This window comes from Pseudomonas cichorii (genome assembly GCF_018343775.1).
In the GTDB taxonomy this organism is placed as follows: Bacteria; Pseudomonadota; Gammaproteobacteria; order Pseudomonadales; family Pseudomonadaceae; genus Aquipseudomonas; species Aquipseudomonas cichorii.
On record NZ_CP074349.1, the window covers coordinates 976,976 to 1,032,447 of the forward strand.

Annotated in this window: 58 protein-coding genes, 1 tRNA gene and 1 riboswitch (2 of these 60 running past the window's edge); of the genes, 24 read left to right on the top strand and 35 right to left on the bottom strand. The window is 58.5% G+C overall.

Features of this window, described 5'->3' with window-relative positions; genetic code table 11:
* The 9 genes from KGD89_RS04370 to KGD89_RS04410 all read right to left on the bottom strand — a co-directional run.
* A protein-coding gene (locus tag KGD89_RS04370; RefSeq protein WP_025258593.1) for a RecQ family ATP-dependent DNA helicase crosses the window boundary here: on the bottom strand, positions 1-176 show its 5' end (the start). Its footprint begins 1,924 nt before the window's first position; only the first 176 of its 2,100 coding nucleotides appear in the window; its start codon is at positions 174-176; the stop codon falls past the left edge of the window.
* A 250-nt stretch (positions 177-426) separates the two neighbouring features.
* Positions 427-1,527: a redox-regulated ATPase YchF gene (gene ychF, locus KGD89_RS04375; protein ID WP_025258594.1), complete on the bottom strand. Its 1,101-nt coding sequence runs from the start codon at positions 1,525-1,527 to the stop codon at positions 427-429.
* 21 nt (positions 1,528-1,548) lie between these two features.
* A complete protein-coding gene (gene pth / locus KGD89_RS04380) occupies positions 1,549-2,133 on the bottom strand; it encodes an aminoacyl-tRNA hydrolase (RefSeq protein ID WP_025258595.1) in 585 nt (194 codons plus the stop codon).
* A gap of 164 nt (positions 2,134-2,297) precedes the next feature.
* Positions 2,298-2,903: a 50S ribosomal protein L25/general stress protein Ctc gene (locus KGD89_RS04385; RefSeq protein WP_025258596.1), complete on the bottom strand. Its 606-nt coding sequence runs from the start codon at positions 2,901-2,903 to the stop codon at positions 2,298-2,300.
* Positions 2,904-3,039: 136 nt separating this feature from the next.
* On the bottom strand, positions 3,040-3,981 hold the full coding sequence (locus tag KGD89_RS04390) for a ribose-phosphate pyrophosphokinase (RefSeq protein ID WP_025258597.1): 942 nt from the start codon (positions 3,979-3,981) through the stop codon (positions 3,040-3,042).
* Between the two features lie 46 nt (positions 3,982-4,027).
* Positions 4,028-4,102: transfer RNA gene (locus tag KGD89_RS04395), tRNA-Gln, on the bottom strand.
* 40 nt (positions 4,103-4,142) lie between these two features.
* Positions 4,143-4,991: a 4-(cytidine 5'-diphospho)-2-C-methyl-D-erythritol kinase gene (gene ispE, locus KGD89_RS04400; protein WP_025258598.1), complete on the bottom strand. Its 849-nt coding sequence runs from the start codon at positions 4,989-4,991 to the stop codon at positions 4,143-4,145.
* 2 nt (positions 4,992-4,993) lie between these two features.
* A complete protein-coding gene (lolB, locus tag KGD89_RS04405; RefSeq protein ID WP_025258599.1) occupies positions 4,994-5,611 on the bottom strand; it encodes a lipoprotein insertase outer membrane protein LolB in 618 nt (205 codons plus the stop codon).
* Positions 5,612-5,615: 4 nt separating this feature from the next.
* Positions 5,616-7,343 carry a tetratricopeptide repeat protein gene (locus tag KGD89_RS04410; protein ID WP_074569149.1) on the bottom strand — a complete coding sequence of 576 codons (1,728 nt, stop codon included), beginning with the start codon at positions 7,341-7,343 and terminating at the stop codon, positions 5,616-5,618.
* A gap of 227 nt (positions 7,344-7,570) precedes the next feature.
* Between KGD89_RS04410 and hemA the strand changes: the two genes are divergently transcribed.
* The 6 genes from hemA (at position 7,571) to KGD89_RS04440 (ending at position 12,957) form a co-directional block, all read left to right on the top strand.
* Positions 7,571-8,848: a glutamyl-tRNA reductase gene (gene hemA / locus KGD89_RS04415; protein WP_025258601.1), complete on the top strand. Its 1,278-nt coding sequence runs from the start codon at positions 7,571-7,573 to the stop codon at positions 8,846-8,848.
* Positions 8,845-9,927: a peptide chain release factor 1 gene (gene prfA, locus KGD89_RS04420; protein WP_025258602.1), complete on the top strand. Its 1,083-nt coding sequence runs from the start codon at positions 8,845-8,847 to the stop codon at positions 9,925-9,927. Before hemA ends, prfA begins: the two co-directional genes overlap by 4 nt.
* On the top strand, positions 9,928-10,764 hold the full coding sequence (prmC, locus tag KGD89_RS04425) for a peptide chain release factor N(5)-glutamine methyltransferase (protein ID WP_025258603.1): 837 nt from the start codon (positions 9,928-9,930) through the stop codon (positions 10,762-10,764).
* Positions 10,758-11,510: a molybdopterin-synthase adenylyltransferase MoeB gene (locus KGD89_RS04430; protein WP_162883708.1), complete on the top strand. Its 753-nt coding sequence runs from the start codon at positions 10,758-10,760 to the stop codon at positions 11,508-11,510. Before prmC ends, KGD89_RS04430 begins: the two co-directional genes overlap by 7 nt.
* Positions 11,507-12,322, top strand: a complete 816-nt coding sequence (gene murI / locus KGD89_RS04435; RefSeq protein WP_025258605.1) for a glutamate racemase — start codon at positions 11,507-11,509, stop codon at positions 12,320-12,322. Before KGD89_RS04430 ends, murI begins: the two co-directional genes overlap by 4 nt.
* Positions 12,323-12,438: 116 nt before the next feature.
* Positions 12,439-12,957 (top strand): acyloxyacyl hydrolase, encoded by a 519-nt coding sequence (locus tag KGD89_RS04440; RefSeq protein WP_025258606.1) that lies wholly within the window; start codon positions 12,439-12,441, stop codon positions 12,955-12,957.
* A gap of 111 nt (positions 12,958-13,068) precedes the next feature.
* Here the strand turns inward: KGD89_RS04440 and KGD89_RS04445 are convergent, their stop codons facing one another.
* The 12 genes from KGD89_RS04445 to KGD89_RS04500 all read right to left on the bottom strand — a co-directional run bounded on the left by KGD89_RS04445 (position 13,069) and on the right by KGD89_RS04500 (position 23,049).
* Positions 13,069-13,383 carry a YkgJ family cysteine cluster protein gene (locus KGD89_RS04445; protein ID WP_371856552.1) on the bottom strand — a complete coding sequence of 105 codons (315 nt, stop codon included), beginning with the start codon at positions 13,381-13,383 and terminating at the stop codon, positions 13,069-13,071.
* Positions 13,380-13,895 carry a DUF2878 domain-containing protein gene (locus tag KGD89_RS04450; protein ID WP_025258608.1) on the bottom strand — a complete coding sequence of 172 codons (516 nt, stop codon included), beginning with the start codon at positions 13,893-13,895 and terminating at the stop codon, positions 13,380-13,382. Before KGD89_RS04450 ends, KGD89_RS04445 begins: the two co-directional genes overlap by 4 nt.
* Positions 13,888-15,159, bottom strand: a complete 1,272-nt coding sequence (locus KGD89_RS04455; RefSeq protein WP_025258609.1) for an SAM-dependent methyltransferase — start codon at positions 15,157-15,159, stop codon at positions 13,888-13,890. Before KGD89_RS04455 ends, KGD89_RS04450 begins: the two co-directional genes overlap by 8 nt.
* Positions 15,140-15,946, bottom strand: coding sequence for a DUF1365 domain-containing protein (locus tag KGD89_RS04460; protein ID WP_025258610.1), 807 nt, complete (start codon positions 15,944-15,946; stop codon positions 15,140-15,142). Before KGD89_RS04460 ends, KGD89_RS04455 begins: the two co-directional genes overlap by 20 nt.
* Positions 15,943-17,190, bottom strand: a complete 1,248-nt coding sequence (locus KGD89_RS04465) for an NAD(P)/FAD-dependent oxidoreductase (RefSeq protein WP_025258611.1) — start codon at positions 17,188-17,190, stop codon at positions 15,943-15,945. The genes KGD89_RS04460 and KGD89_RS04465 overlap by 4 nt, the downstream gene beginning before the upstream one ends.
* Complete coding sequence (locus KGD89_RS04470) at positions 17,187-17,975, bottom strand: SDR family NAD(P)-dependent oxidoreductase (protein WP_025258612.1); 789 nt, start codon at positions 17,973-17,975, stop codon at positions 17,187-17,189. The genes KGD89_RS04465 and KGD89_RS04470 overlap by 4 nt, the downstream gene beginning before the upstream one ends.
* A complete protein-coding gene (locus tag KGD89_RS04475; RefSeq protein WP_025258613.1) occupies positions 17,972-18,394 on the bottom strand; it encodes a nuclear transport factor 2 family protein in 423 nt (140 codons plus the stop codon). Before KGD89_RS04475 ends, KGD89_RS04470 begins: the two co-directional genes overlap by 4 nt.
* Entirely contained in the window at positions 18,387-19,835 is a 1,449-nt protein-coding gene (gene phrB, locus KGD89_RS04480) for a deoxyribodipyrimidine photo-lyase (protein WP_025258614.1), read from the bottom strand. Before phrB ends, KGD89_RS04475 begins: the two co-directional genes overlap by 8 nt.
* A gap of 9 nt (positions 19,836-19,844) precedes the next feature.
* A complete protein-coding gene (locus KGD89_RS04485; protein WP_025258615.1) occupies positions 19,845-20,753 on the bottom strand; it encodes a MerR family transcriptional regulator in 909 nt (302 codons plus the stop codon).
* Between the two features lie 3 nt (positions 20,754-20,756).
* Positions 20,757-21,719, bottom strand: a complete 963-nt coding sequence (locus KGD89_RS04490; protein ID WP_025258616.1) for a YbgA family protein — start codon at positions 21,717-21,719, stop codon at positions 20,757-20,759.
* A gap of 131 nt (positions 21,720-21,850) precedes the next feature.
* A complete protein-coding gene (locus tag KGD89_RS04495; RefSeq protein ID WP_025258617.1) occupies positions 21,851-22,066 on the bottom strand; it encodes a TIGR02450 family Trp-rich protein in 216 nt (71 codons plus the stop codon).
* The gene (locus KGD89_RS04500) at positions 22,063-23,049 is read right to left on the bottom strand and encodes an NAD(P)/FAD-dependent oxidoreductase (RefSeq protein ID WP_025258618.1); all 987 of its coding nucleotides are present in this window, start codon (positions 23,047-23,049) and stop codon (positions 22,063-22,065) included. Before KGD89_RS04500 ends, KGD89_RS04495 begins: the two co-directional genes overlap by 4 nt.
* Before the next feature lie 303 nt (positions 23,050-23,352).
* Here KGD89_RS04500 and KGD89_RS04505 point away from each other — a divergent pair, with 303 nt between their 5' ends.
* Entirely contained in the window at positions 23,353-24,255 is a 903-nt protein-coding gene (locus KGD89_RS04505; protein ID WP_025258619.1) for a TIGR01777 family oxidoreductase, read from the top strand.
* 22 nt (positions 24,256-24,277) lie between these two features.
* Entirely contained in the window at positions 24,278-25,306 is a 1,029-nt protein-coding gene (hemH, locus tag KGD89_RS04510; protein ID WP_025258620.1) for a ferrochelatase, read from the top strand.
* Positions 25,307-25,366: 60 nt separating this feature from the next.
* Here hemH and KGD89_RS04515 read toward each other — a convergent pair whose 3' ends face one another.
* A complete protein-coding gene (locus tag KGD89_RS04515) occupies positions 25,367-26,632 on the bottom strand; it encodes a uracil-xanthine permease family protein (RefSeq protein ID WP_025258621.1) in 1,266 nt (421 codons plus the stop codon).
* A gap of 4 nt (positions 26,633-26,636) precedes the next feature.
* Positions 26,637-27,275, bottom strand: a complete 639-nt coding sequence (upp, locus tag KGD89_RS04520; RefSeq protein ID WP_025258622.1) for a uracil phosphoribosyltransferase — start codon at positions 27,273-27,275, stop codon at positions 26,637-26,639.
* A 208-nt stretch (positions 27,276-27,483) separates the two neighbouring features.
* Between upp and KGD89_RS04525 the strand changes: the two genes are divergently transcribed.
* The 3 genes from KGD89_RS04525 to KGD89_RS04535 all read left to right on the top strand — a co-directional run bounded on the left by KGD89_RS04525 (position 27,484) and on the right by KGD89_RS04535 (position 28,971).
* Complete coding sequence (locus KGD89_RS04525) at positions 27,484-28,041, top strand: hypoxanthine-guanine phosphoribosyltransferase (protein WP_025258623.1); 558 nt, start codon at positions 27,484-27,486, stop codon at positions 28,039-28,041.
* Between the two features lie 84 nt (positions 28,042-28,125).
* Positions 28,126-28,617, top strand: coding sequence for a hypothetical protein (locus tag KGD89_RS04530; protein ID WP_025258624.1), 492 nt, complete (start codon positions 28,126-28,128; stop codon positions 28,615-28,617).
* Between the two features lie 66 nt (positions 28,618-28,683).
* Entirely contained in the window at positions 28,684-28,971 is a 288-nt protein-coding gene (locus tag KGD89_RS04535; protein ID WP_025258625.1) for a PA4642 family protein, read from the top strand.
* A 60-nt stretch (positions 28,972-29,031) separates the two neighbouring features.
* Here KGD89_RS04535 and KGD89_RS04540 read toward each other — a convergent pair whose 3' ends face one another.
* Complete coding sequence (locus tag KGD89_RS04540; RefSeq protein WP_025258626.1) at positions 29,032-29,862, bottom strand: amino acid ABC transporter permease; 831 nt, start codon at positions 29,860-29,862, stop codon at positions 29,032-29,034.
* Positions 29,859-30,680, bottom strand: a complete 822-nt coding sequence (locus KGD89_RS04545) for an ABC transporter substrate-binding protein (protein WP_025258627.1) — start codon at positions 30,678-30,680, stop codon at positions 29,859-29,861. The genes KGD89_RS04540 and KGD89_RS04545 overlap by 4 nt, the downstream gene beginning before the upstream one ends.
* 110 nt (positions 30,681-30,790) lie before the next feature.
* Here KGD89_RS04545 and KGD89_RS04550 point away from each other — a divergent pair, with 110 nt between their 5' ends.
* Positions 30,791-31,687: a homocysteine S-methyltransferase family protein gene (locus KGD89_RS04550; RefSeq protein ID WP_025258628.1), complete on the top strand. Its 897-nt coding sequence runs from the start codon at positions 30,791-30,793 to the stop codon at positions 31,685-31,687.
* A 71-nt stretch (positions 31,688-31,758) separates the two neighbouring features.
* On the opposite strand, the gene mqo is transcribed toward KGD89_RS04550, so the two are convergent.
* Entirely contained in the window at positions 31,759-33,270 is a 1,512-nt protein-coding gene (mqo, locus tag KGD89_RS04555; protein WP_025258629.1) for a malate dehydrogenase (quinone), read from the bottom strand.
* Between the two features lie 718 nt (positions 33,271-33,988).
* Positions 33,989-34,222, bottom strand: coding sequence for a hypothetical protein (locus KGD89_RS04560; protein ID WP_025258631.1), 234 nt, complete (start codon positions 34,220-34,222; stop codon positions 33,989-33,991).
* A gap of 162 nt (positions 34,223-34,384) precedes the next feature.
* On the opposite strand from KGD89_RS04560, the gene KGD89_RS04565 reads away from it, so the two are divergent.
* Positions 34,385-34,969: a YajG family lipoprotein gene (locus KGD89_RS04565; protein ID WP_025258632.1), complete on the top strand. Its 585-nt coding sequence runs from the start codon at positions 34,385-34,387 to the stop codon at positions 34,967-34,969.
* A 69-nt stretch (positions 34,970-35,038) separates the two neighbouring features.
* Here the strand turns inward: KGD89_RS04565 and KGD89_RS04570 are convergent, their stop codons facing one another.
* Positions 35,039-35,245 carry a hypothetical protein gene (locus tag KGD89_RS04570; protein ID WP_025258633.1) on the bottom strand — a complete coding sequence of 69 codons (207 nt, stop codon included), beginning with the start codon at positions 35,243-35,245 and terminating at the stop codon, positions 35,039-35,041.
* Between the two features lie 122 nt (positions 35,246-35,367).
* A complete protein-coding gene (locus tag KGD89_RS04575; protein ID WP_025258634.1) occupies positions 35,368-36,534 on the bottom strand; it encodes a 1-acyl-sn-glycerol-3-phosphate acyltransferase in 1,167 nt (388 codons plus the stop codon).
* Between the two features lie 102 nt (positions 36,535-36,636).
* Between KGD89_RS04575 and KGD89_RS04580 the strand changes: the two genes are divergently transcribed.
* The 4 genes from KGD89_RS04580 to KGD89_RS04595 all read left to right on the top strand — a co-directional run bounded on the left by KGD89_RS04580 (position 36,637) and on the right by KGD89_RS04595 (position 38,711).
* Positions 36,637-36,819: a CPXCG motif-containing cysteine-rich protein gene (locus KGD89_RS04580; RefSeq protein ID WP_025258635.1), complete on the top strand. Its 183-nt coding sequence runs from the start codon at positions 36,637-36,639 to the stop codon at positions 36,817-36,819.
* Positions 36,819-37,079 carry a putative signal transducing protein gene (locus tag KGD89_RS04585; RefSeq protein WP_025258636.1) on the top strand — a complete coding sequence of 87 codons (261 nt, stop codon included), beginning with the start codon at positions 36,819-36,821 and terminating at the stop codon, positions 37,077-37,079. Before KGD89_RS04580 ends, KGD89_RS04585 begins: the two co-directional genes overlap by 1 nt.
* A 29-nt stretch (positions 37,080-37,108) precedes the next feature.
* A complete protein-coding gene (locus KGD89_RS04590; protein WP_025258637.1) occupies positions 37,109-37,735 on the top strand; it encodes an SOS response-associated peptidase in 627 nt (208 codons plus the stop codon).
* Between the two features lie 157 nt (positions 37,736-37,892).
* A complete protein-coding gene (locus KGD89_RS04595) occupies positions 37,893-38,711 on the top strand; it encodes a M48 family metallopeptidase (RefSeq protein WP_025258638.1) in 819 nt (272 codons plus the stop codon).
* Between the two features lie 134 nt (positions 38,712-38,845).
* Here KGD89_RS04595 and KGD89_RS04600 read toward each other — a convergent pair whose 3' ends face one another.
* The 3 genes from KGD89_RS04600 to KGD89_RS04610 all read right to left on the bottom strand — a co-directional run bounded on the left by KGD89_RS04600 (position 38,846) and on the right by KGD89_RS04610 (position 41,671).
* The gene (locus KGD89_RS04600; protein WP_025258639.1) at positions 38,846-39,430 is read right to left on the bottom strand and encodes a TMEM165/GDT1 family protein; all 585 of its coding nucleotides are present in this window, start codon (positions 39,428-39,430) and stop codon (positions 38,846-38,848) included.
* 18 nt (positions 39,431-39,448) lie between these two features.
* Positions 39,449-39,638, bottom strand: a riboswitch (yybP-ykoY riboswitch).
* A 39-nt stretch (positions 39,639-39,677) separates the two neighbouring features.
* Entirely contained in the window at positions 39,678-40,676 is a 999-nt protein-coding gene (locus tag KGD89_RS04605) for a class I SAM-dependent methyltransferase (RefSeq protein ID WP_025258640.1), read from the bottom strand.
* Between the two features lie 29 nt (positions 40,677-40,705).
* Positions 40,706-41,671 (bottom strand): 2-hydroxyacid dehydrogenase, encoded by a 966-nt coding sequence (locus tag KGD89_RS04610; protein WP_025258641.1) that lies wholly within the window; start codon positions 41,669-41,671, stop codon positions 40,706-40,708.
* An 83-nt stretch (positions 41,672-41,754) separates the two neighbouring features.
* Between KGD89_RS04610 and KGD89_RS04615 the strand changes: the two genes are divergently transcribed.
* From KGD89_RS04615 to KGD89_RS04640, 6 genes are all read left to right on the top strand, one after another.
* Positions 41,755-42,384 carry a LysE family translocator gene (locus tag KGD89_RS04615; RefSeq protein ID WP_025258642.1) on the top strand — a complete coding sequence of 210 codons (630 nt, stop codon included), beginning with the start codon at positions 41,755-41,757 and terminating at the stop codon, positions 42,382-42,384.
* 116 nt (positions 42,385-42,500) lie between these two features.
* On the top strand, positions 42,501-44,183 hold the full coding sequence (locus KGD89_RS04620) for a fatty acid--CoA ligase (protein ID WP_025258643.1): 1,683 nt from the start codon (positions 42,501-42,503) through the stop codon (positions 44,181-44,183).
* A 367-nt stretch (positions 44,184-44,550) separates the two neighbouring features.
* A complete protein-coding gene (locus tag KGD89_RS04625; RefSeq protein ID WP_025258644.1) occupies positions 44,551-46,488 on the top strand; it encodes a DUF1302 domain-containing protein in 1,938 nt (645 codons plus the stop codon).
* Positions 46,489-46,514: 26 nt separating this feature from the next.
* Positions 46,515-47,879, top strand: a complete 1,365-nt coding sequence (locus tag KGD89_RS04630) for a DUF1329 domain-containing protein (RefSeq protein WP_025258645.1) — start codon at positions 46,515-46,517, stop codon at positions 47,877-47,879.
* Between the two features lie 274 nt (positions 47,880-48,153).
* Positions 48,154-50,886: a LuxR C-terminal-related transcriptional regulator gene (locus KGD89_RS04635; RefSeq protein ID WP_025258646.1), complete on the top strand. Its 2,733-nt coding sequence runs from the start codon at positions 48,154-48,156 to the stop codon at positions 50,884-50,886.
* A 220-nt stretch (positions 50,887-51,106) separates the two neighbouring features.
* Positions 51,107-51,814 carry an OmpA family protein gene (locus KGD89_RS04640; RefSeq protein ID WP_025258647.1) on the top strand — a complete coding sequence of 236 codons (708 nt, stop codon included), beginning with the start codon at positions 51,107-51,109 and terminating at the stop codon, positions 51,812-51,814.
* Positions 51,815-51,867: 53 nt separating this feature from the next.
* On the opposite strand, the gene KGD89_RS04645 is transcribed toward KGD89_RS04640, so the two are convergent.
* The 3 genes from KGD89_RS04645 to KGD89_RS04655 form a co-directional block, all read right to left on the bottom strand.
* The gene (locus KGD89_RS04645) at positions 51,868-52,761 is read right to left on the bottom strand and encodes an acyltransferase (RefSeq protein WP_025258648.1); all 894 of its coding nucleotides are present in this window, start codon (positions 52,759-52,761) and stop codon (positions 51,868-51,870) included.
* 82 nt (positions 52,762-52,843) lie between these two features.
* Entirely contained in the window at positions 52,844-54,934 is a 2,091-nt protein-coding gene (gene pta, locus KGD89_RS04650; protein WP_025258649.1) for a phosphate acetyltransferase, read from the bottom strand.
* A 66-nt stretch (positions 54,935-55,000) separates the two neighbouring features.
* Complete coding sequence (locus tag KGD89_RS04655; protein WP_122321707.1) at positions 55,001-55,318, bottom strand: DUF3565 domain-containing protein; 318 nt, start codon at positions 55,316-55,318, stop codon at positions 55,001-55,003.
* Between the two features lie 13 nt (positions 55,319-55,331).
* Here KGD89_RS04655 and KGD89_RS04660 point away from each other — a divergent pair, with 13 nt between their 5' ends.
* A protein-coding gene (locus KGD89_RS04660) for an FKBP-type peptidyl-prolyl cis-trans isomerase (RefSeq protein WP_025258650.1) crosses the window boundary here: on the top strand, positions 55,332-55,472 show its beginning. 345 nt of this gene lie beyond the right edge of the window; only the first 141 of its 486 coding nucleotides appear in the window; it begins with the start codon at positions 55,332-55,334; the stop codon falls past the right edge of the window.

A 55,472-nucleotide genomic window follows, 5' to 3' on the forward strand; every position in this document is an offset into this window, starting at 1 on the left:
ATCCTTGTGCTGATGAAATACACGGAGCTCTTGCCCCAGCCAGTACGCTCCACGACCAGCATTTTCTTGCGCTGGTTGACTAATGCATCAATGGCTTCCCATTGCCCGTCTCGAAATTGCGCCGCTGGGTTTTGTAATGCGGCTTGCAAGAGTTTTTCCGCTTCGTTGTGTGTCATCGCTGAGGTCCTTTCTCGTTACAGCTCCTGTGTCAGGATATTCGCACAAATCTCCTGGCCTGATCCTCTTAATACGGAACAGCTTGTTTCTTGTGCATATGCTATCGAGTCTTGATAGAGGCGAGTGGAGGTCAGACAGAAGCACACAGCCAAGCCATTATCAGCCTGCATAAACACAAAACCCCCGAATCGCCAGGCAATTCGGGGGCTTTGAGGATTCATCAGCATCCGTGGCAACCCACGGCAGGCATCAGACGTTAAAGCGGAAGTGCATCACGTCGCCATCCTTGACGATGTATTCCTTGCCTTCCAGGCGCCATTTACCGGCTTCCTTGGCACCGGCTTCACCCTTGAACTGGATGAAGTCTTCGTAGGCGATGACTTCGGCGCGGATGAAGCCTTTTTCGAAGTCGGTGTGGATCACGCCTGCAGCCTGTGGTGCGGTGGCACCGACGCGGACGGTCCAGGCGCGGACTTCTTCGACACCGGCGGTGAAGTAAGTCTGCAGGTGCAGCATTTCGTAGCCGGCGCGGATCACGCGGTTCAGGCCGGGTTCTTCAAGGCCCAGGGCTTCGAGGAACATGTCCTTTTCTTCGCCGTCATCCAGCTCGGCGATTTCCGCTTCGATCTTGTTGCAGACTGGCACCAGCATTGCGCCCTCTTCGTCGGCGATGGCGCGGACCACGTCCAGCAGCGGGTTGTTCTCGAAGCCGTCTTCGGCAACGTTGGCGATGTACATGACCGGTTTGGTGGTCAGCAGGTGGAAGCCGCGGATGACCGATTTTTCCTCGACGCTCATGTTCTTCATCAGGCTGCGCGCCGGCTTGCCTTCGGTGAAGTGGGCGATCAGTTGCTCGAGCAGGCCTTTCTGGATCACCGCATCCTTGTCGCCGCCCTTGGCGTTGCGAGCGACTTTCTGCAGTTGTTTTTCGCAGCTTTCGAGGTCGGCGAAGATCAGCTCCAGGTCGATGATTTCGATATCGCGCTTCGGATCGACGCTGTTGGAAACGTGGATCACGTTCTCGTCTTCAAAGCAGCGCACCACGTGAGCGATAGCGTCGGTTTCGCGGATGTTGGCCAGGAACTTGTTGCCCAGGCCTTCACCTTTCGAGGCACCGGCGACCAGACCGGCAATGTCGACGAACTCCATGGTAGTCGGCAGGATGCGCTTGGGATTGACGATGGCTGCCAGCGCCGCCAGACGCGGGTCGGGCATGGCCACGATGCCGCTGTTCGGCTCGATGGTGCAGAAGGGAAAGTTCTCTGCCGCAATGCCAGACTTTGTCAGGGCGTTGAACAGGGTGGACTTGCCGACGTTAGGCAGGCCGACGATTCCGCAGTTGAATCCCATGGTGTTTCCCCTCGAGTGATGTCAGGCCTTCTGGCTGTGCAGGTTTTTCATCGCCCGGTTCCATTCACCGGCGAAGATATCCGGCAGCACGCCGAGGGCAAAGTCGATACTGGCATCCAGTTTTTCCTGTTCGGCGCGTGGCGCTCGACCCAGGACAAAACCGGAGACCTTGCTGGCATCGCCTGGGTGGCCGATGCCAAGCCGCAAGCGATGGAAAGTGTTCTGGTTACCGAGCTGCGCGATGATGTCGCGCAGACCGTTGTGACCGCCATGCCCGCCGCCAACTTTCAGTTTGGCAACGCCGGGAGGCAGGTCGAGTTCGTCGTGCGCTACCAGAATGGAGTCGACCGAAATGCGGTAGAAGCCGGCGAGTGCCGCTACAGCCTGACCGCTGCGGTTCATGTAGGTAGTAGGAATCAGCAGACGAACATCCTGACCCTGATGCGTGAAGCGTCCGGTCAGGCCAAAGAATTTGCGCTCGGGAACGAGGTTGACTCGTTGCGCCGCAGCAATACGCTCAACGAAAAGAGCCCCTGCGTTATGCCGGGTCTGTTCGTATTCAGTGCCGGGGTTTCCCAGGCCAACGATCAGTTTTATGGCGGTCACGACAGGGGCTCTTCCTTGGAGTTGTGGATAACACCGCTTGCGAAAGCGGCAACTGTGGACGAAAAGTGCTCATTTACCATGATGTAAACTCCGCGATCCCGCCCGCTTTGCCTGCTATCGCTCGCGATGTTTCCTGAGCAACTCCGACGTTACCAAGTAATGAATTACTCGGCAGCGCCTTCTTCTTTGGTGTCTTCTGCAGCTACGCGTGGAGCGTGGACGTTGGCGATAGCCAGGTCGGTACCGTGCGCCAGTGCGACGAACTCAACGCCTTTTGGCGCTTTGAGGTCGGACAGGTGAACGTTGGAACCGATTTCCAGAGCGCCCAGATCCACTTCGATGAACTCAGGCAGATCTTTAGGCAGGCAGGAAACTTCCAGCTCGGTAGTGGTGTGCGAGATCTCGCCGCCTTTCTTGACCGGAGCTTCTTCGTTGATGAAGTGAACCGGAACGATGGCGGTCAGTTTCTGGCCGGCAACAACACGTACGAAGTCAGCGTGCAGTACGTGACCTTTTGCTGGGTGACGCTGCAGTGCCTTGATCAGGACGTTCTGCTTCTTGCCACCAACATTCAGCTCGATAACGTGGCTGAAAGCAGCTTCGTTTTCCAGCAGTTTGGCAACTTCTTTGGCCAGCATGCTGATGGACTCAGGGGCTTTGTCAGCACCGTAGACAACAGCTGGAACCAGGCTTGCGAGACGACGCAGGCGGCGGCTCGCACCTTTCCCCAGGTCGGAACGCACTTCAGCATTCAGAGTGAAATCATTCATTTTGTTTCTCCAAAATAACCACACTCGCTTTGGCGTTTGCGACCAGCGCCAATGCGATATGGGCAAAAAAGCCCCGCCCTGACCGGATGCCAGGGCGGGGCGCTTTTCGTCGACGAGATGAACCCAGGGAAAACCCTTAGCGGAACATCGCGCTGATCGATTCTTCGTTGCTGATACGGCGAACCGCTTCAGCGACTACCGGTGCGATATCCAGTTGACGGATACGGCTACAGGCTTGTGCAGCAGCAGACAACGGGATGGTGTTACTCACCACCAGTTCGTCCAGCACGGAATTTTCAATGTTTTCGATCGCCCGACCCGACAGCACAGGGTGTGTGCAGTAGGCAAAGACCTTGGCAGCGCCATGCTCTTTCAGGGCCTTTGCCGCATGGCACAGAGTGCCGGCGGTATCGACCATGTCGTCGACCAGAATACAGGTACGCCCTTCGACATCACCGATGATATGCATCACTTCGGAGTGATTGGCTTTCTCGCGGCGTTTGTCGATGATCCCGAGATCGACGCCCAGGGATTTGGCAACAGCACGTGCACGCACGACGCCGCCGATATCCGGGGAAACGATCATCAGGTTTTCAAAGCGCTGATCTTCGATGTCATCCACCAGAACAGGGGAGCCGTAGATGTTATCTACAGGAATATCGAAGAAACCTTGTATTTGGTCAGCATGAAGATCAACCGTGAGAACACGATCGATACCCACCACGGTCAGCATGTCAGCAACGACTTTCGCGCTGATGGCAACACGTGCGGAACGCGGACGGCGATCCTGACGGGCATAACCAAAGTAAGGAATCACAGCAGTGATTCGGGACGCTGAGGAGCGGCGGAAGGCATCAGCCATCACGACGAGTTCCATCAGGTTATCGTTGGTCGGAGCGCAAGTCGGCTGAATAATGAAGACATCTTTACCGCGGACGTTTTCATTGATCTCAGTGCTGATCTCGCCGTCGGAGAATTTACCGACAGAGACGTCACCGAGAGGGATATGCAGCTGACGTACTACACGCCGAGCCAGATCGGGGTTAGCGTTCCCCGTAAAGACCATCATCTTGGACACGCGCAGTACCTGGAGGCTGAGGGTATACCTGGATGAGTATAGAAAATGGCAGGGGCGGCTGGATTCGAACCAACGCATGGCAGGATCAAAACCTGCTGCCTTACCGCTTGGCGACGCCCCTGTATTGAATCAATCCGAGTGCCTGGCACTCGATTCCTTTTTCACAGAATCTGTAGCTTGCGATGCAACATCGAAACGTTGCTTCCTTTTGCTACGAACCCTGTAAGGGTCTCTGTAAGAAGGGCCGAGACTTTATCAGCTTCAGCTTTGTTTGGGAAGGCCCCAAACACACAACTTCCAGTTCCGGTTAATTTTGCTTCGGTAAAATTACCTAACAAATTCAAAGCGTTACGTACATCTGGATAACGCTTCTCTACAACCGCTCTACAGTCGTTTTGACTGTTTCCCTTGGGAACGGGGCGCACTTTAATGGGAGGAGTGTCACGTGTCAACAGTGGATCTGAAAAAATTTCTGCTGTACTTACAGATACTTGCGGCACAAGTACCAAATACCACGGTTCTTCGGGGTTTATAGGGGTGAGAATTTCTCCTACACCCTCTGCAAATGCAGCACGCCCACGCACGAAAACCGGGACGTCGGCCCCAAGCGTCAGGCCCAGAGCGGCCAGGCGATCTTCGTCCCAGCCAAGATTCCAGAGATGGTTCAGACCCAGCAGGGTGGTTGCCGCATCCGAACTGCCACCCCCGATGCCGCCGCCCATGGGCAGACGTTTTTCCAGCCAGATGTCCATGCCCAGTGTGCAACCGGACTGTTTCTGTAATGCCCGGGCAGCCTTGACGATCAGATTACTGTCGTGAGGAACGCCGGGGACATCGGTTTGCAGGTGGATTTCACCGTCCTCGCGAACGGCGAAACCAAGTTCATCGCCGTAGTCGAGAAACTGAAAGATGGTTTCCAGTTGGTGATAGCCGTCAGGACGACGGCCAAGAATGTGCAGCATCAGGTTCAGTTTGGCGGGAGCGGGCAGGGTCAGGCTTGGCGTGCTCATGTTCATTGCCCCAGTTTGCGAGGCTGCCAGTCCTTGATGACCAGCGTGACATCCAGATCCTGGCCATGCAGTTTGATGCGCTCAGGCAACCAGTAACCGTTCTGTTCAATGTAACTGAGGTATTCCACCTGCCAGTCATCCTGTTCAAGGCTGGCCAGCCGGCTGTCGTCATCCAGTGTCAGGCGGCTCTTGCTGTCGGGGGCGGGAAGGCCGCGCACCCACCAGACGAGGTGCGAGACTGGAAGTTTCCAGCCCAACTGGTCTTGCAGCAGGGTTTCCGGGGTTGGCGCTTCGTAGCGGCCCTGGTTGGCCACTTCAAGGCTCACGCCACCAGGACGCCCGGTCAGGCGTGCCGCGCCGCGTCCCAGAGGGCCGGAGAGGCGGATGTCGTAATAATCCTGGCGTTGCAGCCAGAACAGGGTTCCGCTGCCGGAGTCCCTGGGAGCACGAATGCCGACCTTGCCGTTGATCTGCCAGCCGTCGAGGCTGCTCAGTTGTTGCTTGTGCTCGCGCCACTGCGCGGGATCGCCCTTGCCCTGAAGGGCTTCGCGGGAAGTCAGGCCGGCACAGCCGGTGAGCAGGGCAATGAGGCTGAATACGATTACATGGCGCAAAAACATAACGTCAAAGATTCTCTGATCCGGTCAGGCGCAGCACGGTGCTACGCAGAATAGGGCTGTCAGGTTGCTGTTCGAGGGCTTTACCCCAGACTTTACGGGCCTCACGCTGTTCGCCCTTGGCCCAGAGCACTTCGCCCAGGTGAGCGGCGACTTCGTGGTCGGGGAAGCGTTCAAGCGCCATGCGCAGCAGGCGTTCGGCTTCGTCCAGGTTGCCCATGCGGTAATTGACCCAGCCCAGGCTGTCGAGCACGGCCGGATCGTCGGGTGTCAGGGTGTGGGCCTTTTCAATCAGCTCCCTGGCTTCGGCGTAACGGGTCGTGCGATCCGAAAGGGTGTAACCCAGAGCATTAAGGGCCATGGCGTTTTCCGGTTCGCGCTTGATGATTGCCCGCAGGTCTTTTTCCATCTGCGCCAAGTCGTTGCGCTTTTCAGCCAGCATGGCGCGTGTATAAAGCAGGTTCACGTCGTCCGGATACTGCTTGAGCGCCTGATTCAGCACCTGCCAGCCACGGTCGGGCTGATTGTTGCTGGTCAGGGTTTCGGCTTCGATCAGGTACAGCTGGATCGCGTAGTCCGGCTGCGAGTCGCGGGCTTCGGCGAGGCGCTTGGAGGCTTCGGCAGCATTGCCGTTGCTCATCAGAATGTCGCTCTGGCGAAGCTGGGCGGACAGGAAATCACTGCCCGGCCCGACCTGTGCGTATTCGGCAAGGGCGCTTTGCGGGTCGTCGCGCTCTTCGTGGATGCGGCCCAGGTTCAGGTGCGCGGAGTCGACATGTGCGCCTCGTTCCACCAGCTCTTCCAGATAAACGGCTGCTTCGTCCCAAGCCTTGGCTTCCAGGCAGACCAGCGCCAGGGAGAAACGCAGTTCGTCGTCATCCGGGTATTGCTTCAAAAGGCTGGAGAACTGCACCTTGGCGTCTTCCATGCGGTTCTGTTCGACCAGCATGCGGGCGTAGGTCAGGCGCAGACGTTTGTCTTCCGGGTATTTCTTGAGGCTTTTTTCCAGGATCGGCAGCCCTTCCTTGCCACGACCCATGCCTTGCAGCAGGCGGGTGCGCAACAGGATTGGCGCAATTTCGCCGTCCTTGGGCGGATTGTCTTCAAGCAGGCGCAAGGAGCGTTCGGAGTCGCCGTTCTGCTGGAGCAGCAGCGCCTTGCCGAAGATCAACTGGCCATTGTTCGGGTATTTACCCAGCAGCCGGTCGAAACTCTTGAGCAGACCATTGCGGGTATCGGTGTCGGTTTCCGCAGCAGAGAGCGCCAGGAAGTCGAAATGCGTATCGCCCTGACCCTGCAGAACCTTCTCCATGTACATCATGGAGTCGTCATAGCGTCCGGAGCGTGCCAGCTGAATCGCGGCGGCTCTTTGCGCTTCCAGGTTGGTCGGGTCGTTGCGCGCCCAGATCATGGCGGTATCCAGAGCGGCCTGATCGGCGCCCAGGTACTCGGCGATGCGATAGGCCCGCTCGGAAACGCCCGGATCCTGGGTCTTGACCGCCTGGGTGACGTAATTGTCGAGCGCAATGTCGAAACGGTTACGCTGGCCTGCCAGTTCGGCACTGAGCAGGCTGACCAGGGTGTCCTGAGTGAACGAGCCATAGACCAGCGGCTTTGTTTCAGGCGCGGGAGGTGTGTCTTTCTGTTCAGTCACAGGTTGCTGTGAGACGGGAGCCATGGACTGGCAACCGCCGAGAAAGACAAGGGCGAGGAACAACGCGGAGGATCTAGTCATATATAAGAAAGGCGGCTTACCTGCGGTTTGGAGCATCATGACACAAGGCTGTCGGCAAAACCCACCACCGGTGGAAAAACTACTGCAACAGCGGTTCTGACGGCGTCGCCACCCCAAAAAGGGGGCCTGCGACGAGCGATTCTAGTGGGACAATAATATGCAGTGGTTGTTCTGAGCTTATTGAAGTAGGACAATTGCTGGCTTCACGTCACCACCAGCGACCCTGAATGGCCTTCCTTGCACTTGGTATTAACCATAAGACTGCCTCGGTAGACGTTCGCGAGCGCGTGGCATTTACGCCAGAACAACTGGTCGAGGCCTTGCAGCAGCTTTGCCGTCTTACCAGCAGTCGCGAAGCCGCGATCCTCTCGACGTGTAACCGTAGCGAGCTGTATATCGAGCACGACCAGCTCGCAGCCGACAGCATTCTGGCCTGGCTGGCGGACTATCATCACCTGAGCCTCGATGAACTTCGCGCCAGTGCCTACATTCATGAAGACGATGCCGCCGTGCGTCACATGATGCGCGTGGCTTCGGGCCTGGACTCTCTGGTACTCGGAGAGCCGCAGATTCTCGGGCAGATGAAATCCGCCTATGCCGTGGCCCGTGAGGCGGGAACCGTTGGTCCGTTGCTCGGGCGTCTGTTTCAGGCGACCTTCAGCGCCGCCAAGCAGGTGCGCACCGACACGGCCATTGGTGAGAACCCGGTATCGGTGGCGTTTGCCGCCGTCAGCCTGGCGAAACAGATTTTCAGCGATCTGCAGCGCAGTCAGGCGTTGCTGATCGGCGCGGGCGAAACCATCACTCTGGTTGCCCGGCACCTGCGTGATCTGGGCGTAAAGCGTATTGTGGTTGCCAACCGGACCCTGGAGCGCGCCAGTATTCTGGCTGCCGAGTTCGGCGCCCATGCGGTGCTGCTTTCGGATATTCCGGCAGAGCTGGTGAACAGCGATATCGTGATCAGCTCCACCGCCAGCCAGTTGCCGATTCTGGGCAAGGGTGCGGTAGAAAGCGCCTTGAAGCTGCGCAAGCACAAGCCGATTTTCATGGTGGATATCGCTGTTCCTCGCGATATCGAGCCGGAAGTCGGCGAGCTGGACGACGTTTACCTCTATAGCGTCGATGATCTGCATGAGGTGGTCGCCGAAAACCTCAAGAGTCGGCAGGGTGCTGCCCTGGCGGCCGAACAACTGGTCAGTATCGGCGCCGAGGACTTCATGTCCCGCTTGCGCGAACTGGCGGCCGTCGATGTATTGCGTGCCTATCGTCAGCAAAGCGAGCGGCTGCGCGACGAAGAGCTGAGCAAGGCGCAGCGTATGCTGGCCAACGGCAGCAATGCCGAAGAGGTCTTGATTCAACTGGCCCGTGGCCTGACCAACAAACTGCTGCACGCTCCCAGCGTTCAGCTTAAAAAGCTGTCTGCCGAAGGCCGCGTCGATGCGCTGGCCATGGCTCAGGAACTTTTTGCCCTCGGTGAGGGCTCGACGGATAAACCTTCGCAATGAAAGCTTCACTGCTCAATAAGCTGGATGTGCTCAGCGACCGTTTTGAAGAATTGACCGCGCTGCTTGGCGATGCGGAAGTTATCAGCGACCAGACCAAATTTCGCGCCTATTCCCGTGAATACGCCGAAGTCGAGCCGGTCATCGAGACTTACAGGCAGCGCATCAAGGTATTGGCCGATCTGGACGGTGCCCAGGCGCTGCTCAAGGACAACGATCCGGACATGCGGGAAATGGCGGTCGAGGAAGTCCGTGAAGCCAAGCAGCAGTTGCTGGAGCTGGAGGCGCAGTTGCAACGCATGCTGCTGCCCAAGGACCCCAACGACGGGCGCAACGTGTTCCTGGAAATCCGTGCCGGCACAGGCGGTGACGAGGCGGCGATCTTCTCCGGTGACCTGTTCCGCATGTACTCGCGCTATGCCGAACGTCGTGGCTGGCGCGTGGAAATCCTTTCGGAAAACGAAGGCGAGCATGGCGGCTACAAAGAAGTCATTGCCCGTGTCGAAGGCGAAAACGTCTACGGCAAGCTGAAATTCGAGTCCGGTGCCCACCGCGTACAGCGTGTGCCCGAAACCGAGTCACAAGGTCGTATCCATACCTCGGCCTGTACCGTGGCGGTGTTGCCAGAGCCTGACGAGCAGCAGGCGATCGAAATCAATCCGGCAGACCTGCGCATCGACACCTATCGTTCCTCCGGTGCCGGTGGACAGCACGTCAACAAGACCGACTCGGCCATTCGCATTACCCACTTGCCATCGGGTATTGTCGTGGAATGCCAGGAAGAACGTTCGCAACACAAGAACAGAGCCCGGGCAATGTCCTGGTTGTCTGCCAAACTGAATGATCAGCAGACCAGTGCCGCTGCCAATGCCATCGCCAGCGAGCGCAAGCTGCTGGTGGGGTCCGGTGATCGTTCGGAGCGTATTCGCACCTATAACTTCCCTCAGGGGCGAGTGACGGATCACCGCGTCAATCTGACGTTGTATTCACTGGACGAAGTTCTGGCCGGTGGCGTCGATGCAGTGATAGAGCCGCTACTCGCTGAATATCAGGCTGATCAACTTGCGGCACTGGGTGAGTAAATGACCATCATCGCCAGCTTGTTAAGAAGCGCTGAACTTCCCGACTCACCAACTGCGCGCCTGGACGCCGAGTTGCTGCTGGCCGCTGCCCTGGGCAAGCCGCGCAGCTTCCTGCATACCTGGCCCGAGCGCATTGTCAGCACCGAAGCGGCGCTGACGTTCGCCAGTTACCTGCAACGCAGGCGCACCGGTGAGCCTGTGGCTTATATTCTGGGTCAGCAGGGTTTCTGGAAACTCGATCTGGAAGTCGCGCCGCACACATTGATTCCACGTCCCGAAACCGAAATGCTGGTCGAGGCGGCGCTGGAACTCATACCGGCGTTTGCGCCGGCTCAGGTTCTGGATCTGGGCACCGGCAGCGGGGCGATTGCCCTGGCACTGGCCAACGAGCGTCATCTGTGGAAAGTGACGGCCGTGGATCGGGTACTGGAAGCCGTGGCCCTGGCCGAACGCAACCGCCAGCGTTTGCAACTGGACAACGCCGTGGTGCTCAACAGCCATTGGTTCAGTGCGCTGGAGCAGAACCGGCAGTTCGACCTGATCATCAGCAACCCGCCTTACATCGCCGATGCCGACCCGCATCTGGCGGCCGGTGATGTCCGTTTCGAGCCGAGCAGCGCACTGGTTGCGGGCGCCGATGGCCTGGACGACCTGCGAGCCATTGTCCAGCAGGCTCCAGCGTATCTGCGCAGTGGCGGCTGGTTGTTGCTTGAGCATGGCTATGACCAGGGGGCTGAAGTGCGTAACCTGCTGACTGCCAATGGTTTCGACCGGGTGCAGACCCGACGTGATCTGGGCGAGCACGAGCGCATCACTTTCGGATGCTTGCTGTGCTGAGTGATGAGGAACTGCTGCGTTACAGTCGGCAGATTCTGCTGCAACACGTCGATATCGACGGGCAGATACGGCTCAAGAGCAGCCGTGCGCTGATCGTCGGGCTGGGCGGCCTGGGTTCTCCGGTGGCGCTCTATCTTGCTGCTGCCGGAGTAGGCGAGTTGCATCTGGCCGACTTTGACAGCGTTGACCTGACCAACCTGCAGCGCCAGGTCATTCATGACAGCCACAGCATCGGGCAGGCCAAGGTGGATTCCGCCATGGCCCGTCTGACGGCCATCAATCCCGAGGTGACACTGGTCGCCCATCGCGCTGCACTGGATGCCGATTCCCTGAGTGCTGCCGTGCAAGGCGTTGATCTGGTGCTCGATTGCTCGGATAACTTCTCGACCCGCGAGGCCGTGAATGCGGCTTGCGTCGCTGCCGGCAAGCCTCTGGTCAGCGGTGCGGCGATCCGCCTTGAAGGTCAGTTGTCGGTGTTCGACCCGCGCCGTGCCGAGAGTCCTTGCTATCACTGCCTGTACGGTCACGGCAGTGAAGCCGAACTGACGTGCAGTGAAGCTGGCGTCATCGGGCCTCTGGTGGGACTGGTGGGCAGCCTGCAGGCCCTGGAAGCCCTGAAGCTGCTGGCGGGTTTTGGCGAGCCGCTGGTAGGGCGTCTGTTGCTGATCGATGCGTTGAGCACCCGTTTTCGTGAATTGAAGGTCAAACGCGATCCGGCGTGCGGTGTATGCGGTACTGCTCAATGACCGGTACTTCCACGCCTTTTAGCCGTAATGCGCCAGTAGGGGTTTTCGACTCCGGTGTGGGCGGGCTTTCGGTACTCACCGAAATCCGTCAGTTGCTGCCCAACGAATCCCTGCTGTATGTCGCCGACGGCGGGAATATTCCCTACGGCGAAAAGCCCCCTGAATTCATCATCGAGCGTTGTCTCACGATTGCCGGTTTCTTCCGGGAGCAGGGCGCCAAGGCGCTGGTGCTGGCCTGCAATACGGCGACGGTGGCAGGTGTTGCGCATATACGCCAGTGTTATCCCGGCTGGCCTGTTGTCGGCATGGAGCCAGCGGTCAAGCCGGCCGCTGCGGCAACTCGCAGCGGAGTGGTGGGGGTTCTGGCCACAACCGGCACCCTGCAAAGCGCCAAGTTCGCCGCTCTGCTCGACCGTTTCGCCAGCGATGTGCGGGTGGTTACCCAGCCTTGTCCGGGGCTGGTGGAACTGATCGAAACCGGTGATCTGCTCAGCCCGACCATTCGCCAGTTGCTCTGGCGCTATGTCGAGCCTTTGCTGCTGGAAGGCTGCGACACCATCATTCTGGGTTGCACACACTATCCGTTTATCAAGCCACTGCTGCGTCAGATGATTCCTGAATCCATCAGCCTGATCGACACGGGCGCGGCCGTAGCCCGTCAACTCCAGCGTTTGCTGACCCAATCCGATCTGTTGTCCACCGGTCCTGTGTGCGAAACATCCTACTGGACGAGTGGCAATCCAAATGATTTCAAAAAAATTCTTCCTGCCCTATGGCAAAGCGCTGGCAGTGTGCGAAGCTTAGGTTTGTAAAAAAATCGTGAAAAAGCTTTTTATGCGCTGAACCAACGCTTTGCTGCTGCTTTCTATAACTGCGTTTGCCAAGTTCTAGCACTTTCCAATAACTACCATATGAAATGGATGTTTCTATGAAGCGACTTTTATGTGCGGCCGTGTTTTCGGCTGCTCTCTCAGGGCAAAGCTCGATGGTACTGGCCGATGGGGTTGAGTTTTCGGTAGGCCACACCAGCCAATCGACCATGACCTATCGGCTGGGCGTGCAGTTCGATTGGGACAAAAGTTGGCTGAAAAGCGATGTAGGCCGTCTGACCGGCTACTGGGACGGCGCCTACACCTACTGGGACGGCGATAAACGCTCCAGCAATAACAGCCTGTCGTTCTCGCCAGTACTGGTTTATGAGTTCGCAGGTCAGAGCGTAAAGCCTTACATCGAGGCGGGGATCGGGGTTTCGGTGTTCTCCAACACCCAGGTCGAAGACAACAAACTGGGCTCGGCCTTCAACTTTGAAGACCGTATCGGTTTTGGTCTGCGCTTCGCAGGCGGTCATGAAATCGGCATTCGTGCCACTCACTATTCCAACGCCGGTATCAAACAGCCGAACGACGGGATAGAAAGCTACGCCCTGCATTACAAGATGCCGTTCTGATAGTGAACGACCAGGCGGGGGAGAATTTATTCGCGACAGGCCGCTACATTCGATACCTATCCATCGTTTGCCATGCCGTCTCGCGAATGAATTCGCTCCTACCCGTCGCCCTCAGAGATAAGCCGTAGCAATCCCCAGCCGTTCATTCAGGCACTCTTCAGAACCTTCTTCGAATTCGCGGCAAATCAGCGGGCGTTTTTCGTAGATGGTGCACATCATGGTGTTGCGATCCAGCGCCGCGCACCAGCCGTCATCCAGGCGCAGCATGACTTCGCCGCCCCATTCATCGGTATCGATATAACGCGCGGGCACGCCTGTATCGGTGATGAGCATCACTTCCAGTTGGCAACAGCAGGCTGCGCAGGTCGAGCAGGTGACTTTCGGTTCGCTTGGAATCTGGGTCAGGGTAATGAGCGGGGCTTTCAGTGGTTGGCTCCGGTGTGTCGGTTGATGAGTGGATGAGCAGCCAGTCCCTGAAGCAAAGGAAAGGCGACGGCCCAGACCGCGCCCAGTATCAGAAGGCTTGGCCATAACCCCATTGGAAACTGGGCCTGCGCCAATTGTGAGCCGGCATAGTAAGACATCGGACCGCCAATCGCGCCAAGCAGGCTGGCACGCCACCAGGGTTTGGCAGTCCAGGCCAGACAATGATTGAGCGTGGTTGCCAGCACTGCCCAGAGTAGTACCAGCCATACAGGAATCAGTGGGCCACTGGTGCCGAAATCGAATACCCCGATATTCATCAGGGCACTGTCCAGCAAGGTCCCCAGCACGGTAACGGCCAGCAGCAATCTGCCCTCACGCGCCCAGGAACTTGTCCACAAAAGGTGTATGGCCAGTACACCTGCTGCAATCAGCAGCCAGTAACTGTTGCCGCCCAGCACGCAGGCGAACCAGCCGATCTGGAACAACACTGCATTGGCGACGGTTTTAAGCATCGAAGAGCCCCAGTACCGGAGCACGCAAGGCCTCGGGTTTGGCCAGCAGCAACTGCGCGGTGCCGATGGTCCGCTCCAGAAAACCACCTTCGCAATAGCACAGATAGAATTCCCACAGGCGCAGGAAGTATTCGTCGTAACCCAGGTCCAGCAAGGCGCTGTGGGCTTGTTTGAAGTTTTCGTGCCACAGGTGCAGAGTGCGGGCGTAATGCAGGCCGAAGTCTTCCATGTGCAGCAGGTTCATGTCGGTGTCGCCGCCGACGATCTCCAGCATCTTGTGGACCGATGGCAAGGCGCCGCCCGGGAAGATATAGCGCTGGATGAAGTCCACGCTCTTCCTGGCCTGCTCATAACGCTGCTCGCGAATGGTGATGGCCTGCAAGAGCATCAGCCCGTTGCTCTTGAGCAGGTGCGAACACTGCTTGAAGTAGGTTGGCAGAAACCTGTGGCCCACCGCTTCGATCATTTCGATGGACACCAGTTTGTCGTACTGGCCGGTGAGGTCGCGATAATCCTTGAGCAGCAGGGTCACGCGGTCCTGCAGGCCCAGTTGTAGCAGCCGCTGCTCGGTGTAGGCGAACTGCTCTTTCGACAGCGTGGTCGTCGTGACACGGCACCCGTAATGCTGCGCGGCATAAATCGCCATGCTGCCCCAGCCCGTACCGATTTCCAGCAGATGGTCCTCGGGTTTGAGGGCCAGTTTCTGGCAGATGCGCTCCAGCTTGTTCAACTGGGCCTGTTCGAGGCTGTCGTTCTCGTTCAGGAATTGAGCGGCGGAATACATCATCGTCGGATCGAGAAACTGCTCGAATAATTTATTGCCCAGATCGTAATGGGCCGAGATGTTTTTCTGCGAACCTTTGCGGGTATTGCGGTTGAGCCAGTGCAGGCCCTGGACCATGGGGCGTGTCAGGCGCGCAATGCCGCCTTCCATGGCATCGAGCACATCAAGATTGCTGACGAACACCCGTACCACTGCCGTCAGGTCCGGCGTTGTCCAGTAGCCATGGATAAAGGCTTCGCCCGCGCCAATGGAACCACCGCTGGCAACCAGGCCCCAGATCGCGGAGTCGCGGATATGGATTTCTGCCTGAATCAGCGCTCCGGCCTTGCCGAATACATGGCGCTCCGAGCCGTCATTGACTACCAACTGGCCGTTGCGCAGTTTTGCAAGCTGGCGCAATACGCCACGACGCAGGAAGTTGGTGGTCAGATTATGGGTACCCAGATTGGCAGAAAAACCACTACTGCTGATGTTTTTCATTATGTCGATCCTTGGGTTGCGGGGTGCCAGTACGGTATTCACCGTCAGCAGTCTGATGATTGAAAATCGGGATGCGCTTGAGAAGCAGACGTACGGCCTGCCAATAGATCGCAAGACAGGTCTTGGCGGTCATCCATGGATAGGCAAGCAGATAACGATGCAGCGTCTGGCGGCTGAGAGGCTGGCGATTGAGATTGAGCGTGGCATCGAACACCTTCAGCTCACCTTGCCAGTCAGCCATGTGCACGCCGATTCTTTCGGCGGGCTGGCTGAAGCTCATGCGGTATTCCAGGTCGCGTGGCAGAAACGGCGACACATGAAATGCCTTGGCCACGGCGAAGTGCTGATGGCCTTCGCCAGTGGCGGGCAGGACATAGTGATACCGCTCGCCCCAAGGCGTATTGGTGACTTCACACAGGATGGCGGCCAGTGTTCCGTCGACTTCATGGCAGTAGAAAAAACTCACCGGGTTGAACGACAAACCCCAACTGCGGGCCTGGGTCAGCAGGCAGACCCGGCCCAGCGGCATATGACCCAGCGCTATCCCGACCCGCTCGCGTACCGCTTCGATCAGCGGCACGCCGCGCCCGGTCAGTTCCGGCAGATAGTCATGTTCCCGGAATGAAAACGGCGAAAAGCGCTTGCCCCCGGCCAGCGGTGACAAGTTGAGCACGGCATCCTGCTCGTCCAGATCCAGATAGAGCAGGCCGATTCGATAGTTGAATTCGTGGGCCCTGGGCGCAAAGCGCCGATGGGTGATCCAGCCGCTGTAAAGGGCGCTGTTCACAGTGGCTCACCGAGAGCCTCGGCCACACGCAGGCCGCTGACGACACCGTCTTCATGGAAGCCGTTGGCCCAGTAGGCACCGCAGTACAAGGTGTTCTCGACGCCGCTGATTTCCTGCCAGCGCGCCTGGGCCGCAATGGCATCCAGGCTGTATTGCGGGTGGGAATAGCGATAGCGGCCGAGAATTTTCTCCGGGTCGATGGCGTCGGTCTGGTTCAGGCTGACGCAGAACGTGGTATCGCTTTGGATGCCTTGCAGAATGTTCATGTCGTAAGTGACCGCCGCCAGTTGCTGTTCGCCACCACCAAGACGGTAGTTCCAGCTGGCCCAGGCCAGTGTGCGCTTGGGCAGTAGTCTGGTGTCGGTGTGCAGGACCACATCATTCTCGGCATAACGCAGGGCGCCGAGGATGTCCTGTTCGGTTTGCGAAGGCTGGGCCAGCAGTTGCAAGGCCTGATCGCTGTGACAGGCGAAGATCACTTTATCGAAGCGTTCGCTGCCCGCCGCGCTGTGCAGCGTGACGCCCTCGCTGTCGCGTTCGACCCGATGCACAGGGCAGGACAGGCGAATACGGTCTTTGAACGATGCCGTCAGCGGCTCGATATAACTTCTGGAGCCGCCCTCGATCACGCACCATTGTGGGCGATGAGTGACAGAAAGCAGGCCGTGGTTCTTGAAGAAGCGCACGAAGAATTGCAGAGGGAAACCCAGCATGTCTGCCAGTGACATCGACCAGATGGCTGCGCCCATGGGCACGATGTAATGGTCGATGAAGCGCTGGCCGTAGCGGCCGTTTTTCAGGTATTCGCCAAGCGTCGTGTCGGCCGCGATGCGCTGGTTTTCCAGGTCGGCCACGGACTGGCGATTGAAGCGCAGAATATCGCTCAGCATGCCCCAGAACTTTGGCGACAGCAGGTTGCTGCGCTGGGCGAACAGGCTGTTGAGGTTGTTGCCGTTGTATTCGACGCCACTACGCGGGTCATGCACCGAAAAACTCATTTCGGCCGGTTTGAATGACACGCCCAACTGGCCGAGCAACTTGATGAAGTTGGGGTAGGTCCAGTCATTGAAGACGATAAAGCCGGTATCGATGGCGTATGCACGTCCAGCGACTTGCACATCCACGGTATGCGTGTGGCCGCCGATCCAGTCGGATGCCTCGAACACGGTGATCTCATGGGAGCGGTTGAGCACGTAGGCGCTGGTCAGGCCCGAGATGCCGCTGCCAATGATGGCGATCTTCATTGAACGTCCTTATTCGAGGCAGGGGTGCGAGCCATGCGTTTGCCAATCGCAAACCTTGCACGGGCTGGCAACAGGGCCAGCAGGCGCAGGCTGAGAATGAACGGGCCGGGGAACGATATCTCCAGCGGGCGCCGGGGCAGCTCCATCTTTTTTGCGATGTAGCAGGCTGCTTTTTCCACCGGCCAGCGCATGGGCATCGGGAAATCGTTTTTCGCGGTCAGTGGCGTCTCGACAAAGCCCGGGCTGATCACGGTGACGTCGATATCTTCACAGGCCAGGTCCAGGCGCAGCGATTCCAGCATGTAACGCATGCCGGCTTTCGAGGCGCCATAGGCTTCGGCTCGTGGCAGTGGCAGATAAGTCACTGCACTGGCCACGCCGGCCAGATGAGGTTTTATCCCTTTGCGCAACAAAGGTAGCGCTTCCTGAATACAGAAGCTGGTGGCCAGAAGGTTGGTACGAATCACCCGTTCAACCAGCGCGGCATCGAAATGTTGTGCGTCAAGGTACTCGCAGGTCCCGGCATTGAGGATGGCGCAGTCCAGAGCCCCCCATTCCTGCAGGATACGATCGCCCATGTTCTTGACTTGCGCGCCATCGGTGATGTCGCCGATGAGCAACAGGACCTGACCGGGATAACGGTTCGACAAATCCTGCAAGGGCGCTTCGGTTCTGGCAGTCAGCGCCAGGTGGTGCTTCGCGTCGAGCAACTCTTTTGCCAGGGCGAGGCCAATACCGCTGCTGGCGCCAGTCAACCAGATGCGACGAGCATATGACGTGTTCATGCCAACCTCTTCTTCAGCCAGGCAATCAAGCCTCCCATGATGGGGAGGTGTTCATAGAGCAATGCGCCGGCATCGAAGTAATCCCGATGCCGGTAAACCTTTTCGTGCCAATGCAGATGCGAGCAGCCTTCGACCTTGATGCCCCGACCCTTTTTCAGGCGCGGGTGTGAATAACTCATGGTCCAGACCAGATAGCCTTCGCCGGGCCTGACTTCATCGAAGTGGTGGAAATCGAAATGTAGGTTACTGACATTGCTGTACAGCTGGGCGAAGTAGTCCTGCATGGCCGACAGGCCCTGGATATGGTGCAGCGGGTCTGTGAACGACACGTTGTCGCTGTACAGGTCGGCCACTCGCTCAAGGTTGTCCTTGTTCAGGGCTGCGAAGTCATGGGCGAAGCGTTGCAGGAATTCACTCATGGAGCGCATCCGCAGCAGGCTGGCGATGGGGCAGGGCCTTGAACGCGGCCAGGGCCCGCTCGCGGCTTTTACTCAGGTCTACAATCGGGGACGGATAGTTGGCGACACCGAACAGCCCGCCCACAAGCGCCGGGTTATGCACCTCTTTCTTGTTGAGGCTGGCCAGTTCCGGCAACCAGTGCTTGATGAAGCGCCCTTCAGGATCGAATTTTTCCGATTGCGACAGCGGATTGAAGATGCGGAAATAAGGGGCCGAGTCGGTGCCTGTGGATGAACTCCACTGCCAGCCGCCGTTATTGGCTGCCAGATCCCCGTCGATCAGGTGGCGCATGAAAAAGCGCTCGCCCTCGCGCCAGTCAATCAGCAGGTTCTTGGTCAGGAACATTGCAACGACCATCCTTAGTCGGTTATGCATCCAGCCTGTTTCCAGCAACTGGCGCATGGCAGCATCGATGATCGGCAAACCGGTGCGGGCTTCCTGCCACGCGGCCAGTTCGGTTGGCGCGTTACGCCATTTGACGGCTTCGGTTTCCGGGCGGAATGCGCGATGCCTTGAAACACGAGGGTAGCCCACAAGAATGTGTTTGTAGAACTCCCGCCACAACAGTTCGTTGATCCAGGTCACTATCCCGGTGTTACCGGTCTCGAATTCTCCGTCATTGCTCATCAGTGCTGCGTGCAGGCATTGGCGGGGTGAAATCACACCGGCTGCGAGGTACGCCGATAACTGGCTGGTACCGGGCTTTGCAGGGAAATCCCGTTCGCTCTGGTAATAGCGGATCTGATCGTCGCTGAAGGTGGCCAGGCGCAGGCGTGCTTCGTGTTCGCCAGCAGGCCAGAGTTCGCGCAGTGCTTTGGATGGGCTGGCAAAACCGTCGACCTGATCGGGCACTGCATCGCTTTTGATCGACAGCGGCTGCTGAGCGTTTGGCAGATTGATGAGGCGTGGCATCGCTTCGTGCAGGCGGGCATAGCAGACTTTGCGGAACTGGCTATAGACCTGAAAGTAGCCACCGGTCTTGGTCAGAATGCTGCCAGGCTTGAACAGCAGTTGATCCAGATAGCTGTTGAAATGGACACCGGCTTTTTCCAGCGCCTGGCCTACCGCCTGATCGCGGTTGCTTTCATTGATGCCGTATTCTTCATTGGTGTGCACGCCTTCGACGGCATGCTCCGCGCAGAGCTTTGCCAGCACTTCAGGGGCTTTGTCCCAGGTGTCGGCCTTGCGGATCAGCAAGGGAACATTCAGCCCGGCCAGGGCTTTTTCCAGCTCGACCAGATTGCGCAGCCAGAAATCCACCTTGCAGGCGGCATCGTCATGATTCTGCCATTGAGTGGGACTGACCAGATACACCGCAAGCGTCGGGCCCCGCTCCATGGCAGCGGCCAGGGCAGTATTGTCGTGAACACGCAAATCGCTACGCAGCCAAAACAGTTGCATGTGAAATCCTTAAATGAGTCCGAGCCTGTTCAATTCGATCTGTGCACTGAGCGGATCTTGAGCAAGGGTCAATCCAGCGACCTCGTTCGCACATACGAGCAAATCGGCATAGTGGATCTGTACCGTTGATCCGCTGAGAACGATCGGGCAGGAAATGTTGCTCAATAACCTGGGCAATTGAGCTGGGTTCAGCGATTTACTGGAATAAAGCAGCACGCCGCGTGGTTGCAGATATTCGGTGGCCAGCGCCAGTTCGCCTGCGGGCAGCGGCCAGTCGAAGACTTCCACCGGGCAGTCGGCGCTGCTGACCAGCCAGGCTACGAGCCACAAATGCGGCTCCAGCGGCAGGTCGGACTGGTTCACCAGTAGCAACGGCTTGCCATTGAGTTGCCGGTTATTGTGGTAAATGCGTGCGCCGAGCTTGCTGCGCAGCCACGAATAAAAGAACGCCCGCTCCATCTGCGCGCCGAACTTGCCCTGCCAGCGCTTTTCCAGCTCGGCCAGCAGCGGCAGCAACAATTGCTCACACAAAGTCCGGGGTGGATACAGCGACATCGCCTGATTGAACACATCGTCGACCCGGCGTTCGGCCAGTTCACCGATGGCCTGCAACAGCGTCTGGCGCAAGGCATCCCAGTCGTTGCCGGGGGTGAAACTCTCCGGTTGCTGCTCATCGATCAGGGCCTTGACCTGACTCACGGATACCCCGCGGTTGAGCCAGGTCAGAATCGTCATCACCCGATGCACATGCTCGTGGGTGTACAGCCGATGCCCCTTGGCGGTGCGATGAGGGACGATCAAGCCATAACGTCGCTCCCAGGCTCGCAAGGTAACGGCGTTGACCCCGGTCTGGCGTGCTACTTCACGGATTGGCAGCCAGTTATCCGGCTGGTGCGCTTCCTGGTTTGTATCGTTCATGGTTCAGATCGCATTTCGCAGGCTCAGGTTTTCCGGATGCGGCTGCATGTAAACCTGCAGTGCAATATACGGATCGGGATGTTGGCGAAAGTGGTGCTTGAGCAGGGTCAGCGGCACGATCAAGGGCACGATGCCCTGATGGTACTGAGAGATAAGGCGCTGAATTTCCTGTTTGTCCTCGGTATCGAGGTGATTCTTGAGGTAGCCACTGAGGTGTTGCAGCACATTGGTATGGGTGCTGCGGGTAGCGCATTTTTTCAGTGCTGCCATCAGTTGGCTGAAATAGCGTGGGGCGATCTCGTTCGGATCGCTGCGGCCCATGCTGCCCAGCATATTGCCCAGCACCTTGTATTGCTGTGGATTGCTGGCCATGAGCTGATATTTGTAGCGCGAATGGAACTCGCTCAAGGCGCGACGGGTCACGCCGTCTTTCAGCAGCTTTTGCCAGGCAGCGTAGGCGAATACCCGGGTGACGAAGTTTTCCAGCAGAACGGCATCGTTGAGCCGGCCATCTTCCTCGACCGGCAGGTCGGGCTGACTGGCGCAGAAGGTCTGGGCATAGATACCGCGTCCACCGCCATCCACGGGCGCACCGTTCTCGCGATAGACCTTGACCCGCTCCAGGCCACAGGACGGTGATTTCTGCATGAAAATATAACCGCAGATATCGCCCATTTCGCCAGCCATGTGCAGCCCGTAATCGGCCAGAGCCTGAGTGACGTTCAGCTCTCTGTTGACGGTGCCCACTGCCTGGGGATTTACCGGGTCGCCCACCAGCCGGATCGGCTCTCGTGGAATGCCCATGCCGATGGCGACTTCCGGGCAGGCCGGTACGAAATCGAAATACTCACTCAGGGCGCGAGTACACAGGCGCGACTCTTTATGGCCGCCATTGAAGCGTACCTCCGCACCCAGCAGGCAGGCGCTGATTCCCAGTTTTGGCTTATCGATCACAGGCGCTGACATCACAAACCCCTACGCAAGACTTGTACAGATCAATAAGTCTGTACAACTTGTCTCATCATAGGTTTGTAGCTGTACAAGTCAAATTCTTTGTACAAGAATTTCAGGCGTGTTTATTCAGGAAGCGGGCCCGCTCACTTCCAGCCCATGCGCCAGACCTCGGAGTTCTGCAGGACCTGCCACGGCAAGCGTTCGCTGCGGTGAGTCATCACGGCTTGCAGTTCAATCTCCAGGACCGTGCCTTCCTCGTCCTTGAACAGCTCGGTCACCAGAAAGTGTTTTTCGCGGTTGAGCGGCACTGCTGCGGTCCATTTCGACAGCAGCAGTTTGCGGGGATTGATGGTATTCACTTGAGGTGTTCCAGCAGACGGCGTGCAGCTTCCTGGCCGCTGAGCCATGCGCCTTCGACGCGACCTGACAGGCACCAGTCGCCACAGACGTAAATGCCCAGGTCGGCATCGGAAAGTGCGCCCCATTCGTGAGAGCCGGCCGGTCGTGCATACAGCCAGCGGTGTGCCTGGCTGAAGACCGGAGCAGGCATCGGGCAGTCGATCAGCTCTGCAAATGCACCATGCAGATGTTCGATGACTTGCTCTTTGGGCATGTCCAGATGCTGCCTGCTCCAACTGCTGGAGGCATGCAGAACCCAGGTGTCCAGGGTGTCGTCACGTTGGGGTTTGCTGCGATTGCGGGCCAGCCAGTCCAGCGGGCTGTCCTGTACGAAACAGCCTTGCATCGGGGTTTGCAGCGGTGTGGAAAAGGCCAGGGCAACGGCCCAGGTCGGGTCCATTTTCACACCGGTGACCACGCTTGCCAGTTTCGGTGCCGCTGCCAGCAGCGTCGCTGCCTGAGGCGCGGGTATGGCGATGACAACATGGCTGAAAGGACCGTGGTTGTTGCCATCGGCATCTTGCAGGTTCCAGTGCTCTTCACCGCGAAAGACTTCGGTGATGCGGCACGAGAATGTCACGGGCAAATCGTCCAGAAGGGCACGGGTAATGGCGCTCATGCCCGGTGTGCCGACCCAGCGTACCTGCTCGTCCGGCGACGGGCTGAGCCTGCCGCCATGGAAGTTGTACAGCGAGGGTGTCCATTCGGCCACGTGACCTTTGGCTTGCCACTGGTTGACGGCCGCCACGAAGCGTCGATCACGGGCAGTGAAATACTGTGCGCCCATGTCGAGAGAGCCCGCCTCACTTCGCTTGCTCGACATTCTTCCGCCGCTGCCGCGGCTTTTGTCGAAAAGATGTATGTCGTGCCCGGCAGCCTTGAGCGCCTGAGCAGCAGAGAGTCCGGCGATACCGGTACCGATGATTGCGATAGGTACAGTCATAGGGGCCTCGTTACCTTGTCTGCACAGACTACGCCGTAGTTAAAACCTGTACAATCTCCGTTTTTGGTATAACTTGCAGTCGTTCTCGATTTTACTGCTTATAGTCAACTGCAACCCATGCGCTTCACGACGGTCAGTCTGTTGCCTGTAGACAATGGGCCAACTACCCGGGCTGGGCAGTAAAGCTCCGATTCATTCAGGTGTGGCCTATGGTTCAGCAAAGGATTGTGCTTTTGCGGATAAGCCAGACCCGTAAAAAATAGACTACTCAATTGCCACGAACGCCACGCGAGGTAACCTGCCATGCACATATTGCTGACCGGCGGTACAGGTTTGATCGGACGAGCGCTCTGCCGACTCTGGTCTGCGCAAGGTCATCAATTGACGGTCTGGAGTCGTCGGCCGGCTGAAGTGGCTGAGCTCTGTGGTCCCGTGGTGCGTGGCATCGCCCGTCTGGAAGAACTGAGCGAGCAATCCATCGATGCCGTCATCAACCTCGCAGGTGCTCCGATAGCCGACCGTCCCTGGACGCGAAAGCGCCGGTTGCTGCTGTGGAGCAGCCGCATTGGCCTGACCGAGCAACTGCTGGCCTGGTTGGAAGGTCGGCAGCAAAAGCCTGAAGTGCTGATTTCCGGCTCTGCGGTCGGCTGGTATGGCGATTCGGGTGAACACGAGCTTGATGAAAGCTCACGACCGATCAAGGAAGACTTTGCCAGCCAGCTTTGCAGCGCCTGGGAAGAAACCGCTCAGCGTGCCGAAGCCTTGGGCATTCGTGTGGTGCTGCTGCGTACGGGCCTTGTGGTGTCGGATCAGGGCGGTTTTGTGAAGCGCTTGCTGCTGCCTTTCAAACTGGGCCTGGGTGGCCCGATTGGCAACGGTCGGCAATGGATGCCCTGGATTCATATCGAAGATCAAATCGCGGCGATTGATTTTCTGTTGAACCGTCGCGATGCCCGAGGTCCTTATAATCTCTGCGCGCCAACACCGGTGCGTAATCGTGAGTTTGGCAAAACGCTGGCGGGTGTCCTGAGGCGGCCCGCTTTCATGCCTTTGCCGGGGCTGGTGTTGCGTGTGGCGCTGGGTGAGTTGTCCGTGTTGCTGCTGGGTGGCCAGCGTGCCCGACCGGCGCGTTTGCTGGAGGCAGGTTTTACCTTCCGATTTACTGATCTGCGCGCTGCCCTGAGTGATTTCTCGGGTCGCCACTGAAGCCATTGAAATAGGATGTTGCATGACCGATCACGCGCTCTTGCTGGTCAATCTGGGTTCGCCTGCTTCCACAGCAGTGCCGGACGTACGCCGGTATCTCAATCAGTTCCTGATGGATCCTTATGTCATCGACTTGCCGTGGCCGGTTCGCAGGCTGCTGGTCTCGCTGATCCTGATCAAGCGTCCCGAGCAGTCGGCGCATGCGTATGCGTCCATCTGGTGGGATGACGGCTCGCCGCTGGTTGTGTTGAGCAAGCGCTTGCAGGAGGCCATGAAAAAGGAATGGACCCAGGGTCCGGTCGAGCTGGCGATGCGTTATGGCGAGCCCTCCATCGAAACAGTGCTGACGCGTCTGGCCGGGCAGGGCATCAGGAAAGTGACGCTTGCCCCGCTTTATCCACAGTTCGCCGACAGCACCGTCACGACGGTGATTGAAGAGGCCAGGCGGGTCGTGAAGGCCAAGTCGCTGACAATGGAATTTTCACTGCTCAAGCCTTTTTTCGATCAGGACGAGTACATCGACGCCCTGGTGGAAAACGTTCGCCCGCATTTGCAGCAGCCTCATGATCACCTGCTGTTGAGTTTTCACGGCCTGCCGGAAAGGCACCTGACCAAGCTCGACCCTACCGGCAACCACTGCCTCAAGAATGAAAACTGCTGCATGACCGCTCCGCCTGAAGTGGTCGCTACCTGCTATCGCGCGCAATGCATACGCTCGGCGGCAGCCTTTGCCGAGCGCATGGGGATTCCTGATGGTAAATGGTCGGTGTCGTTTCAGTCGCGTCTTGGACGTGCCAAGTGGATCGAACCCTACACCGAAGCGCGTCTTGATGAGCTGGCAGCCCAGGGCGTGAAGAAGCTGCTGGTGATGTGCCCGGCATTCGTTGCCGACTGCATCGAGACGCTGGAAGAGATCGGGGATCGTGGAGCGGAGCAGTTCAAGGAGGCGGGCGGCGAAGAGCTGGTGCTGGTGCCTTGCCTGAATGACGACCCGAACTGGGCCAGGGCCTTGAACCGGTTGTGTGAAAAGGCACAACCGATGCAACAGTAAAACCCGTGGAGCGAATTCATTCGCGAACAACATCACGAATGAATTCGTTCCCACCCGTATTTATGGCAACTGCTTGTTCTTCCAGCTGTCATTGCCCGGCAGAATCAGGTTCAAGGCAATAGCAGTAATGGCGCACAGGGCGATGCCCTTGAGGCCGAAGTCATCAGGGCCGTTGCCGGTGCCGATCAGCACGCCGCCGATACCGAACACCAGGGTCACCGAAACAATCACCAGATTACGCGCCTCGGCCAGATCGACCTTGTGACGAATCAGGGTGTTCATTCCCACCGCAGCAATCGAACCGAACAACAGGCACAGAATCCCGCCCATGACCGGCACGGGAATGCTCTGCAGCAGCGCACCGAACTTGCCGATGAAGGCCAGGGCAATGGCGAAGACTGACGCCCAGGTCATGATGGCCGGGTTGTAGTTCTTGGTCAGCATCACCGCGCCTGTCACTTCGGCATAGGTGGTGTTGGGTGGGCCGCCGAACAGGCCGGCTGCCGTGGTCGCGATACCGTCGCCAAACAGGGTGCGATGCAGGCCCGGTTTTTTCAGGTAGTCGCGTCCGGTCACGCTGCCGACCGCGATCACGCCGCCGATGTGCTCGATGGCCGGAGCCAGTGCCACCGGCACAATGAACAGGATGGCCTGCCAGTTGAACTCCGGTGCCGTGAAGTGCGGCAGGGCCAGCCAAGGGGCTGCGGCAATCTTCGCGGTGTCCACCACGCCAAAGTAGAACGACAGCGCAAAGCCCACCAGCACGCCGGAAATGATCGGCACCAGACGGAAAATCCCTTTGCCGAACACGGCCACGATCAACGTCGTCAGCAGGGCTGGCATCGAGATCAGCATGGCGGTCTTGTAGGGGATCAGCTCGGCGCCGTCACCCGACTTGCCCATCGCCATATTGGCGGCAATCGGCGCCATGGCCAGACCGATGGAGATGATCACCGGGCCGATGACGACCGGTGGCAGCAGGCGATCGATAAAGCCCGTGCCCTTGATCTTCACGGCCAGGCCCAGGAAGGTGTAGACGAAACCCGCCGCCATGACACCGCCCATGGTCGCGGCCAGGCCGAACTGGCCCTTGGCGAGAATGATCGGAGTGATGAAGGCAAAGCTTGATGCCAGGAAAACCGGCACCTGACGGCCCGTAACCATCTGGAACAGCAGCGTGCCCAGGCCGGCAGTGAACAGCGCCACGTTTGGATCGAGGCCGGTAATGAGCGGCATCAGTACCAGGGCGCCAAAGGCCACGAACAGCATTTGGGCGCCGGAAAGTACCGTGCGCCACAGTGGATCGTTGAATTCGGACTGCTTCATCGAATTACGCGTCCTTTTGCTTGGTGCCGAAGATCTTGTCACCCGCATCACCCAGACCCGGAATGATGTAGCCATGTTCGTTCAGGTGCTGGTCGATGGACGCTGTGTAGATGATCACGTCCGGGTGAGATTTCTCCACGGCAGCGATGCCCTCGGGCGCAGCGACCAGCACCATGGCGCGGATTTCCTTGCAGCCCGCTTTCTTGAGCAGGTCGATGGTCGCGATCATCGAGCCGCCGGTGGCCAGCATCGGGTCGATGATCATCGCCAGACGCTCGTCGATTTCCGGGACCAGCTTTTCCAGGTAAGTGTGGGCTTCCAGGGTTTCTTCGTTGCGGGCCAGGCCCACGGCGCTGACCTTGGCGCCTGGAATCAGGCTGAGCACGCCGTCGAGCATGCCGATACCGGCGCGCAGGATCGGTACGACGGTGATTTTTTTGCCAGCGATCTTCTCGACCTGTACGGTTCCGCACCAGCCTTCGATGTCGTAGCTTTCCAGCGGCAGATCCGAGGTGGCTTCATAAGTAAGCAGTGCGCCGACTTCCTGTGCCAGCTCACGGAAATTCTTGGTGCTGATGTCAGCGCGGCGCATCAGGCCGAGCTTGTGGCGGATCAGCGGATGACGGATTTCACGAATGGGCATAAGAAAAGGCTCCAGCAGGGGGCAAAAAAACGGCCTAGATTAATCTATTCAGCTGTGACTGTCTTAAAGCGCATGCAGTATCGTGACGCAAGGTATGAATCCTTGCCCTTGGGCACCACACGCAACGTTAGTCCATAATCGCTTGCCCTGAATGAACGGGATGCGTACCTTTGCCCGCTTTTCTCAAACTGCCCATCTGGAGAGCTTCATGTCCGCTGATCTCGAGCATATCCGTCAAATCATGCGCGAGGCCGATTGCCTCTACACCGAGGCTGAAGTCGATGCTGCCATCGCTCGCGTCGGAGCGCAGATCAACGCTGAACTGGCTGACCGTAATCCTGTTGTTTTCTGTGTGATGAATGGCGGCCTGATCTTCTCGGGCAAACTGCTGACGCATCTGAACTTCCCGCTGGAAGCGTCTTACCTGCACGCGACCCGCTATCGCAACGAAACCACCGGTGGCGACCTGTTCTGGAAAGCCAAGCCGGAAGTCTCGTTCATCGATCGTGACGTGCTGATCATCGACGACATTCTCGACGAAGGTCATACCCTGGGCGCCATCATCGACTTCTGCCGCCATGCCGGCGCTAGTGCGGTGCACACCGCGGTATTGATCGACAAGGATCACGACCGCAAGGCCCGTCCTGATCTGAAAGCCGATTTCGTTGGCCTGCCATGCGTTGACCGTTATATCTTCGGCTACGGCATGGACTACAAAGGTTACTGGCGCAATGCTGCCGGGATCTATGCGGTCAAGGGCATGTAATTGACCGTCGCGCCAGGAATGCCCCAAGGGGTATTCCTGCGCTGTGGCACAGGAATGAGTGCGGGTTTCTCAGGGAAGTTCTGAATGAAATTATCGATTTCCGGCGCCATGGCGCTTGCGGTGTTCTACGGTCTGGCATCGGTTGCACCGGCTTACGCTGAACCCATGCATGGCCAGTACCTGCCTCCCGATGATCTGAACCTGCGCGCAGGTGTGCCCGAACAGCAGCAGTTGCTGCAGATAACCGAATACTCGGTAGTGATTGGCAATCAGCGCCAGTCCAGCCAGCAGCCGATCCCCATTACGTCACCGACGCTGCTGCGCCTCAAGGGCAAGCCGCTGAACAAGGGCGCGACCATTTCCGAAGTGATCATTCACTTCGATGCCGAAAGCAAGAGTCTGAAAAAGCCGACCTACGATGAGTCGTCCCGGATTCTGACGCTCTATTACCCGGTCAACCAGTACCGGGCCGTGGTGGACCTGCTGCGCAATGAAAAGGTGTATTGCCAGTTTCTTGTCTATGCCAACGGCCATGTCTGGGCCGATCTGCATACTGCGGTGCTACGCACGCGTTGAGCCGCGCACGCGCACAAGGGTAAACTGCCCGCCCGTGAAAGTGTATGCGCCCAGTTGGAGCCCGCAATGCGTAAAGACAAGAAGCAGTTGATTGGGGACGAGATCGGCGACGAGCAGATCAAACTGTTCCTCGACTTCGAGCCGTACGATGCCACCTCGCCGTCGCTGCACAAATTGATCAAGGCCTACCGTGGCCTGCGGATCGATGACTTCGAGCGTTTCCTGGTGTTCTTCAAGGAAGCCGGTTACGACCTGGATGGCAAGGATGAGCAAGGCAACGATTTCGTCGCCCTGATCAAGGATCAGCGCAATGCTGAAGACTATATCGAGCTGATCGCCCAGGCTCGCGGCTGATCCCTGTTCGCGAATGAATTCGCTCCCACACAAGCTAATTCATTCGCGAAAGATCGCTACTTACTTTCTGGCCTGATAAGCCTTCCCGTAGTGGCGTTCCAGCCGCGCCTGCAACAACTCCAGCCCGATGGACATGATCCAGTAAAGCACCGCCGCCGTGGTCAGCATCTCGATATAGCGATAGCTGGAGCGACCGTAGGACTGGGCCAGGAACATCACTTCCCAGACACCCATCACCGAAATCAGCGATGAATCCTTGAGCATCGAGATGAACTGGTTGGTGGTGGGCGGGATGATGGTGCGCATGGCCTGGGGCAGGGTGACGCGCCAGAAGATCTGTGCAGGTCGCAAGGCCAGCGCCAGTGCCGCTTCACGCTGACCGGCTGCGACACCGATGATGCCCGCCCGGAATATCTCGCTCAGGTAAGCCCCATAGTTCAGGGACAGTGCGATGATGCCGGCCACGATTGCACCGGGCACGATACCTACCTGAGGCAGGCCCAGGTAAATCAGCATGATCTGGATCAGCAGCGGTGTGCCGCGAAAGAACGAGGCATAGAAGCTCGCAATGCCAAAGGCCACCGCACTTCTGGACAGCCGTGCCAGAGCCACGACAAAACCCAGCAGCACCGAGACGACAATCGAGCACAGGCACACGAACAACGTCAGCGCCGCGCCCTGCAGAAAACCGTTGGGTGACAGGCTCAGGCCGACCAGATTCGGCAGTTTGTCGAGAATGATCGAGAACTTCAGGTCGAAGCTCAGGAAGAACCCGGCAAACAGGGCGAACATCGCCGCCCAGGTCAGATAGAGCCTTGTACGGAAACCGAAGACACGCTTGAGCAGGCTCCGGGCCTGCTCGGGTGGGCGTTGAGGCTGGAAGGAAGTCATTTGCTGATGTCAGCGCCGATCCACTTCTGCGACAGCTTGGTCAGAGTGCCGTCCTGCTTGAGTTCGGCAAAGACCTGACGAACCTTGGCGTCCCATTCGGCATCGCCTTTTTCGATGGCGACGAAGTTGGGTTCTTCATACAGCGAGGCGCCAGCCAGCTTGAAGCGCTTGTCCTGATCCAGGCGCGGCTGGGCCGTGACCAGATTGGTGAGGATGGCATCCAGGCGCACACCGGCACCCAGGCCCAGATCCTGGAACGCAACGTTGTCGTTGTCGTAAGGGGCAATCTGAACGTTCTCGAACGGGTATTCCAGCGGCTTGTCTTCAGCGCCTTCGATCACCAGATTCTTGTTCAGGTAGCTTTCGTAGCTGGAAGCGCTGGTGAGGCCGACCTTCTTGTTGCTCAGGTCCTTGGCCGAATGGATGCGATCATCCTTGGCGTTGACCACGATCACCGCAGGCGAGGCGTAGTACTCGACAGGGAAGTTGAAGACTTCAGCGCGGGATTTGCTCGGGGTCATGGAGCAGACGCAGATGTCGTAGCGACCACTCCAGCGGCCAGCGGCGATCACGTCCCATGAAGGCGTTTCAAGACGCAGCTTGACGCCCAGCTTGTCTGCGACAGCTTTGGCGACGTCGACATCGAAGCCGTCCAGCTGGTTTTTATCATTCAGGAAAGAGAAGGGCGGGTAACTTTCCATGAGGACGTTTACCAGTTCCTTGTTCTTCTGTACGCGGTCCAGTGTGGCACCGGCGAAGGTCTGAGTCGATGCAGCCAGAGTGACCAGGCCAATGCCCAGCAGAGCGCTAAGTTTCAAAGCTATCCCCTGAAAAAATGATTGTAGTTTGGATAAGGCGCTGTATTAAATACGTTATACCAAGCTCATTCCTAATGAGTTTTTTTCATAAAGATATAAGTAGATGGCATATGACTCAGCGCTCGACTGTAATTCTTGACGGCGGCATGGGCCGCGAGCTTCAGCGCCGAGGCGCTCCCTTCCGCCAGCCCGAGTGGTCGGCCCTTGCCTTGAGCGAGGCACCCGAAGCGGTACGTGCCGTGCATACCGCCTATATCGACAGTGGCGCCCAGGTGATCACCAGCAACAGCTACGCGGTCGTGCCTTTTCATATTGGCGAGGAACGTTTTGCTCGCGAAGGTCAGGCACTGGCTGATCTTGCCGGTCGACTGGCTCGCGAGTCGGCGGATGCCTCGGGCGGACGTGCCAAGGTAGCTGGCTCCCTGCCGCCGCTGTTCGGTTCCTACCGTCCGGACCTCTACAAGCCGGAGCTGGCTGCGGAAGTCCTGAAACCGCTGGTGGCCGGTCTGGCCCCGCATGTGGATCTGTGGCTGGCCGAGACTCAAAGCTGCATCATCGAAGCACGGACCATCCGTGCCGGTCTGCCTGCCGATGGCAAACCTTTCTGGCTGTCGTTCACGCTTCAGGACGAAGACACTGACGAAGTGGCGCGTCTGCGTTCCGGCGAGCCGGTTGCCGATGCGGCCCGTGCTGCTGCCGAACTGGGTGCTGCTGCGCTGCTGTTCAACTGCAGCCAGCCTGAAGTGATCGGTGCAGCCATCGATGCCGCTCGCGAAGTGTTCAAGTCATTGAACGTCGAGATCGCCATCGGTGCTTACGCCAATGCCTTCCCGCCGCAACCCAAGGATGCCAAGGCCAACGATGGTCTGGATGAGCTGCGCGCAGACCTTGATCCTCAAGGCTATCAGCAGTGGGCGGCGGACTGGGTCAAGCGTGGTGCCACCCATATCGGTGGTTGCTGTGGCATTGGCCCGGAGCACATTGCGGTTCTGGCCAAGAGCCTTTAAATACTGAGCTGTTCTTACAAAGAAAAAACCCGTGGCTGCAAGGCTCACGGGTTTTTTTATGCCTCAGGCAATCAGGCGATGCTGCTTTGTTCCTGATTGGTCTGCTCGACCAGTTCCAGGCTCTCGTCGCTCTGGCGGCTGACGCGCTGGTACAGCTGCGCATCGGTTTCCAGTGCTTTTTCCCGGGCCGGAAATATTTCGTTGAGCTTGGCGGCCCACTCGTTGCGAGCCTTGTCCGGGAAGCAGCGCTCGATCAGCTCCAGCATGATCGAAACCGTCACCGATGCACCCGGAGAAGCACCGAGCAAGGCGGCCAGAGAACCGTCCTTTGCAGACACCAGTTCGGTACCGAACTGCAGAATGCCGCCTTTCTTGGCGTCTTTCTTGATGATCTGCACTCGCTGACCAGCAACTTCCAGACGCCAGTCTTCGGCCCTGGCTTGAGGGTAGAAGCGGCGCAGGGATTCCAGGCGCTGCTCCATCGACTGCATCACTTCACTGACCAGATATTTGGTCAGATCCATGTTGTCGCGAGCGACGGCCAGCATCGGTTTGATGTTGGCCAGTCGTACCGACAGCGGCAGGTCAAGGAACGAGCCGTGCTTGAGGAACTTGGTGGTGAAGCCGGCGTAAGGTCCGAACAGCAGGGATTTCTTGCCATCGACCACGCGGGTATCCAGGTGAGGAACCGACATGGGCGGCGAACCCACGGCGGCCTGGCTGTAAACCTTGGCCTGATGCTGCTTGACCACTTCGGGGTTGTCGCAACGCAGCCACTGGCCACTGACCGGGAAGCCGCCGAAGCCCTTGCTCTCTTCGATGCCCGACATCTGCAGCAGCGGCAAGGCCGCGCCACCCGCGCCGAGGAATACGAATTTTGCGTCGATCTGGCGAGTGCTGCCGCTGTTCACGTCCTTGACGGTGACGGTCCAGCCGCTGCCGTTACGGGTCAGGTCGGTAACGCGCTTGCAGTATTTGACCTGAGCGTCGGGAGCGCTGCCCAGGTGAGTGAGCAACTGGTTGGTCAGGGCGCCGAAGTTGACGTCCGTACCGTTCATTACCCGAGTGGCGGCGATAGGTTCGTCGGCCGGACGGCCTGGCATCATCAGCGGCATCCACTCGGCCAGCTTTGCCTTGTCTTCGGTATATTCCATCGAAGAGAAGGCGTGATGCTTGTGCATCGCTTCAAAACGGGTCTTGAGGAAGGAAATCCCGCTCTCGCCCTGAACGAAGCTCAGGTGCGGAACCGAGTTGATGAAGGATTTCGACGAGCCGAAGGTGCCTTTGCGAGCCAGATAGGCCCAGAACTGCTTCGATACCTCGAACTGGGCGTTGATGTGCACCGCTTTCTTGATATCGATGGAGCCATCGGCCGCGGGCGGCGTGTAGTTCAGCTCGCAGAGGCCGGCATGACCGGTCCCTGCGTTGTTCCAGGGGTTGGAACTCTCCGCAGCGCCGGAATCCATGAGCTCAACGACTTCCAGCTTGAGGCCGGGGTCGAGCTCCTTGAGCAGCACGGCCAGGGTGGCACTCATGATGCCCGCTCCGACCAATACTACGTCGACTGCTTCGTTATGCGCCATTAACGCGTCTCCAAAATCTGCAGCACCAAATTGACGGCATACGTTCCTGAGGCTAGATGCCAGGGGGACAGGGCGTCGATAAAAGTTGTGCCCCATGTGTCCTGGCCAGGATCGCCTGTCCGATTCTTCGCAATTTTTCGCATCTAAAGCGCAGGTCCCGGTCAGGCTGAACAAGAGTCTTCATCAAGGATGCATGAACTCATTTTTCAACCCGTTCGGCCATTCGACCATCGTCAAGGCATCGCATGCCCGGACGACAGGCCTCAGGCTCCGGTGATGGAGGCGCAGTCGCGGTCAGTCCTGTTCAAAGGGGCCGGTTCAGACGCTGATGGTGCATTTACAAACGCGTACCTATTCATTTTGCTCGCCACACTCTTGTGAAGTAGTGAAACCCGTTTTTTCACGCTCTTTTGGAAACGTGAACCAAACCTCAAAAAGGGCTGCGATGGCAGCTCTGGCAGATCAGGTGCATACAGATTGAGGCGTTGTCGGGGGCAAAAGGTTCGATATCAATCGAGCGATTGCTCACCGTTCATCGAGCACAACTGTGTGCAAATGACCTGTGTGGGCGGCTCTCTGTGGGCATTACGGAGGAGCTAATCCGGGGATTAGCGATGCTGCGAGGCCCGATCAGGAGACGTCCTTATAATCGGGGGGAGATTATAGCGATGAAACGACAGGAATTGATCGTGTTTATGTGACTTTTATCAGGTATTCGTCAGGCCGTGATCAACTGGTGTGGTGCCGGACGTACGCCGTGCGGTGCAACCCGTGCGCTGGAGGGCAATGGCTGGTTCAGCCAGTTGGCACGTTGTTCGTTGACTTCGACCCAGTCGCTGCTCAATGGACGCTCGGTGCAATGCTTGAGTGCGCGGCAAATGCCGTTCTTGTCCACGAGTGCGTAGTGGCGCAATGGGCGACGCAGGTTGAACAGCGATTGGAAAAGACCCATGACGTAGCTCCTGTCGAGTTGATGGGGGCTATCCTGACTTCCCGGCGTTACACCCCGATTACATTCCTGTGGCTGAACCATTGCGATGGTTCAGCGGTCCCATTTTTCGCTGGCATCGCTATACTGCGGCACATTTAGTGTCTGGCCTCTGGAGAGATGAGCATGTTGCGTCGCCTTTTGTTCGGTTTGCTTGCTGTAAGCAGTTTGACGCTGGTCGGGTGTGCCCACAGCCCGCAGCAACTGAGTCCTCAACCCAAGCTCAACGCGCAGTTCGCGCCGGTGGGTCAGGGGCAGCAGGTTGTCGTGCGTGTCGTGGATGGTCGTTCCAGCCCTACATTGGGAACCCGTGGCGGTCTGTACCCTGAAACCAGCGCAATCAGCGTAAATGGTGCCGATCTGTTGCCAAAGCTGCAGGCACAGGCTGAAGCGGCCGTTCGCCTGCTGGGCTTTACCCCGGTTTCGGGTGGCGGTAATGGTGCACAACTGACCCTGACCCTGGCCGACCTGAAATATCAGTCGCCCAAGGAAGGCCTGTACGTGACCGAGGCAACCATCAGTTCCACGTTCCGTGCGGACGTGCGCAACAATGGCCGCAACTACGGTGGCCGTTATTCTGCTTCGCTGGATCAGCGTTTCGGTATGGCGCCCAATCAGGAAACCAACACCAAGCTGGTGAGCGACGTGCTGAGCGATGCGCTGACCCGCGTGTTCCAGGACCCGACTATCGGTGGCACCTTGGCGCAATAAGCCTTGCCCAAATGAAAAGCCCGGCCCTTTTTGCAAGGGGCCGGGCTTTTTTGTATTCGGGTGCGGGGGTCAGGCGGCTTGCTGATAGAGATTCAGAAAGCTCAGGCCTGTTTCCAGATCCATGTCCGGAAGATCATGATGCTGATGCCCGCCCAAAGCGCAGTAGACCAGCCAGTGGCGGTCCTGGACGTTGAAGGCCAGTGCGTCCACCAGCTCTTGTTGTTCATCGCTCTGGGCGATCAGATACAGGCGATCCTGGTTGTTTGCGTGCAACATGAACAGCTCCAAAAAAGGGTCGGTCATTCCTTGAGGAGCCATACAGTGCACGAGCTGTGTGACGTTCAGGTGACACCATCAAAAACGGCACCTCAACGGTGCCGTTTCTGTGAAGCGTCGTATCAGAGAGGCAAACCTGCCTTGACCCGATACTGATTGCGCACCGGCGTCGCATATTGCTGGATCAAGTAAGGGCGATGTTCGGCAGGAGCCTCGGCCAGCCTGCTTTCCCATTCTTCCCTGGCGCGCGCCAGTTCGTCGGCCGGGAATACGTCTGCCGCCAGCGGTACATCCAGTGCCGGATCGGCATCGGCCCATTGTGCATAAGCCAGGTAATGCACCGGGAACAACCGATAACCGCCGAGAATCTGCCGGTCCATTTCGGCTGCCAGCAGCTTGGTGTCCTCGAAGGATTCGGTGATCGGTGGTGCGAAGTTCACGTGCACACGGCCTTTATAGCCCGTGATACCCAGCGCAATGCTGACGTCGTCCTCGCCCGGCGTCTTGGTGTAGCTGCCGGTGGTGGCGCGGATGTACAACTCCCGTGCCTTGGCGTGGTCACAAGGATCGTATTCGTAGCTGATCGACACCGGAATGAGGTTCAGCGAACGGATCACTTCGCTGAAAGGCTCATCCTTGCGGCTCATGTGGAACATCTTGAGGATGGCCGACTCGGTACGATCATCACCGTCCTTGGCGCGACCTTCGGCCTGGGCGATCCAGATCGACTGGCCATCGCGGGTAATCGAATGATTGATGTACGCCGAAAGCAGTTGATACGCCGCCATCTTCTCGCGTCGCCCGATAATCGAGCGATGCACGATGAAGCTCTTGTTCAGGCGCATCAGGTCGCTGACGAAAGGCTTTTGCAGCAGGTTGTCGCCAATGGCAATGCGCGGCGTAGGCAGGCCTGCGTGATAAACGGCGTAGTTGACGAAGGCCGGGTCCATCACGATATCGCGGTGGTTGGCCAGGAACAGATAAGCCGTGCCGGACTTGAGTAATTCCACGCCGGTGTAGGTCACACCGTCTGTAGCCCGCTCGATGGTGTGGTCGACGTAATACTCGACCTTGTCCTGCAGGGTAGCGACCGAATCGATCCCGGCGAATTCACGACGCAGTTTGCGGGCGAGGGTCGGTTGCAGGAACCACCCGAACGCACCTGCCAGACGCGGAAAGCGGAATTTGGTCAGGATCGCGAGAAAGGCTTTATCGCTCAGCAGACGTGCCAGTACGGCGGGGACTTCTGCATCGTTGTAAGGTCGGATGGCATCGAATTCGCCCATCATGCTCTCTTGTTGGAAACGGATAGGGTAAAAAGAAGGCGGGTTGCTCTGGCAGCCTTCAAAAGAATGGAGCAATTATACGCATAACTGACAGCGGAGGCCGCGATGCAGGAATTACAGGGTTACGACTGTCCGTACAGCGGGGAGCCCGTGGAGGCTGTACTGGACTTGTCCGGCGGCGATCAGCAGTACATAGAGGACTGCCCGGTCTGTTGTCGGCCGATCATATTCGACCTGAGGACCGATGGTGAAGACTGGAGTCTGGACGTTCGCAGTGAGAACGAATGATGCAGAGAATCTACGAGCCTGAAAACTTGATGGAAGGTGAGTTGCTGCAAGGCATGCTTGCCAGTGAAGGGGTCGAAGCGCATCTGGTCGGGCGCGACTTGCTGGGTGGTATGGGCGAGTTGCCGGGACTGGGCTTGCTGGGCATCTCGGTGGATGACGATCAGGTCGAGCGCGCGCGGGCCTTGATCACTGCGTACAATGCTGCCCTGCCGTTGTCCGGTGACGAGCCGGACAGTTTTCCCGATGTACTGGTGTGTTGAACACCTCCGAATAGAGTTGCCTTAGCCTCATGTGTGGACGTTATGCCCTGTTTCGCTGGAACCCTGCCTTTGCGGCCTTGCCCGGTTTTCCGGCAGACCAGCAGCCGCAATGGAATATCTCTCCGGCCGACACCGTGCTGATCATGCGCGCAGCCGAGGCTGAAGGTGATCTGGAACTGGCACGTGCCCGCTGGGGGCTGACGCCAGCGTGGCTGACCGATCTTTCCCGCACGCCCGCCCATGCGCGTGCCGAAACCCTGGCCGAGCAGCCGATGTTCCGTGAAGCTTTTCGCCAGCGTCGCTGCCTGCTGCCGGCCAACGGTTTCTACGAATGGCGCGGCACCGCCCGTAAACGCCCGTTCTGGCTGACGCCGGGCGAGGGTTCGGCCCTGTTCTTTGCGGCGGTCTGGGAGGCCTATCCGGTGCAGGGCCATACGTATCTGAGTGTGGCAGTGGTTACCCAGGCTGCGGCCAGCCAGCGGCGTCCGCTGATTCTCGATGCCCAGGGCCAGAAAGACTGGCTGGCAGCCGACACGCCACTGCACACCTTGCAGGCACTGCTTGCCTCCGTACAGATGCCCCTGCGCGAGAGGCCGCTGGCCAATCTGGTGAACGATCCAAAGCTCAATGCGCCGGAGTGTCTGACGCCTTTGTGAAGCGGGTTGCATCGTGTGTGAGCGAATTCATTTGCGAACAACCACTATCCCTGGAACCAACCTGTTACAAAGCGGACAAACATGGCTGTTTGCTGCTATCTGGTGCTGAGTCCATTGTCCGCCTAGGATGACCGCCTCGCTTATAAGGAGAAACACCATGCGTCAGTCATTAGCCCTGTGTGTTCTGGGGGGCGGTTTATTGCTTGGCGGCTGTCAGGCTGTAAACACGACCACCGGTGATTCGGTGGGGGTCGAGCGCAAGCAGTACATGTTCAGCATGCTCTCGACAGATGAAGTCAATAAAATGTACGCCCAGTCCTACAAGGAAACCGTAGGCGAGGCGAGCGGTAAGGGCGTGCTGGATACCAACAGCGCCAATGCCAAGCGGGTGCATGCGATTGCCGACCGCTTGATTGCCCAGGCCCCGAAGCTGCGTCCGGATGCGGCCCAGTGGCAATGGGAAGTGAACCTGATCAAGAGCGATGAGCTCAACGCCAACTGCGGGCCTGGCGGCAAGATCATTTTCTATACCGGACTGATCGAAAAGTTGAAGCTGACCGACGATGAAATCGCTGCGGTCATGGGCCATGAAATCGCCCATGCCCTGCGTGAGCACGGGCGTGAAGCGATGTCGAAGGCCTACGGCGTGGCCATTGCCAAACAAGGCGCGGGAGCCTTGTTGGGGCTTGGGGAAACCGGCATGGCGCTGACCGACACGGTGGTCAACTACAGCCTCACGCTGCCCAATAGCCGCAGCAATGAAAACGAGGCCGACCTGTTGGGCCTGGAGCTGTCGGCGCGAGCGGGTTACAACCCGAACGCTGCGGTGACCCTGTGGCAGAAAATGACCCAGAACGCTGGTGGCTCTCAGCCGGAGTTCATGAGTACTCACCCGGCCTCGGAAAATCGTATTGCTTCCTTGCAGGCTGCGATTCCCAAGGTGATGCCGCTGTACCAACAAGCCAGAAAATCCTGACTGGTCCTTCGCGATTGAAGTCGCTTCTACCGTTTTGCAGTGCTGCGAAGGCCGGGTAGGGGCGAATTCATTCGCGAGACGGCTGACGGCAGCAGAGCGCTGTGGTTTTCGTTGCAGCGCTCTTTTCATCATGCTCAGACCCAGCCGCTGACTTGCATGGCCTTGTAGACCGCGACCAGTGCCAGTACGAAGAAGGCGCTGGCGGCCAGACGGCGGATCAGGGTCAACGGCAGTTTTTCGGCAGCGAAGTTACCGGCCAGTACCACCGGGACGTTAGCGATCAGCATGCCCACGGTGGTGCCGATGATGACCAGCCACAGGTAGGAATACTGCGCGGCAAGCATCACGGTCGCAATTTGCGTCTTGTCACCGATTTCCGCGATGAAGAACGTGATCAGGGTCGTCATGAACGGGCCGAACTTGCGGGCCGTGCTCGCTTCATCGTCGTCCATTTTGTCGGGAACCAGTGTCCACAGGGCCGTGGCCGTGAAGCTGGCGGCGAGCGTCCAGTGCAAGACTGCATCGGAAAAGAAGCTGCTGAACCATGCGCCGACTGCGCCCGCCGCAGCGTGGTTGGCCAGCGTGGCAGCAACAATGCCGGCGATGATGGGCCAGGGCTTGCGAAAGCGGGCGGCGAGAATGAGTGCGAGCAATTGCGTTTTATCGCCAATCTCGGCAAGCGCAACGATTGCAGTGGGGATTAACAGGGATTCCAGCATCAGGGTTCCTAAGGGGCGGGTCGACACGGCTATGACACGTACAACCTCCCCGCCCCGGGTAAGGTGTTCGTGTCATAGGTCTTGTCAAACCACCGATCCGTCTGAGCGGATTCTGGGTCGCACGCACCATGGTCTGAGGACCAAGTATGTTGATGCGTGCCGGACGAGCATGTTGCTCGTGGGAGACTACTCCCCTAGGACGGAGCGGATTCTGCCTTCGCAAAATCCATTCGGCAAGCTCTTATTTTCAAGAACGTTTCGCGCTGTAGATCCGGAAGCCATTTCCCTGGGCCCGGATTTCACAGGCCCCGACATGCTCTTCGATCAGCGGCTGATAGCGCAGGAAGCTATTGGCAACCAGGCGTAGTTCGCCACCTGATTTCAGATGTTGGCGTGCTTTTCTCAGCAGGGTTTCAGTGGCCAGATAGTCGGTATGCACCCCGACATGGAAGGGTGGATTGCTCAGAATCGTGTTCAGACCCATGGGGGCTGCATCGATGCCATCGCCGGTCAGAATTTTTGCTTCAAGGCCGTTGGCCGCCAGGGTCAGAGTGGCACTGGCTGTGGCGAATGCATCCACATCGAGCATCACGACGTCGTTGTGCGGGTAGCGACGTTTTACCGCAGCACCCAGCACGCCCGCGCCGCATCCGAAGTCCAGCAAGTGGCCGCTGGGGAGCTTGTCGAGGTTTTCCAGCAGCAGGGCCGAGCCGCGATCCAGGCGGCCATGGCTGAATACGCCCGGCAGGCTGATGACCGTGAGCGGGCCGTCTTCGAGTTCGATCTGGTAAGGCTTGGCCAGGCTTTGCAGCTCGACCGCCTGTGGCGCGTTTTCTACCGTGACTTGCCAGAGCTGGCAATGGCGGGCGCTGTCGAGCTTGCGGGCCCGGCCCAATGGGCTCAACTGTTTGGCAGCGGCTTCGATGCCCCCACGTTTTTCACCCACCAGAAACAGCTCGCGTCCTGCCAGCCGGGAGGAAAGAGCATTGAGCATGTACTCGGTCAGGTCGCGCGCCTTGGGCAGAAACAGCACGGCGGCCTCGAAAGGCTCCTGTGGTGCGTCTACGCCAAAATGCGTGCGCCCGGTGAAACGGGCGTCCAGTGCAGCCTGGTCGCCTGCATGCCAGCACCATCCGCGAGCGTTCGGCAGCTTCCCCAGCAAGTCGTCGGCGGGCAAACCGGCCAGCAGCAACGAGCCTTGAAAGAGTTCAGCCTGTCGAAGTAACACTTCACTGCGCGGGTCCATGTTTTCGCTCCTGAAAAAAGGGGCGAATTCTAGCTGACTACCCGCTTCGGCGCCCCTGCAAAAAATGCCTGGGCGTTCTCGATGACCTGGCTGACGATGCGCTGGCGAGCTTCCCGGGCGCCCCAGGCGCTGTGCGGCGTGATGATCAAGCGTGGAATATCGTCGGCCAGCAGCGGGTTGCCTGCGACGGGGGGTTCCACGCTCAGCACGTCTGACGCGGCACCGCCCAGATGGCCATTGCGCAAGGCATCGGCCAAAGCCTGCTCGTCGATCAAGCCGCCGCGAGCGGTGTTGACCACCAGTGCCTGTGGTTTGAGCAACTGCAGTTCCCGGGCGCCAATCATGTTTCGGGTGTGTTCATTGAGCGGGCAATGCAGCGTCAGGGCGTCGATTTGCGGCAGCAACTCTTCAAGCGGCAGACGATCCGGGCGAGCAGGGCGGCCGGGAATCTGCCCCAGCAAGACGCGCATGCCGAAAGCTTCTGCCAGCCTGGCCACCGCGCCACCCAGTTCGCCATGGCCCAGCAGGCCGAGGGTCTTGCCTTCAAGCTCGACAATCGGGAAATCCAGCAGGCAGAACTGAGAGGATTTTTGCCAGAGACCCTGTTGCACGGCTTTCTGGTAATCGGGCAGTCGTGTGGCCAGAGCCAATAGCAACAGCAAGGTATGTTGCGCTACCGATGGGGTTCCATAGCCTTGGCAGTTGCAGACAGTGACGCCGTGTTCGCGGGCAGAAACCAGGTCCACATTGTTGGTGCCGGTCGCGGTGACCAGCACCAGTTTCAAGTCAGGGCATGCAGCGAACGTGTTGGCATCAAGCACGATCTTGTTGCTGATCGCCACCTGCGCTCCTTTGAGGCGGTCGATGACCTGATCCGGGGAAGTGCTGTCGTGCAGCACCAGTTCGCCGAAGCTTTCACGCAACGCGCCGAGATCCAGATCCCCCAGATCAAGTGACGTGTGATCGAGGAAAACTGCTCTGCCCGGATTGCTCATTAGCTGTACCTTTTTTGTAATAAATTGAAAGAGTAGTGTTGCGAGCCTATCAGCAAACGTTCATCAATATTTTTGGAGGCCCCATGTACTGGGCAGAATTTCTCACTGTAGCCTTGATCCATCTGCTGGCGGTCGCCAGCCCCGGCCCCGATTTTGCGGTCGTGGTTCGTGAAAGTGTCACCCACGGTCGCAAGGCGGGCATCTGGTCTGCGCTGGGTGTGGGGTCGGCGATTTTCCTCCATGTGGGGTATTCGCTGCTGGGTATCGGCATCATCGTTTCCCAATCCATCGTGCTGTTCAATGCCCTCAAATGGGCGGCAGCCGCTTACCTCTTGTACATCGGTATCAAGGCCCTGCGTGCCAAGCCTGCGGCTTTGGGGGACGATCCGGTCAAGTCGCCTGTCGGTGAAAGAACGGCTCGTGGTGCCTATGTCAGCGGCTTTGTGACCAATGGCCTGAACCCCAAGGCGACGCTGTTTTTCCTGTCGCTGTTCACGGTGGTCATCAACCCTCATACGCCTCTGCTGGTGCAGGGCGGTTACGGTGTTTACCTGGCGGTGGCGACTGCCATCTGGTTCTGTCTGGTGGCCTGCCTGTTCAGCCAGGCTCGGGTGCGCGCCGGCTTTGCCCGCATGGGCCACTGGTTCGATCGGGTCATGGGTGGCGTGCTGGTGGCGCTGGGCTTGAAGCTGGCGTTGACCGAGGTGCGTTGAGTTTCGTGACACGTTACCTTGTCGGCAAATCGTCCCTTTGGCTGATTTGGCTGGCGGACTAGAGCGCTAGAGTCCATATTTCAAGCTTCGCCTGTGAACTTTGAAAAGGGACTCATATGTTACAGACTCGCGTTCTTCCGCCAGCCGATGGCGCTTACCAGTACCCTCTGTTGATAAAGGGGCTGCTGTTGTCTGGCAGCCGCTACGAAAAAACGCGTGAAATCGTTTACCGCGATACTGTTCGCTTCACCTATCCCACCCTCAACGAACGTGTTCGCCGCCTGGCCAATGTGCTGACAGCGGCAGGCGTGAAGGCGGGCGATACAGTGGCCGTCATGGATTGGGACAGCCACCGTTATCTGGAATGCATGTTTGCGATCCCCATGATCGGTGCGGTGGTGCACACCATCAACGTGCGGCTCTCGCCCGAGCAGATCGTCTACACCATGAACCACGCCGAAGACCGGCTGGTGCTGGTCAACAGTGAGTTCGTCGGCCTGTATCAGGGCATTGCCGGGCACCTGACCACTGTGGACAAGACGCTCCTGCTCACGGATCTGCCGGAAAAGACCGCCGATCTGCCGAATCTGGTCGGGGAATACGAAGAGCTGCTGGCAGCGGCGAGCCCTGATTACGACTTCGAGGACTTCGACGAAAACTCGGTCGCCACGACTTTCTACACCACCGGGACAACGGGCAACCCCAAGGGCGTGTATTTCACCCATCGCCAACTGGTGCTGCACACCATGGGCGTGGCGACGATCATGGGCAGTGTCGAGCATGAGCGCCTGCTGGGCTCCAGCGATGTGTACATGCCGATCACCCCCATGTTTCACGTGCATGCCTGGGGTATGCCTTATGCGGCAACCATGCTGGGCTTGAAACAGGTTTATCCCGGCCGTTATGACCCGGAGTTTCTGGTGGAACTGTGGCGCAAGGAGAAGGTGACGTTCTCCCATTGCGTACCGACCATCATGCAGATGTTGCTGCACTCCAAGGCCGCCAGGGATGTGGATTTCGGCGGCTGGAAAATCATCATTGGTGGCAGCTCGCTGACGCGCAGCCTGTATCTGGCCGCCAAGGCCAAGGGTATTCAGCTCACCGCCGCCTATGGCATGTCCGAAACCGGGCCGCTGATTTCCGTTGCCCACATGAACGAAGAGTTGAGAGAAGGGCCTGAGGACGATCGCATCACCTACCGCATCAAGGCGGGTGTGCCGGGTATGCTGGTGGACGCGGCCATCGTCGACGAAAACGGAAACTTCCTGCCTGCCGATGGTGAAACCCAGGGCGAACTGGTGCTGCGCGCCCCCTGGCTGACCGAGAGTTATTTCCGCGAGCCGCAAAAAGGGGCCGAGCTGTGGGCGGGGGGCTGGCTGCACACGGGCGACGTGGCGACCCTGGACGACATGGGGTTTATCGATATCCGCGACCGCATCAAGGACGTGATCAAGACGGGAGGCGAGTGGGTATCGTCGCTGGAACTTGAGGACCTGTGCAGTCGACATGCTGCCGTGCGCGAAGTCGCGGTGGTAGGGGTCGCCGACCCGCAATGGGGTGAGCGGCCTTTTGCATTGCTGGTGGTCCACGAAGGGCAGAGCATCGATGCCCGGATTTTGAAGGAGCACCTCAATCCGTTTGTCGAGCAGGGCCATATCAACAAGTGGGCCATACCCAGTCAGATCGCGGTTGTTACTGAAATTCCCAAGACCAGTGTCGGCAAACTCGACAAAAAACGCATGCGCCTGGACATCGTCGAATGGCAAAGCAGTAACAGTGCCCTTTTGTCGACGCTTTGAACCCGCCGGATAACTCTCATCCAGCCTGACCGCATGCTGTGCTCATCGAGCACGGCATGCGTCTGCGTCGGCCATAAAACGATGTTTGCCAAATGTTCAAATTGTTCCATCCTGCGCACCGGTCTGTTACTCAACCTTGTCGTAACAGGCATTCCAGAGGCTTTGATACGTGCAAATCACACTTTAGAGGGATCAAGCAGCAGGGCGTGCTGGATATAGTCGGGACAGGGGACTTGGCAAGAGCGTAAATATGCATTTTGTTTGGCGGCCCTCAGGGGGGCCGGTGAGTGTTGACAGCCAATCCATGGCTGAGTCGTTTCTGGAAGTTCCCACTGCCATAAAAATAAAAGCACATGGAGTCGCATCGATGACAACAGCAATCCCTTTCTGGCGCCGGGCGAAACTTCCTCTGGCAGTCAGTCTCGCTTCCTCGCTCGCCAGTCCCGCGTTCGGCGTTACCTTCAATGTCGGTGAAATCGAAGGCAGCTTCGACTCATCTCTCTCGGTGGGTGCCAGTTGGTCTACCGCAAGCCCCAACAAGAACCTCATCGGCGCCAACAACGGCGGACGCGGTCTTTCCCAGACCTCCGATGACGGTCACTTGAACTTCAAGAAGGGCGAAACCTTCTCCAAGATCTTCAAGGGGATTCATGACCTTGAACTGAAGTACGGCGACACCGGTGTATTCGTGCGTGGCAAGTACTGGTATGACTTCGAGCTCAAGGACGAAAGTCGCGAGTTCAAGGACATCAGCGACTCCAACCGCAAGGAAGGCGCCAAGTCTTCCGGCGCGCAATTGCTCGACGCATTCGTCTATCACAATTACGCCATTGGCGATCAGCCAGGCACTGTGCGTCTCGGCAAGCAGGTCATCAGCTGGGGTGAAAGTACCTTCATCCAGGGCGGGATCAACAGCGTCAACCCGGTCGATGTCTCGGCGTTTCGTCGTCCCGGGGCCGAGATCAAGGAAGGCCTGATTCCGGTCAACATGTTCTACCTGTCGCAAAGCCTGACCGACAACCTGTCTGCGCAAGGTTTCTACCAGCTTGAGTGGGACCAGACGGTTGTGGATAACTGCGGCACCTTCTTCTCGCAGCCCGACGTGATCGCCGATGGTTGCGACAGCAACCTGGCGGTATTGCGCAGTCGCAGTGGGCTCAATACTTCCCTGGCTGCAGCAGGTCTGCCGGCCGGAGCACGGGGGGCGATTTTCAACTCCCTGGCGCAACAGGGCGTCAACTTTGGCTCCCCTGATGAGGGCGCGATCGTGCGTCGTGGCCCGGACCGGGATGCTCGTGACGGCGGCCAGTTCGGCTTTGCCGTGCATTACAACTTCGAGCCGCTGGACACCGAGTTCGGCGCCTACATGATGAACTACCACAGCCGTCTGCCGATCTTCAGTGGTCGCGGCGGGTCAGCGGCTTCGTTCAGTGGCGCCGGGCTGGTCGGTTCGCTTGTGGGCAACGGCATTCCGTTGGGTACGGCGACTGCGTTGGCGCCGACCTTGCTGCCACTGGTGGTGGCGGGCAACTCCAGCTACTACGTTGAATACCCTGAAGACATTCGCCTGTACGGGTTGAGCTTCTCTACCACGCTGCCTACGGGTACGGCGTGGAGTGGTGAAATCAGCTACCGTCCGAATGCCCCGGTACAGATCAACACCACCGACATTCTCTATTCGGGTATTTCGCCGTTGAACCCGAACGTGTCGCTGCTCAGTGGCCGTCCAAATACCGATCAGCCGGGTTATCGCCGCAAGGAAATCACCCAGTTGCAAACCTCCCTCGTCCAGTTCTTCGATCAGGTGATGGGCGCCGAGCGTCTGACCCTGGTGGGTGAAGTGGGCTGGACCCACGTGGGCGGCCTGGAAAGCACCTCGAAAATCCGTTATGGCCGCGATCCGGTCTACGGACCAGGTCCGTTGCCGGGTGGCCAGTGTGCGACTTTGAACGCCGGCACCCTGACCGGAGCCGATCAGAACAACCTGACCCGTTATTGCGAAGACGACGGCTTCACCACCGCCAACTCCTGGGGTTATCGCGCACGTGCCATCTGGGACTACAACAACGTATTCGCCGGTGTGAACCTCAAGCCAAGCGTGGCCTGGTCCCACGACGTCAAGGGTTACTCTCCGGGCCCGGGCGCCAACTTCGAGGAAGGTCGCAAGGCCGTCAGCCTCGGACTGGATGCCGAATACCAGAACACCTACACCGCCAACCTTTCCTACACCAACTTCTTCGACGGGAAGTACACCACGGTCGATGACCGGGATTTCGTGGCACTCAGCTTTGGCATGAACTTCTAAGAACACGGTTTGGGATAACTATGAAAATGAAAATAACAAAGGGTCTGTTGCAAGCGGGTGCGCTGGGATTGTCCTTGATGGCGTCCGGCGTCATGGCTGCGGTGTCTGAATCCGAGGCGGCGAAACTGGGGACCAGCCTGACCCCGATGGGTGCCGAGAAGGCCGGTAACGCCGCTAACACCATTCCGGCCTGGAGCCCCATGCCCAAGAATGCCGGTGCAGTGGACAGCAAAGGCTTCCTGGCCAACCCGTATGCCAGCGAAAAACCGCTGTTCACCATCACGGCGCAGAACGTGGAGCAGTACAAGGACAAACTGGCGCCGGGCCAATACGCGATGTTTAAGCGTTACCCGGAAAGCTACAAGATCCCGGTTTATCCGACCCATCGCGGTGCCACCGTGCCTGATGACGTGTTTGCCGCCATCAAGAGAAACGCCACCAACACCAAGCTGGTGGGCGGCGGCAATGGCCTGGAAAACTTTGAAACCGCAATTCCCTTCCCGATTCCGTCCAGCGGTGTCGAGGTGATCTGGAACCACATCACCCGTTATCGTGGCGGCAGCGTGAAGCGCTTTGTGACCCAGGCCACGCCGCAACCCAATGGCTCCTACAGCCTGGTGTACTTCTCTGACCAGTTCGTGTTCCGCGACAAGATGAAGGACTTCGATCCGAAGAATCCAGGCAATATCCTGTTCTACTTCAAGCAGGAAGTGACCGCCCCTGCGCGTCTGGCCGGTGGTGTACTGCTGGTCCATGAAACCCTGGACCAAGTGAAGGAGCCTCGTTCGGCCTGGCTCTACAACGCCGGTCAACGTCGCGTGCGCCGTGCTCCGCAAGTGTCCTATGACGGTCCGGGTACTGCCTCGGACGGCCTGCGGACTTCCGATAACCTGGACATGTACAACGGCGCGCCGGATCGCTATGACTGGAAACTGATCGGCAAGCAGGAAATGTACATTGCGTCCAACAGCCACAAGCTGGACGACACGACCCTCAAATATGCCGATATCGTCAAGGCCGGTCATATCAATCAGGACCTGACCCGTTATGAACTGCGGCGTGTCTGGCATGTAACGGCAACCCTGAAGGAAGGCCAGCGCCACATCTATGCCAAGCGTGACTTCTTCATTGACGAAGACACCTGGCAAGCTGCGGTCATCGACCACTACGACGGTCGCGGCCAGCTGTGGCGCGTTGCGGAGGCTCATTCCGAGAACTATTACGACAAGCAGGTTCCGTGGTACGCCATTGAAACCCTGTACGACCTGCAGTCGGGCCGCTATGTGGCACTGGGCATGAAAAACGAAGAGAAGAGTGCGTATGTCTTCGGTTTCACCGCCGGCACCAGCGACTTCACGCCTAACGCCTTGCGTCAGGAAGGCGTACGTTGATCACACAAATCGGATGAACTGTCATGACGTGCAGACTGGGGTCTTTTGACGCTGTCTGCACCTAAACAGGCCGCTAAAAGTGCAAGCAGCCAAGCAGTTTCAATGACTTATAGCCAAAGCCCCTTGATTGGGGCTTTTTTATGCAGGGATATTCGGCTCACAAATTGTAGGAATTTTGTTACGGACTTTTCGGTCGCTTCCTTCAAAAGGTCGGTGTTACCCGCTAGTCTCCGGACAGCTGCTATGGCGAAACAATACTCCTGAAGAGCTGGCCATGACTGATCTGTCCCGTATGCAAGGCATCGCAGGTAGCGCAACCTCCGCACTGGAAGGACGATTCTTTCGGCCTCCCTTGCCCTATGGTTATCTGCCTCGTTCCCGCTTGTGCGAACGTCTGACCGAAGGGTTGTCTGGGCGTCTGTTGCTGATCTGCGCGCCTGCCGGTTTCGGCAAGAGTTCGCTGGCCGTGGAGTTTTGCCAGAATCTGCCAGCCCAATGGCAGAGCATATGGCTGGGCCTGAACCCTCGCGAAAGTGATCCGGGCCGTTTTCTTGAACGGTTGCTGGCCGGGTTGCAGCAATTCTTTCCGCAATTGGGCGAGCAGGCCATGGGCTTGCTGAAGATGCGCCAACGCAATCAGCCCTTTGCCTTTGAGGAGTGGCTCGACGGCTTGCTGGATGAGTTGGCCATGCACCTGATGCTGAGCAAACCCTTGCTGCTGGTCCTGGATGATTACCATCTGGTGCAGGGCTCGGTGCTGGATCGTTGCGTACAGTTTTTCCTCAACCACTTGCCCACCGGGCTGGTGGTCATGGTCACCAGTCGGCAGCGTCCGAACTGGCATCTGGCGCGCCTGCGCCTGTCCCGGCAATTGCTTGAACTCAATGAAAGCGACTTGCGACTGACCGACGCCGAATCCCTGGCGGTGCTCGACCGGCATAGCTGCTCACTGGACAGCGATGCCCAGCGCAGCCTGATCCGACGCAGCGAAGGCTGGGTTGCAGGGCTGCGCTTCTGGCTTCTGGCGGCGTCTGAAGCCGGCGATGGCCCTGCTGTGTCGCAAGCCCTGCGCGATGGCGAGATCTTGATCGGTGAGTATCTGCTTGAGGAAGTCATCGACTGCCTTCCTGCCGATGTTCAGGCCTTTCTTTATGAAACCGCCTGCCTTGAACGCTTTTGCAGCGAATTGTGCGATGCCTCCCGGGAAACCCATGACAGCGCTGAAATGCTCCGCTATCTGCAGGCGCATCAGGTGTTTCTGGTCCCGCTGGATGAGCAGGGGCGCTGGTTTCGTTATCACCATCTGTTCTCCGATCTTTTGCGAGCCCGTCAGGGCGCAGGCCCGCAACAGAATCGCCTGCACCTGAATGCCTGCCGCTGGTTCAACGAACAAGGCCTGCTGGACGAAGCCATCGAGCAGGCATTACGCGCCGGTCATCTGGATGTTGCCGCCAACCTGGTACAGAACCTTTCCGAAGAGCAACTGCTGGCCGAGCAGAATGTCGGCATGCTGCTGCGCTGGAGAATGGATTTGCCGGACAGCTTGCTGACCAGCACGCCGCGCCTGATTGTGCTCTATGCCTGGGCGCTGGCGCTGGCCTGTCAACTGGATGCAGCCGAAGAGCTGGCCGAAAATCTCAGCCGCTTTCTGCCAGCGCCGTCTGCCACTGCGCAAAAATCCATGCTCGCCCAGTGGCTGGCGCTGAGCGGCATCATTGCCCGTGGTCGCGGTGACAGCGAAAAGACCGAGCGTTATTGCAACGAAGCACTGCACAGCCTGCCGGAAAAACGCTATGGCCAGCGGCTGGTGTGTCTGTCCACCCTTGCCAATCTGGCGATAGCCAACAGCGACCTGCTGCGCGCCCGGGCCTTGAACCGCGATGCCCTCGAACTGGCGCAGCGGGTGGCCAATCCTTTATTCGAGGCGCTGGCGCATTACGACCGCGCCAGAGTGTTGCAGGCCCGTGGTGAAATACTTCGTGCGCTGGACGAAGTCCGTCAGGGGCAGCAACGTCTCAAGGGTTTACCCGCATCGCGCCTGTATGCCGTGCGGGCACGCCTGACGATTTACGAAGGTTATCTGCTGACCCTTCGTATGCAGGCCGATGCCGGACGTGCGAAATTGCTCGCGGGTCTGGTCGAAGCGCGAGCCTGCCGGGATATCAGCGTGCTGATCGGGCATTGCGTGATTGCCGGTCTGGAAGGGCGTGAAGGGCGCTTTGCCGAAGCCTTCGTCGAGCTTGGCGAAGCCGAGCGGTTGATGCACATCTGGGATGTGCCGCCGATCTACTATCTGGCGATGATCACCCTGGTCAAATGCGAGCTGTGGCTGGTGCAAGGGCGCATCGACCTGGCCGAAGCCTGGTTGCTGCGCCTGACCCAGACATACAGCGGCGGGCTGGCGACGGCGGCTCCGGAGTGTTATCCACAACTGCCGCAACAGGTCGAATTGTTGCGCGCAACCCTGGAACGGATTCGCGGTGATGCCTGTGCCTCTGCGCAACGTTTGCAGGAACTGGATCAGCACGCCCAGGCCATGGGCGCGCAATTGCTGAGCCTCAATGCAATCAATCAGCACATCCGCCTGCTGCTGGACAATGCCCGGCAGCATGAGGCGTGCGAGCTATTGGGCCGTAGTCGGCGTGCGGCGCAAGGCGGTGCGCTGCTGCCTTTCTATGAGCTGATCGACGGCCACCCGCTGTGGCTGCGCGAGCAACTGCTGCAACGAGCTCCCTGTTCTGTGCGCGATGCTCTGCTGGAAAAACTCCCATCATGCCTCGCGCCGCCCGCTGTCGAGCTGTCACATGGCAGCGACAGCCTGAGCGTACGTGAACTGGGCGTGCTGCAACTCATTGCCCAAGGCTGTTCGAATCAGGAAATCAGCGAGCAGTTATTCATTTCCCTGCACACCGTCAAAACCCACGCCAGCCATATCAACAGCAAGCTCGGCGTCGAGCGCCGCACTCAGGCAGTGGCGAGGGCGAAAGTTCTTGGGCTGTTGGGGTGATCGTTTCTCAAGGCTTGAGTGATGTCGTCAGGCTCTACAGGCAGAAGAGTGCGTGAGGGGGGGCGCAATATCGAGTTAAATATTTTTTGGGCTATTAACCCTGCACCACCCGCCTGCATGGCCCTCTGGCCGGAAACGGTTCAGGTGGCGTTAAGGAATTTTTGACGGATGTCATGCTCTAATCCGGTCATTAGCGTTCGTTAAATCAGGAGTTTCATCAATGTCTAGCTCGCGCCATTTGATTCTTGCTGCTCTTGCTGTGGCCATGCTTTCCGGATGTGCATCGCCCAACCCCTACGACAGCAATCAAGGGCAGGCACAAAGCTCGGGCGGGATGAACAAGACCGCCAAGTATGGCGGCCTTGGAGCACTGGCCGGTGCCCTGGCGGGCGCGGCAATCGATCACAACAACCGTGGCAAAGGCGCATTGATCGGCGCAGCAGTGGTCGGCGCCGCCTCGGCAGGCTACGGCTATTACGCCGACAAGCAGGAAGCCGCTCTGCGGGCGAGCATGGCCAATACCGGTGTGGAGGTTCAGCGTCAGGGTGACCAGATCAAGCTGATCATGCCGGGCAATATCACCTTCGCCACTGACTCTTCTTCCATCGCCAGCAGTTTCTATTCGCCGCTCAATAATCTGGCGGGCTCGCTCAAGCAGTACAGCCAGAGCAACATCGAGATCGTGGGTTATACCGACAGCACTGGCAGCCGCCAGCACAACATGGACCTGTCGTTGCAACGTGCCCAGAGCGTCAGCACTTACCTGACTTCCCAGGGTGTGGATGCTGCTCGTCTGTCAGTGCGGGGAGCCGGTCCCGACCAGCCGATTGCCAGCAACGCCGATGTCAACGGCCGCGCCCAGAACCGTCGTGTCGAGGTCAACCTCAAGCCGATTCCGGGGCAGCAGTACGAGCAGTATCAGCAGTAATCAATTGTTCGCGAATGAATTCGCTCCTACTCAGCGAATTCATTCGCGATGGATCAGCTCAAGCCCTTGAGCCGATCCAGCAAACGATCCTTCTCTTCCCACAACCCGTTGATCCACTGCTGGAACTCCAGCCGGTAGGCTTGATCCTGATCGTAGTTCTTGCCGATGAACTGCGGCGGGATCTGTATTTCTTCAAAGTGCGCCACCACCTCTTTCACGTTGCCACACAGCAGGTCCCAATAGCCCGGTTGCCCGCCTGGGTAATGAATGGTGACGTTGACGATCGACTCAAGCTGTTCGCCCATGGCATCCAGTACGAATGCGAGCCCGCCGGCCTTGGGCTTGAGCAGGTTGCGAAACGGTGAGTTCTGTTCGGCGTGCTTGGCTTTGGTAAAGCGTGTGCCTTCGGCAAAGTTGAAAATGCCCACCGGGTTATGACGGAATCTGGCGCAGGTGCGGCGAGTGGTTTCCAGGTCCTTGCCTTTCTTTTCCGGGTGTTTGGCCAGATAGGCCTTGGAATAGCGCTTCATGAACGGAAAGCCCAGCGCCCACCAGGCCAGGCCAATCAGCGGCACCCAGATCAGCTCCTGCTTGAGAAAGAACTTCAGCGGGCGGATACGTCGATTGAGTACGTACTGCAGAACCATGATGTCGACCCAGCTCTGATGATTGCTGGTGATCAGGTACGAGTGCTCGTAATCCAGCCCTTCAAGGCCGCTCAACTGCCAGCGCGTGCGGCCCAGCAGCCTGATCCAGGCATTGTTGCAACTGATCCAGGTTTCCTGGATGTGAATCATCAGCCAGTCGGTCAGGCGCTGGGCAGGCTTGAAGGGCAGGCAGATCTTGAAGACGGTGACCACGAACAGCACTGCGCAGCAGGCAATGGTGTTGAGCGCCAACAACAGCGAGGCAATGACACCGCGCAATGGGGCAGGCAGGGAATCCATGACGGATAGTGACTCCAGATGATAATGGGAAGCGGTGCAGACTGCACAACGGCAGTCTGCACAGATGGCATCGTGATGTGTATCAGGAAAGTGTGTCTGCTTGAATCGCAGTCAGGGCGATGGTGTAGACGATGTCGTCGACCTGGGCGCCGCGTGGCAGGTCGTTCACCGGTTTGCGCAGGCCTTGCAGCATCGGGCCGAGACTCACGCAGTCGGCGCTGCGCTGCACCGCCTTGTACGTGGTGTTGCCAGTATTCAGGTCCGGGAACACGAATACCGTCGCGCGTCCGGCCACCGGGCTGTCCGGTGCCAACTGGCGAGCCACGTCTTCGTTGGCGGCGGCATCATACTGCAACGGGCCGTCGATCAGCAGGCTGCGTTGGGTTTCACGAGCCAGCTGGGTGGCTTCGCGCACCTTTTCCACTTCCTCGCCACTGGCGGAATTGCCACTGGAATAACTGATCATCGCGACCCGTGGCGCAATGCCGAATGCCACGGCGGAGTCGGCACTCTGCAGGGCGATTTCTGCCAGTTCGCCAGCACTTGGATGCGGGTTCATGATGCAGTCGCCGTATACCAGCACCTGCTCGGGGAACAGCATGAAGAATACCGATGAAACCAGTGTGCAGCCGGGGGCGGTCTTGATCAGTTGCAGGGCCGGGCGAATGGTATTGGCAGTGGAGTGAACGACGCCCGACACCAGGCCGTCCACTTCATCCAGCGCCAACATCACCGTGCCGATCACCACCGGATCCTCCAGTTGCTGCTCGGCCATGGGAGCATTGAGGCTTTTGTTCTTGCGCAGTTCGACCATCGGCGCGACGTAACGCTCGCGAATCAGGTCCGGGTCCAGAATCTCCAGCCCCGGCGGCAATTCGATGCCATGCGCCTGGGCAACCGCCTGGACTTCTTCAGGCTTGGCCAGCAGGACACAGCGGGCAATACCGCGCGCCTGACAGATCGCTGCTGCCTGAATGGTCAGTGGCTCGTTGCCTTCAGGCAGCACGATGCGCTTGTTGGCGGCCTGGGCGCGCTGGATCAACTGATAGCGGAACACCGCAGGCGAAAGGCGCAACTCCCGCGGCGTGCCGCAGCGTTGATGCAGCCAGGCGGCATCCAGATGGCTGGCAACGAAATCGGTGATGATTTCCGCGCGCTCGCGGTCATCGATGGGGATTTCCTTGTTCAACTGGTTCAGGCGTGTGGCCGTGTCGTACGAGCCGCTGCTCACCGACAGCACCGGCAAACCGGCCTGTAATGCACCTCGGCACAGCTCCATGATGCGCGGGTCGGGCACGGTGTCGCTGGTCAGCAACAGACCGGCCAGCGGCACGCCATTCATGGCCGCCAGACTGACTGCCAGGATGATGTCGTCGCGGTCGCCCGGTGTGACCACCAGAACGCCGGGCTTGAGCAAAGGCACGGTGTTGAGCACGGTTCGGGCGCAAATGATGATTTTCGACATGCGCCGTTGTTCGTAGTCCCCGGCGTTGAGCACCTGGGCACCCAGCAACTCCGCCACGTCACGGGTGCGCGGAGCATTGAGTTCGGCCTGGAACGGAATACAGCCCAGCAGGCGGAAATCGCCACTGCGCAGCAGCGGGGAATGCTCTTTCAGGCGCGCCGCGAAGACTTCCATGCTTTCTTCGGTGCGTACCTTGTTGAGGATCACGCCCAGCACTTTAGGGTCTTTCGGCCCGCCGAACAGTTGAGCCTGCAATTCGACCCGGCCCGAAAGCTCGGTGAGCACTTCGTTTTCCGGTGCGGACACCAGAATCACTTCGGCATCCAGGCTCTTGGCCAGGTGCAGGTTGACCCGTGCTGCATAACTGGCGCTACGGGTGGGCACCATGCCCTCGACAATCAGCACATCCTTGCCGATGGCTGCCTGCTGATAAAGGCTGATGATTTCTTCCAGCAACTCATCCAGCTGGCCATCGCCCAGCATGCGTTCCACATGCGCCAGCCCCAAAGGCTTGGGCGGCTTGAGGCCGTGGGTGCGGGCCACCAGTTCGGTGGAGCGTTCAGGGCCGAGATCGCCCGGATGAGGTTGTGCAATCGGCTTGAAAAAACCGACTTTCAGGCCCGCGCGTTCAAGGGTGCGAACCAGGCCAAGGCTGATGGAGGTCAAACCCACGCCAAAATCCGTGGGGGAGATGAAAAAAGTCTGCATACCGGCTTCTCGATTGAGCAGTGCAATGGTCGAGGCGAAATGGACAACCCTTCGACCAGAAAAAAATCAGGAAGTCGTCTGGCGCGACTCCTCGGCGCCAAGACTATCGTTATCTGACGACTTCGCACACCAGCCACAGTGAAAGCCCCGACCTATTTTTTGCTGGCGCTGTTCAGGGTCCAGTACCCAGGCACGGGATTGCCAAGGAGGCTGATGGCGAAGGTGTTGTGTGTGCCCGCAGGACAACACCACGATCCAGTGACCGTCTTCATCCTGCCGAAAATCGATAACCGTTGAGTTTTCCAATCGGGGCCGTCTGTCAGAGTTGCGTTCGCTTTCGAGCGATGGCTTGGTTAAACTTGCGCGTTCTTCAATCTTAAGCAAAAGGTCCTGCCCCATGCCGATCGCCGCCAACAAGGCTGTCTCTATTGACTATACCCTGACCAACGACGCTGGTGAGGTCATCGACAGTTCTGCCGGCGGTGCTCCGCTGGTCTACCTGCATGGCGCCGGCAACATCATCCCGGGCCTGGAAAAG

Bases quoted from the DNA above. Each gene is read 5' to 3' on its own strand.
- ychF (WP_025258594.1), bottom strand. From the start codon at position 1,527: ATGGGATTCAACTGCGGAATCGTCGGCCTGCCTAACGTCGGCAAGTCC.
- KGD89_RS04385 (WP_025258596.1), bottom strand. From the start codon at position 2,903: ATGAATGATTTCACTCTGAATGCTGAAGTGCGTTCCGACCTGGGGAAA.
- ispE (WP_025258598.1), bottom strand. From the start codon at position 4,991: ATGAGCACGCCAAGCCTGACCCTGCCCGCTCCCGCCAAACTGAACCTG.
- lolB (WP_025258599.1), bottom strand. From the start codon at position 5,611: ATGTTTTTGCGCCATGTAATCGTATTCAGCCTCATTGCCCTGCTCACC.
- KGD89_RS04410 (WP_074569149.1), bottom strand. From the start codon at position 7,343: ATGACTAGATCCTCCGCGTTGTTCCTCGCCCTTGTCTTTCTCGGCGGT.
- hemA (WP_025258601.1), top strand. From the start codon at position 7,571: ATGGCCTTCCTTGCACTTGGTATTAACCATAAGACTGCCTCGGTAGAC.
- prfA (WP_025258602.1), top strand. From the start codon at position 8,845: ATGAAAGCTTCACTGCTCAATAAGCTGGATGTGCTCAGCGACCGTTTT.
- prmC (WP_025258603.1), top strand. From the start codon at position 9,928: ATGACCATCATCGCCAGCTTGTTAAGAAGCGCTGAACTTCCCGACTCA.
- murI (WP_025258605.1), top strand. From the start codon at position 11,507: ATGACCGGTACTTCCACGCCTTTTAGCCGTAATGCGCCAGTAGGGGTT.
- KGD89_RS04440 (WP_025258606.1), top strand. From the start codon at position 12,439: ATGAAGCGACTTTTATGTGCGGCCGTGTTTTCGGCTGCTCTCTCAGGG.
- KGD89_RS04450 (WP_025258608.1), bottom strand. From the start codon at position 13,895: ATGCTTAAAACCGTCGCCAATGCAGTGTTGTTCCAGATCGGCTGGTTC.
- KGD89_RS04455 (WP_025258609.1), bottom strand. From the start codon at position 15,159: ATGAAAAACATCAGCAGTAGTGGTTTTTCTGCCAATCTGGGTACCCAT.
- KGD89_RS04465 (WP_025258611.1), bottom strand. From the start codon at position 17,190: ATGAAGATCGCCATCATTGGCAGCGGCATCTCGGGCCTGACCAGCGCC.
- KGD89_RS04470 (WP_025258612.1), bottom strand. From the start codon at position 17,975: ATGAACACGTCATATGCTCGTCGCATCTGGTTGACTGGCGCCAGCAGC.
- KGD89_RS04475 (WP_025258613.1), bottom strand. From the start codon at position 18,394: ATGAGTGAATTCCTGCAACGCTTCGCCCATGACTTCGCAGCCCTGAAC.
- phrB (WP_025258614.1), bottom strand. From the start codon at position 19,835: ATGCAACTGTTTTGGCTGCGTAGCGATTTGCGTGTTCACGACAATACT.
- KGD89_RS04485 (WP_025258615.1), bottom strand. From the start codon at position 20,753: ATGAACGATACAAACCAGGAAGCGCACCAGCCGGATAACTGGCTGCCA.
- KGD89_RS04490 (WP_025258616.1), bottom strand. From the start codon at position 21,719: ATGTCAGCGCCTGTGATCGATAAGCCAAAACTGGGAATCAGCGCCTGC.
- KGD89_RS04500 (WP_025258618.1), bottom strand. From the start codon at position 23,049: ATGACTGTACCTATCGCAATCATCGGTACCGGTATCGCCGGACTCTCT.
- KGD89_RS04505 (WP_025258619.1), top strand. From the start codon at position 23,353: ATGCACATATTGCTGACCGGCGGTACAGGTTTGATCGGACGAGCGCTC.
- hemH (WP_025258620.1), top strand. From the start codon at position 24,278: ATGACCGATCACGCGCTCTTGCTGGTCAATCTGGGTTCGCCTGCTTCC.
- KGD89_RS04515 (WP_025258621.1), bottom strand. From the start codon at position 26,632: ATGAAGCAGTCCGAATTCAACGATCCACTGTGGCGCACGGTACTTTCC.
- upp (WP_025258622.1), bottom strand. From the start codon at position 27,275: ATGCCCATTCGTGAAATCCGTCATCCGCTGATCCGCCACAAGCTCGGC.
- KGD89_RS04525 (WP_025258623.1), top strand. From the start codon at position 27,484: ATGTCCGCTGATCTCGAGCATATCCGTCAAATCATGCGCGAGGCCGAT.
- KGD89_RS04530 (WP_025258624.1), top strand. From the start codon at position 28,126: ATGAAATTATCGATTTCCGGCGCCATGGCGCTTGCGGTGTTCTACGGT.
- KGD89_RS04535 (WP_025258625.1), top strand. From the start codon at position 28,684: ATGCGTAAAGACAAGAAGCAGTTGATTGGGGACGAGATCGGCGACGAG.
- KGD89_RS04540 (WP_025258626.1), bottom strand. From the start codon at position 29,862: ATGACTTCCTTCCAGCCTCAACGCCCACCCGAGCAGGCCCGGAGCCTG.
- KGD89_RS04550 (WP_025258628.1), top strand. From the start codon at position 30,791: ATGACTCAGCGCTCGACTGTAATTCTTGACGGCGGCATGGGCCGCGAG.
- mqo (WP_025258629.1), bottom strand. From the start codon at position 33,270: ATGGCGCATAACGAAGCAGTCGACGTAGTATTGGTCGGAGCGGGCATC.
- KGD89_RS04560 (WP_025258631.1), bottom strand. From the start codon at position 34,222: ATGGGTCTTTTCCAATCGCTGTTCAACCTGCGTCGCCCATTGCGCCAC.
- KGD89_RS04565 (WP_025258632.1), top strand. From the start codon at position 34,385: ATGTTGCGTCGCCTTTTGTTCGGTTTGCTTGCTGTAAGCAGTTTGACG.
- KGD89_RS04570 (WP_025258633.1), bottom strand. From the start codon at position 35,245: ATGTTGCACGCAAACAACCAGGATCGCCTGTATCTGATCGCCCAGAGC.
- KGD89_RS04575 (WP_025258634.1), bottom strand. From the start codon at position 36,534: ATGATGGGCGAATTCGATGCCATCCGACCTTACAACGATGCAGAAGTC.
- KGD89_RS04580 (WP_025258635.1), top strand. From the start codon at position 36,637: ATGCAGGAATTACAGGGTTACGACTGTCCGTACAGCGGGGAGCCCGTG.
- KGD89_RS04585 (WP_025258636.1), top strand. From the start codon at position 36,819: ATGCAGAGAATCTACGAGCCTGAAAACTTGATGGAAGGTGAGTTGCTG.
- KGD89_RS04590 (WP_025258637.1), top strand. From the start codon at position 37,109: ATGTGTGGACGTTATGCCCTGTTTCGCTGGAACCCTGCCTTTGCGGCC.
- KGD89_RS04595 (WP_025258638.1), top strand. From the start codon at position 37,893: ATGCGTCAGTCATTAGCCCTGTGTGTTCTGGGGGGCGGTTTATTGCTT.
- KGD89_RS04600 (WP_025258639.1), bottom strand. From the start codon at position 39,430: ATGCTGGAATCCCTGTTAATCCCCACTGCAATCGTTGCGCTTGCCGAG.
- KGD89_RS04605 (WP_025258640.1), bottom strand. From the start codon at position 40,676: ATGGACCCGCGCAGTGAAGTGTTACTTCGACAGGCTGAACTCTTTCAA.
- KGD89_RS04610 (WP_025258641.1), bottom strand. From the start codon at position 41,671: ATGAGCAATCCGGGCAGAGCAGTTTTCCTCGATCACACGTCACTTGAT.
- KGD89_RS04615 (WP_025258642.1), top strand. From the start codon at position 41,755: ATGTACTGGGCAGAATTTCTCACTGTAGCCTTGATCCATCTGCTGGCG.
- KGD89_RS04620 (WP_025258643.1), top strand. From the start codon at position 42,501: ATGTTACAGACTCGCGTTCTTCCGCCAGCCGATGGCGCTTACCAGTAC.
- KGD89_RS04625 (WP_025258644.1), top strand. From the start codon at position 44,551: ATGACAACAGCAATCCCTTTCTGGCGCCGGGCGAAACTTCCTCTGGCA.
- KGD89_RS04630 (WP_025258645.1), top strand. From the start codon at position 46,515: ATGAAAATAACAAAGGGTCTGTTGCAAGCGGGTGCGCTGGGATTGTCC.
- KGD89_RS04635 (WP_025258646.1), top strand. From the start codon at position 48,154: ATGACTGATCTGTCCCGTATGCAAGGCATCGCAGGTAGCGCAACCTCC.
- KGD89_RS04640 (WP_025258647.1), top strand. From the start codon at position 51,107: ATGTCTAGCTCGCGCCATTTGATTCTTGCTGCTCTTGCTGTGGCCATG.
- KGD89_RS04645 (WP_025258648.1), bottom strand. From the start codon at position 52,761: ATGGATTCCCTGCCTGCCCCATTGCGCGGTGTCATTGCCTCGCTGTTG.
- pta (WP_025258649.1), bottom strand. From the start codon at position 54,934: ATGCAGACTTTTTTCATCTCCCCCACGGATTTTGGCGTGGGTTTGACC.